Annotated in this window: 54 protein-coding genes (2 of these 54 running past the window's edge); 30 read left to right on the top strand and 24 right to left on the bottom strand. The window is 72.3% G+C overall.

Annotation, left to right across the window (positions count from 1 at the left end):
• On the bottom strand, nt 1–629 hold the 5' portion of the coding sequence (locus IEZ27_RS05205; protein ID WP_189646162.1) for a maleylpyruvate isomerase family mycothiol-dependent enzyme. The gene continues 262 nt to the left of window position 1, outside the view; only the first 629 of its 891 coding nucleotides appear in the window; the start codon lies at nt 627–629; its stop codon lies beyond the left edge, outside the window.
• Nucleotides 629–1,186 carry a sigma-70 family RNA polymerase sigma factor gene (locus IEZ27_RS05200; protein ID WP_221762660.1) on the bottom strand — a complete coding sequence of 186 codons (558 nt, stop codon included), beginning with the start codon at nt 1,184–1,186 and terminating at the stop codon, nt 629–631. The genes IEZ27_RS05205 and IEZ27_RS05200 overlap by 1 nt, the downstream gene beginning before the upstream one ends.
• Nucleotides 1,187–1,336: 150 nt before the next feature.
• Between IEZ27_RS05200 and IEZ27_RS05195 the strand changes: the two genes are divergently transcribed.
• Together IEZ27_RS05195 and glgX are read left to right on the top strand one after the other, a co-directional pair.
• Nucleotides 1,337–1,762 carry an OsmC family protein gene (locus IEZ27_RS05195; protein ID WP_189646161.1) on the top strand — a complete coding sequence of 142 codons (426 nt, stop codon included), beginning with the start codon at nt 1,337–1,339 and terminating at the stop codon, nt 1,760–1,762.
• 33 nt (nt 1,763–1,795) lie between these two features.
• Nucleotides 1,796–3,925 carry a glycogen debranching protein GlgX gene (gene glgX / locus IEZ27_RS05190; protein ID WP_189646160.1) on the top strand — a complete coding sequence of 710 codons (2,130 nt, stop codon included), beginning with the start codon at nt 1,796–1,798 and terminating at the stop codon, nt 3,923–3,925.
• Between the two features lie 24 nt (nt 3,926–3,949).
• On the opposite strand, the gene IEZ27_RS05185 is transcribed toward glgX, so the two are convergent.
• Nucleotides 3,950–4,351, bottom strand: coding sequence for a hypothetical protein (locus IEZ27_RS05185; RefSeq protein WP_189646159.1), 402 nt, complete (start codon nt 4,349–4,351; stop codon nt 3,950–3,952).
• 133 nt (nt 4,352–4,484) lie between these two features.
• Here IEZ27_RS05185 and IEZ27_RS05180 point away from each other — a divergent pair, with 133 nt between their 5' ends.
• Genes IEZ27_RS05180 through IEZ27_RS05170 form a run of 3 tightly spaced genes read left to right on the top strand, consistent with a single transcriptional unit; the run spans nt 4,485 to nt 6,709 of the window.
• Nucleotides 4,485–5,207, top strand: a complete 723-nt coding sequence (locus tag IEZ27_RS05180) for a pyrimidine reductase family protein (protein ID WP_189646158.1) — start codon at nt 4,485–4,487, stop codon at nt 5,205–5,207.
• Complete coding sequence (locus tag IEZ27_RS05175; protein ID WP_189646157.1) at nt 5,204–6,340, top strand: ATP-dependent DNA ligase; 1,137 nt, start codon at nt 5,204–5,206, stop codon at nt 6,338–6,340. The genes IEZ27_RS05180 and IEZ27_RS05175 overlap by 4 nt, the downstream gene beginning before the upstream one ends.
• Nucleotides 6,341–6,367: 27 nt before the next feature.
• The gene (locus tag IEZ27_RS05170) at nt 6,368–6,709 is read left to right on the top strand and encodes a hypothetical protein (protein WP_189646156.1); all 342 of its coding nucleotides are present in this window, start codon (nt 6,368–6,370) and stop codon (nt 6,707–6,709) included.
• A 21-nt stretch (nt 6,710–6,730) separates the two neighbouring features.
• On the opposite strand, the gene pgeF is transcribed toward IEZ27_RS05170, so the two are convergent.
• Complete coding sequence (pgeF, locus tag IEZ27_RS05165; protein ID WP_189646155.1) at nt 6,731–7,438, bottom strand: peptidoglycan editing factor PgeF; 708 nt, start codon at nt 7,436–7,438, stop codon at nt 6,731–6,733.
• Between the two features lie 9 nt (nt 7,439–7,447).
• Nucleotides 7,448–8,038 (bottom strand): GNAT family N-acetyltransferase, encoded by a 591-nt coding sequence (locus tag IEZ27_RS05160; RefSeq protein ID WP_189646154.1) that lies wholly within the window; start codon nt 8,036–8,038, stop codon nt 7,448–7,450.
• A 57-nt stretch (nt 8,039–8,095) separates the two neighbouring features.
• On the opposite strand from IEZ27_RS05160, the gene IEZ27_RS05155 reads away from it, so the two are divergent.
• The 3 genes from IEZ27_RS05155 (at nt 8,096) to IEZ27_RS05145 (ending at nt 11,211) form a co-directional block, all read left to right on the top strand.
• Nucleotides 8,096–9,541, top strand: a complete 1,446-nt coding sequence (locus IEZ27_RS05155) for an aldehyde dehydrogenase family protein (protein ID WP_189646153.1) — start codon at nt 8,096–8,098, stop codon at nt 9,539–9,541.
• Between the two features lie 17 nt (nt 9,542–9,558).
• Nucleotides 9,559–10,437, top strand: a complete 879-nt coding sequence (locus tag IEZ27_RS05150; RefSeq protein ID WP_189646152.1) for a tetratricopeptide repeat protein — start codon at nt 9,559–9,561, stop codon at nt 10,435–10,437.
• Between the two features lie 195 nt (nt 10,438–10,632).
• Nucleotides 10,633–11,211: a dihydrofolate reductase family protein gene (locus IEZ27_RS05145; protein ID WP_189646151.1), complete on the top strand. Its 579-nt coding sequence runs from the start codon at nt 10,633–10,635 to the stop codon at nt 11,209–11,211.
• On the opposite strand, the gene IEZ27_RS05140 is transcribed toward IEZ27_RS05145, so the two are convergent.
• Genes IEZ27_RS05140 through IEZ27_RS05130 form a run of 3 tightly spaced genes read right to left on the bottom strand, consistent with a single transcriptional unit; the run spans nt 11,193 to nt 12,733 of the window.
• A complete protein-coding gene (locus IEZ27_RS05140) occupies nt 11,193–11,903 on the bottom strand; it encodes a helix-turn-helix domain-containing protein (protein WP_189646150.1) in 711 nt (236 codons plus the stop codon). The genes IEZ27_RS05145 and IEZ27_RS05140 overlap by 19 nt on opposite strands.
• 55 nt (nt 11,904–11,958) lie before the next feature.
• Nucleotides 11,959–12,369, bottom strand: a complete 411-nt coding sequence (locus IEZ27_RS05135; RefSeq protein ID WP_125646247.1) for an RNHCP domain-containing protein — start codon at nt 12,367–12,369, stop codon at nt 11,959–11,961.
• A gap of 1 nt (nt 12,370) precedes the next feature.
• Nucleotides 12,371–12,733, bottom strand: coding sequence for an RNHCP domain-containing protein (locus IEZ27_RS05130; protein WP_189646149.1), 363 nt, complete (start codon nt 12,731–12,733; stop codon nt 12,371–12,373).
• A 307-nt stretch (nt 12,734–13,040) separates the two neighbouring features.
• Here IEZ27_RS05130 and IEZ27_RS05125 point away from each other — a divergent pair, with 307 nt between their 5' ends.
• Complete coding sequence (locus IEZ27_RS05125) at nt 13,041–15,074, top strand: acyl-CoA dehydrogenase (protein WP_189646148.1); 2,034 nt, start codon at nt 13,041–13,043, stop codon at nt 15,072–15,074.
• Here the strand turns inward: IEZ27_RS05125 and IEZ27_RS05120 are convergent.
• Complete coding sequence (locus IEZ27_RS05120) at nt 15,034–15,582, bottom strand: YceI family protein (RefSeq protein ID WP_189646147.1); 549 nt, start codon at nt 15,580–15,582, stop codon at nt 15,034–15,036. The two genes, IEZ27_RS05125 and IEZ27_RS05120, sit on opposite strands and share 41 nt — an antisense overlap.
• Before the next feature lie 148 nt (nt 15,583–15,730).
• Here IEZ27_RS05120 and IEZ27_RS05115 point away from each other — a divergent pair, with 148 nt between their 5' ends.
• The 5 genes from IEZ27_RS05115 (at nt 15,731) to IEZ27_RS05095 (ending at nt 19,702) form a co-directional block, all read left to right on the top strand.
• The gene (locus IEZ27_RS05115) at nt 15,731–16,918 is read left to right on the top strand and encodes a sensor histidine kinase (protein WP_189646146.1); all 1,188 of its coding nucleotides are present in this window, start codon (nt 15,731–15,733) and stop codon (nt 16,916–16,918) included.
• Complete coding sequence (locus IEZ27_RS05110) at nt 16,915–17,574, top strand: response regulator transcription factor (RefSeq protein ID WP_189646145.1); 660 nt, start codon at nt 16,915–16,917, stop codon at nt 17,572–17,574. Before IEZ27_RS05115 ends, IEZ27_RS05110 begins: the two co-directional genes overlap by 4 nt.
• Nucleotides 17,575–17,688: 114 nt before the next feature.
• On the top strand, nt 17,689–17,883 hold the full coding sequence (locus IEZ27_RS05105; RefSeq protein WP_125646254.1) for a hypothetical protein: 195 nt from the start codon (nt 17,689–17,691) through the stop codon (nt 17,881–17,883).
• Between the two features lie 5 nt (nt 17,884–17,888).
• Nucleotides 17,889–18,701: an MBL fold metallo-hydrolase gene (locus IEZ27_RS05100; protein WP_189646144.1), complete on the top strand. Its 813-nt coding sequence runs from the start codon at nt 17,889–17,891 to the stop codon at nt 18,699–18,701.
• A gap of 701 nt (nt 18,702–19,402) precedes the next feature.
• Nucleotides 19,403–19,702 (top strand): hypothetical protein, encoded by a 300-nt coding sequence (locus tag IEZ27_RS05095; RefSeq protein ID WP_189646143.1) that lies wholly within the window; start codon nt 19,403–19,405, stop codon nt 19,700–19,702.
• Nucleotides 19,703–19,816: 114 nt separating this feature from the next.
• Here IEZ27_RS05095 and ligD read toward each other — a convergent pair whose 3' ends face one another.
• Nucleotides 19,817–20,824, bottom strand: a complete 1,008-nt coding sequence (gene ligD, locus IEZ27_RS05090; RefSeq protein WP_189646142.1) for a non-homologous end-joining DNA ligase — start codon at nt 20,822–20,824, stop codon at nt 19,817–19,819.
• A gap of 324 nt (nt 20,825–21,148) precedes the next feature.
• On the opposite strand from ligD, the gene msrB reads away from it, so the two are divergent.
• Nucleotides 21,149–21,550, top strand: coding sequence for a peptide-methionine (R)-S-oxide reductase MsrB (gene msrB, locus IEZ27_RS05085; protein WP_189646141.1), 402 nt, complete (start codon nt 21,149–21,151; stop codon nt 21,548–21,550).
• Between the two features lie 230 nt (nt 21,551–21,780).
• Here the strand turns inward: msrB and IEZ27_RS05080 are convergent, their stop codons facing one another.
• Nucleotides 21,781–22,659 carry a hypothetical protein gene (locus IEZ27_RS05080; protein ID WP_189646140.1) on the bottom strand — a complete coding sequence of 293 codons (879 nt, stop codon included), beginning with the start codon at nt 22,657–22,659 and terminating at the stop codon, nt 21,781–21,783.
• A gap of 384 nt (nt 22,660–23,043) precedes the next feature.
• Between IEZ27_RS05080 and IEZ27_RS05075 the strand changes: the two genes are divergently transcribed.
• The 3 genes from IEZ27_RS05075 to IEZ27_RS05065 are packed head-to-tail and all read left to right on the top strand — an operon-like array spanning nt 23,044 to nt 26,299.
• A complete protein-coding gene (locus tag IEZ27_RS05075) occupies nt 23,044–23,982 on the top strand; it encodes an ABC transporter ATP-binding protein (RefSeq protein ID WP_229823300.1) in 939 nt (312 codons plus the stop codon).
• 41 nt (nt 23,983–24,023) lie between these two features.
• The gene (locus tag IEZ27_RS05070) at nt 24,024–25,169 is read left to right on the top strand and encodes an ABC transporter permease (RefSeq protein ID WP_189646139.1); all 1,146 of its coding nucleotides are present in this window, start codon (nt 24,024–24,026) and stop codon (nt 25,167–25,169) included.
• Nucleotides 25,166–26,299, top strand: a complete 1,134-nt coding sequence (locus IEZ27_RS05065; RefSeq protein WP_189646138.1) for an ABC transporter permease — start codon at nt 25,166–25,168, stop codon at nt 26,297–26,299. The genes IEZ27_RS05070 and IEZ27_RS05065 overlap by 4 nt, the downstream gene beginning before the upstream one ends.
• Here IEZ27_RS05065 and hemQ read toward each other — a convergent pair.
• Together hemQ and hemG are read right to left on the bottom strand one after the other, a co-directional pair.
• Entirely contained in the window at nt 26,296–26,997 is a 702-nt protein-coding gene (gene hemQ, locus IEZ27_RS05060; protein ID WP_229823297.1) for a hydrogen peroxide-dependent heme synthase, read from the bottom strand. The two genes, IEZ27_RS05065 and hemQ, sit on opposite strands and share 4 nt — an antisense overlap.
• A 5-nt stretch (nt 26,998–27,002) precedes the next feature.
• On the bottom strand, nt 27,003–28,406 hold the full coding sequence (hemG, locus tag IEZ27_RS05055) for a protoporphyrinogen oxidase (RefSeq protein WP_189646136.1): 1,404 nt from the start codon (nt 28,404–28,406) through the stop codon (nt 27,003–27,005).
• Nucleotides 28,407–28,513: 107 nt separating this feature from the next.
• Between hemG and IEZ27_RS05050 the strand changes: the two genes are divergently transcribed.
• Entirely contained in the window at nt 28,514–29,485 is a 972-nt protein-coding gene (locus IEZ27_RS05050) for a DUF4349 domain-containing protein (protein ID WP_189646135.1), read from the top strand.
• A 3-nt stretch (nt 29,486–29,488) separates the two neighbouring features.
• Here IEZ27_RS05050 and hemE read toward each other — a convergent pair whose 3' ends face one another.
• Nucleotides 29,489–30,511: a uroporphyrinogen decarboxylase gene (gene hemE, locus IEZ27_RS05045; protein WP_189646134.1), complete on the bottom strand. Its 1,023-nt coding sequence runs from the start codon at nt 30,509–30,511 to the stop codon at nt 29,489–29,491.
• A gap of 598 nt (nt 30,512–31,109) precedes the next feature.
• Between hemE and IEZ27_RS05040 the strand changes: the two genes are divergently transcribed.
• The 5 genes from IEZ27_RS05040 to IEZ27_RS05020 all read left to right on the top strand — a co-directional run bounded on the left by IEZ27_RS05040 (nt 31,110) and on the right by IEZ27_RS05020 (nt 36,369).
• Nucleotides 31,110–31,706, top strand: coding sequence for a DUF3000 domain-containing protein (locus IEZ27_RS05040; protein ID WP_125646279.1), 597 nt, complete (start codon nt 31,110–31,112; stop codon nt 31,704–31,706).
• A 45-nt stretch (nt 31,707–31,751) separates the two neighbouring features.
• Nucleotides 31,752–32,978, top strand: coding sequence for a ribonuclease D (locus IEZ27_RS05035; RefSeq protein WP_189646133.1), 1,227 nt, complete (start codon nt 31,752–31,754; stop codon nt 32,976–32,978).
• Nucleotides 32,979–33,128: 150 nt separating this feature from the next.
• Nucleotides 33,129–34,274 carry a Gfo/Idh/MocA family protein gene (locus IEZ27_RS05030; protein ID WP_189646132.1) on the top strand — a complete coding sequence of 382 codons (1,146 nt, stop codon included), beginning with the start codon at nt 33,129–33,131 and terminating at the stop codon, nt 34,272–34,274.
• Nucleotides 34,271–35,431: a dihydrodipicolinate synthase family protein gene (locus IEZ27_RS05025; RefSeq protein ID WP_189646131.1), complete on the top strand. Its 1,161-nt coding sequence runs from the start codon at nt 34,271–34,273 to the stop codon at nt 35,429–35,431. Before IEZ27_RS05030 ends, IEZ27_RS05025 begins: the two co-directional genes overlap by 4 nt.
• The gene (locus IEZ27_RS05020) at nt 35,428–36,369 is read left to right on the top strand and encodes a sugar phosphate isomerase/epimerase family protein (protein WP_189646130.1); all 942 of its coding nucleotides are present in this window, start codon (nt 35,428–35,430) and stop codon (nt 36,367–36,369) included. The genes IEZ27_RS05025 and IEZ27_RS05020 overlap by 4 nt, the downstream gene beginning before the upstream one ends.
• Here IEZ27_RS05020 and IEZ27_RS05015 read toward each other — a convergent pair.
• The 7 genes from IEZ27_RS05015 to IEZ27_RS04985 all read right to left on the bottom strand — a co-directional run bounded on the left by IEZ27_RS05015 (nt 36,366) and on the right by IEZ27_RS04985 (nt 45,721).
• Complete coding sequence (locus IEZ27_RS05015) at nt 36,366–37,409, bottom strand: glycoside hydrolase family 88 protein (RefSeq protein WP_189646129.1); 1,044 nt, start codon at nt 37,407–37,409, stop codon at nt 36,366–36,368. The genes IEZ27_RS05020 and IEZ27_RS05015 overlap by 4 nt on opposite strands.
• 57 nt (nt 37,410–37,466) lie before the next feature.
• The gene (locus IEZ27_RS05010) at nt 37,467–40,151 is read right to left on the bottom strand and encodes a PEP/pyruvate-binding domain-containing protein (RefSeq protein ID WP_189646128.1); all 2,685 of its coding nucleotides are present in this window, start codon (nt 40,149–40,151) and stop codon (nt 37,467–37,469) included.
• Between the two features lie 36 nt (nt 40,152–40,187).
• Nucleotides 40,188–41,066 (bottom strand): alkaline phosphatase family protein, encoded by an 879-nt coding sequence (locus IEZ27_RS05005; RefSeq protein WP_229823567.1) that lies wholly within the window; start codon nt 41,064–41,066, stop codon nt 40,188–40,190.
• 44 nt (nt 41,067–41,110) lie between these two features.
• Nucleotides 41,111–41,884, bottom strand: a complete 774-nt coding sequence (locus IEZ27_RS05000; protein ID WP_189646126.1) for a sugar phosphate isomerase/epimerase family protein — start codon at nt 41,882–41,884, stop codon at nt 41,111–41,113.
• A 37-nt stretch (nt 41,885–41,921) separates the two neighbouring features.
• Nucleotides 41,922–42,923: a LacI family DNA-binding transcriptional regulator gene (locus tag IEZ27_RS04995; protein WP_189646125.1), complete on the bottom strand. Its 1,002-nt coding sequence runs from the start codon at nt 42,921–42,923 to the stop codon at nt 41,922–41,924.
• Between the two features lie 143 nt (nt 42,924–43,066).
• Entirely contained in the window at nt 43,067–44,137 is a 1,071-nt protein-coding gene (locus tag IEZ27_RS04990; protein WP_189646124.1) for a hypothetical protein, read from the bottom strand.
• 156 nt (nt 44,138–44,293) lie between these two features.
• Nucleotides 44,294–45,721, bottom strand: coding sequence for an FAD-dependent monooxygenase (locus tag IEZ27_RS04985; RefSeq protein WP_229823294.1), 1,428 nt, complete (start codon nt 45,719–45,721; stop codon nt 44,294–44,296).
• Nucleotides 45,722–45,815: 94 nt separating this feature from the next.
• On the opposite strand from IEZ27_RS04985, the gene IEZ27_RS04980 reads away from it, so the two are divergent.
• On the top strand, nt 45,816–46,109 hold the full coding sequence (locus tag IEZ27_RS04980) for an ArsR/SmtB family transcription factor (protein ID WP_189646123.1): 294 nt from the start codon (nt 45,816–45,818) through the stop codon (nt 46,107–46,109).
• 28 nt (nt 46,110–46,137) lie between these two features.
• Here the strand turns inward: IEZ27_RS04980 and IEZ27_RS04975 are convergent, their stop codons facing one another.
• Nucleotides 46,138–47,526, bottom strand: coding sequence for an LCP family protein (locus IEZ27_RS04975; protein WP_407672814.1), 1,389 nt, complete (start codon nt 47,524–47,526; stop codon nt 46,138–46,140).
• A gap of 314 nt (nt 47,527–47,840) precedes the next feature.
• Here IEZ27_RS04975 and IEZ27_RS04970 point away from each other — a divergent pair, with 314 nt between their 5' ends.
• The 4 genes from IEZ27_RS04970 to IEZ27_RS04955 all read left to right on the top strand — a co-directional run bounded on the left by IEZ27_RS04970 (nt 47,841) and on the right by IEZ27_RS04955 (nt 52,353).
• Complete coding sequence (locus IEZ27_RS04970; protein WP_189646122.1) at nt 47,841–48,569, top strand: hypothetical protein; 729 nt, start codon at nt 47,841–47,843, stop codon at nt 48,567–48,569.
• 40 nt (nt 48,570–48,609) lie between these two features.
• Complete coding sequence (locus tag IEZ27_RS04965) at nt 48,610–49,794, top strand: thiolase family protein (RefSeq protein ID WP_189646121.1); 1,185 nt, start codon at nt 48,610–48,612, stop codon at nt 49,792–49,794.
• Entirely contained in the window at nt 49,791–51,878 is a 2,088-nt protein-coding gene (locus IEZ27_RS04960; RefSeq protein WP_125646305.1) for a 3-hydroxyacyl-CoA dehydrogenase NAD-binding domain-containing protein, read from the top strand. The genes IEZ27_RS04965 and IEZ27_RS04960 overlap by 4 nt, the downstream gene beginning before the upstream one ends.
• 88 nt (nt 51,879–51,966) lie before the next feature.
• Entirely contained in the window at nt 51,967–52,353 is a 387-nt protein-coding gene (locus tag IEZ27_RS04955) for an SSI family serine proteinase inhibitor (RefSeq protein ID WP_125646307.1), read from the top strand.
• A 38-nt stretch (nt 52,354–52,391) separates the two neighbouring features.
• Here the strand turns inward: IEZ27_RS04955 and IEZ27_RS04950 are convergent, their stop codons facing one another.
• Nucleotides 52,392–53,864, bottom strand: coding sequence for an amino acid permease (locus IEZ27_RS04950; RefSeq protein ID WP_308427257.1), 1,473 nt, complete (start codon nt 53,862–53,864; stop codon nt 52,392–52,394).
• Nucleotides 53,865–53,954: 90 nt separating this feature from the next.
• Between IEZ27_RS04950 and IEZ27_RS04945 the strand changes: the two genes are divergently transcribed.
• Nucleotides 53,955–54,593: a DedA family protein gene (locus tag IEZ27_RS04945; protein ID WP_125646309.1), complete on the top strand. Its 639-nt coding sequence runs from the start codon at nt 53,955–53,957 to the stop codon at nt 54,591–54,593.
• Here the strand turns inward: IEZ27_RS04945 and dxs are convergent.
• On the bottom strand, nt 54,538–55,636 hold the 3' portion of the coding sequence (gene dxs / locus IEZ27_RS04940; RefSeq protein ID WP_189646486.1) for a 1-deoxy-D-xylulose-5-phosphate synthase. It continues 785 nt past the right edge of the window; 1,099 of the gene's 1,884 nt are visible here — the last part of the coding sequence; its start codon lies beyond the right edge, outside the window — the gene reads right to left on this strand; its stop codon occupies nt 54,538–54,540. The genes IEZ27_RS04945 and dxs overlap by 56 nt on opposite strands.

Below are 55,636 nucleotides of genomic sequence, written 5' to 3'. Positions count from 1 at the left end.
ATCGTCCAGGGCAGCAGGCGGGCGCACAGGTCGGCCGTTGGCCGGATGTGCTCGGGCACGGGGTCCGGCAGTCGGATCTCGGCCACGCGGGCGGCGTCGCCGGTGTGCACCCAGGTCTCCAGGCACCTGGCCAGGATGTGGTCGCGCACGACCGACTCCATGCCGTCCACGGTGGCGGGGGTGGCCGGGTCGAGGCCGTCCAGGTGGCGGCACAGGGCGTCGGCCTGGGCCCGCCAGTCGCGCCTGGTCTGCTCGGGGCTGCGGGCCCGCTCGTACGCCTGCACGTCGGCCGTGCGGCCGGCCGCGTCGCGCGCCGCCATCGGCGGGCCGAGCACGGGCGCGCCGACGGAGGCGGCCAGCAGGCCGTCCTTGGCGGCCAGGTGGGCGACGAGTTCCTGGAGCGTCCAGCCCTCGACGATGACCCGCGACCAGTCGTCGTCCACGGCCGAGGCCAGCAGCGCGTCCAGGGCGGCCACACGGCCCGCGTACGGCCGCGCCCACTCGGCGGTCGGGGCCGCCGGGCGGCGGCGGGCCCTCGCGCCGGCCAGGAGCTGGGGCCGCAGGGAGCCGGCCGGCACCGCCGGGTCCTCCATCAACGCGTCCAGATAGAGGCGCTCGACAGGATCCATCACACTTCTTCCTCCGCCAGCGCGTCCGCCAGGCGCCGCAGCGCCAGCCGGATGCGCGACTTGGCCGTGCCCTCGGGCACACCCAGTTCCTCGCTCACCTGCCGGTACGTCCGTCCGCCGAAGTAGGCCAGCTCCACCGCCTGGCGCAGGCCCTCGGGCAGCGACGTCACCGCCTGCCGCACCCGCTCGGCCTCCTCGGCGGCGAGCACGGCGTCCTCCAGCCTCGCCGGTTCGCGCTCGAACAGCCTCGGTCCGAGCGCGGAGACCCGGCGCCGTTCCTCGGCCCGTACGTGGTCGACCGCGCGCCGGTGCGCGATCGTGGCCAGCCAGGCGCGCAGCGTGCCGCGCTCCGGGTCGTAGGCCAGCGGGCGCTCCCAGAACACCAGGAACACCTCCTGCGTGATGTCCTCGGCGATCACACGGTCCCTGGTGACCCGTAAGGCGAGCCCGAAGATCAGCGCGGACAGCCGATCGTAGACCTCCCCGAGCGCGGACTCGTCGCCGCCGACCACCCGCTGGTGCAGCAGGCGGTCGTCGTACGGTGCCTCCACTGGCACCACACTCCCGTGATCCGGACCAAGGCGGCGGGTGCGCCGCGACCCGAGCATGTCACTATTCGCCGGAAATGTTGAGCTGGATGACCCGCGCCACCGACTTTGTGGGGCCGCGATAGTGTCGAAGGACGCCGACCGGAAGGATCACCCGCCATGGCCACCACCCGCACCGCCACCACGCAGTGGAAGGGCAACCTGCTCAACGGCTCGGGCACCGTCTCGCTCGACACCTCGGGCGTGGGCACGTTCGAGGTCTCCTGGCCCTCCAGGGCCGAGGCGGCGGGCGGCAAGACCTCGCCGGAGGAGCTCATCGCGGCCGCCCATTCCTCCTGCTTCTCCATGGCCCTCTCCCACGCCCTGGCCGGCGCCGGCACCCCGCCCGAGTCGCTGAGCACGAGCGCCGACGTGACGTTCCAGCCGGGCGAGGGCATCACGGGCATCGTGCTCACGGTTCAGGGGCAGGTCCCGGGCATCACGGCCGAGCAGTTCCAGGAGGCCGCCGCCACGGCCAAGGCCAACTGCCCGGTCAGCAAGGCGCTGGCGGGCACCACGATCACCCTGAACGCCCAACTCCTCTAACGACAGCGCGTTGGCGTGCGACAATCGGGTCACATGCGCGAGGTCTGGCCGGGCGAGCCCTATCCACTCGGCGGCACCTGGGACGGCGTCGGCACCAGCTTTGCCGTGTTCTCCGAGGTCGCCGAGCGGGTCGAGCTGTGCCTTTTTCACGATGACGACAGCGAGGAGCGGGTGCCGCTCCCCGAGGTCGACGGCTTCGTCTGGCACGGCTACCTGCCGGGCATCCAGCCGGGCCAGCGTTACGGCTACCGCGTCCACGGGCCGTACGAGCCGTCGCAGGGGCGTCGTTGCGACCCCTCCAAGCTGCTGCTCGACCCCTACGCCAAGGCCCTCGACGGCGAGCTGACCTGGAACGAGGCGCTGTTCCCCTACTACTTCACCGATCCGTCGGTGCGCAACAGGGAGGACAGCGCGCCGTACATGCCGAAGAACGTGGTGATCAATCCGTTCTTCGAGTGGGGCAACGACCGGCCGCCGCGCATCCCGTACCACGAGACGGTGATCTACGAGGCCCACGTGCGGGGGCTGACCATGCGCCACCCGGGCGTGCCGCAGGACCTGCGCGGCACGTACGCGGGGGTGGGGCATCCGGCGATCATCGAGCACCTGCTGTCGATCGGGGTGACGGCGGTCGAGCTCATGCCGGTGCACCACTACGTGCCCGAGCACTTCCTGGTGGCCCGGGGGCTGACCAACTACTGGGGCTACAACACGATGGCCTACCTGGCGCCCCACGGGCGCTACTCGGGCTCGGGCACCCGGGGCCAGCAGGTGCTGGAGTTCAAGGCCATGGTGCGGGCGCTGCACGAGGCGGGCATCGAGGTCATCCTCGACGTGGTCTACAACCACACCGCCGAGGGCGACCACATGGGGCCCACCCTGGGCTTCCGTGGCATCGACAACGTCAACTACTACCGGCTGCACGACGGCGACCGGCGCTACTACCTCGACTACACCGGGTGCGGCAACTCACTCAACGTGCGCTCGCCGCACGCGCTGCAGCTCATCATGGACTCGCTGCGCTACTGGGTGCTGGACATGCACGTCGACGGCTTCCGCTTCGACCTGGCCTCGGCGCTGGCCAGGGAGCTGCACGACGTCGACCGGCTGAGCGCGTTCTTCGACCTCATCCAGCAGGACCCGGTGATCTCGCAGGTGAAGCTGATCGCCGAACCCTGGGACGTCGGGCCGGGCGGGTACCAGGTCGGGAACTTCCCGCCGCTCTGGACGGAGTGGAACGGCAAGTACCGCGACACCGTAAGAGATTTCTGGAGGGGCACCCATTCCGCCCTTCCCGAGTTCGCCTCCCGCCTGACCGGCTCGGCCGACCTGTACGAGTCCTCCGGCCGCCGCCCGGTCGCCTCGATCAACTTCGTCACCTGCCACGACGGCTTCACCCTGACCGACCTGGTCTCCTACGACCACAAGCACAACGAGGCCAACGCAGAGGACAACCGCGACGGCACCAACGACAACCGCTCCTGGAACTGCGGCGCCGAGGGCCCGGTGGAGGACCCGGACATCGTCGCGCTCCGCCGCCGCCAGCGCCGCAACTTCCTGACCACGCTGTTCCTGTCGCAGGGCGTGCCCATGCTCTCCCACGGCGACGAGATCGGCCGTACCCAGCGCGGCAACAACAACGCCTACTGCCAGGACAACGAGCTGGCCTGGATCGACTGGTCGATGTTGCACGCCGAGTCCGACCTGCTGGCGTTCGTCCGTACGCTGTCGAAGTTGCGCCGCGAGCACCCGGTCTTCCAGCGCCGCCGCTTCTTCCACGGCCGCCACTCCGAGAACGGCACGCGCGACCTGGTCTGGCTGACCCCGGGCGGCAAGGAGATGACGGCCGGCGACTGGCACACCGGCTACGCCAAGTCGCTCATGGTCTACCTCAACGGCGAGGCCATCACCGAGCCGGGCCCCCGTGGCGAGCGGATCGTGGACGACTCCTTCCTCCTGCTCGTCAACGCCCACCACGAGAACCTGTCGTTCACGCTGCCGGGGCCGGAGTTCGGGGCCGAGTGGCTGCCGGTGCTCGACACCGCCCACGACGTGGTCGAGGAGGCGTTCGGCGACGAGCGGTGGCGGCCGGGCGACCTGGTGGCGGTCACCTCCCGGTCGTTCCAGGTCCTGCGGCTGCCCAGGGAGCCGGCGAGGCCGTAGCCCGCCGGTCGTGGAGGAGAAGCCTCAGAAGAGGCGGGCCATGCCGGCCGTGAGCAGGACCAGGGCGAACGTGGTCACCCCGGCCACGCCGTGCAGGATCACCGCGAGCACCGGGAAGCCGCCGGCCCGCCGCTGGTGGCGTCCGCCGCCGAGCCAGCGGGTGAACATCGTGAAGCCGAGCAGCGCCGCCACGGTGAGCCCGCCGAACGCGGCGAAGGCCAGGGGGCCACTGCCGGTGAGCACGTACGCGACCCAGCAGGCCAGCGACGACACCGCCAGCGCCGGATGGGACAGCAGCAACACCACGGGGAAGCGGGTGACCTTGGCCTCCTGTCCGCGCAGGCCGCCGGCCGAGAGCCGGCGGCAGAGCAGGTAGACCCCGATCAGTGCGGCGATCGTCCATGTCACGGCGGTGACCAGGCCCACGTCCCCTCCCGGTGCGTCCCTGCCGCCACGGTACGCAGACAACCGGTCGTTCGTCCTTCAGTTGCCCAAAAGTGCTATCGGCCGCAAAACCCCCTTGGGATCGATTGTCGGTGGGGTATGCCAAGGTAGAGGAGTGCGGCGCATCTATCCCGACTTTCAAGACAATCCGGACATCGAGCAGGCGTACGCCTACCCCGAGGACCGGCCGTGGCTCCGGCTCAACATGGTGTCCAGCGCCGACGGGGCCGCCTGGCTGAAGGGGCGCTCGGGCGGGCTGTCGAGCAGGGGCGACAAACGCATCTTCGGGATCCTGCGCGGGCTGTCCGACGTGATCGTCGCGGGTGCTGCGACCGTCCGCACCGAGGGCTACGGCCCGGTCAAGCCGCGTGCCTCCTGGTCCTCGCTCCGGGCCGGCCGTCCCGAGGTGCCGCCGATCGCGGTGATCACCCGCAGCCTCGACCTCGACCTCGACGGCGAGCTGTTCACCGACGCGACCAGCCCGACGATCGTCATCACCTGCGAGGCCGCGCCCGCCGAGCGGCGCAAGCTCGGCGCCCAGCGCTCCGACCTGGTCATCGCCGGCGACGAGGGCGTCGACATGCGGCTGGCCGTACGCGAGCTGCACGAGCGGGGGCTGACCCGCGTCCTGTGCGAGGGCGGCCCGCGCATCAACGCCCAGCTCTCGGCCGACGACCTGATCGACGAGTTGTGCCTGTCGGTGAGTCCCATGCTGGTCGCGGGCGGCGCGGCCCGCATACTGAACGGCGTGGCCGCGCAGGTCCCGCTGGACCTCCACCAGGTCCTGGAAGAGGAGGGGGTCCTCTTCTGCAGATACACGAGGGAGCAGAGCCCATGACCGAGCAGCCGATCGCAGAGCCGGAGCCGGTGCCCAACCTGCCGGTGCGACCACCCGTGCCGCCGATGCTGGCCAAGCCGGTCAAGGCCATGCCCAAACAGGACGGCACGCTGTTCTACGAGCCCAAGTGGGACGGCTTCCGCTGCATCGTGTTCAGGGACGGCGACGAGGTCTACCTCGGCAGCCGCAACGAGCGGCCGTTCACCCGATACTTCCCGGAGCTGGTCGAGGCGGTGAAGGCCGAGCTGCCCGACAAGGTGGTGATCGACGGCGAGATCGTGTTGCCCCGGGGCGCGCAGCTCGACTTCGACGCCCTCCAGCAGCGCATCCATCCGGCCGCCTCGCGGGTCAAGCTGCTCTCGGAGCAGACGCCGGCCCAGTTCATCGCCTTCGACCTGCTGGCCGTGGGCGACGAGTCGCTGATGGAGGAGCCGTTCTCGCAGCGGCGGCGGCGGCTTGAGGAGCTGTTCCCGGGCAAGGGCGGGTCCATCCGGCTGACGCCGGTCACGACCACCGACGAGCAGGCGCGCGAGTGGTTCGAGACGTTCGAGGGGGCCGGGCTCGACGGGATCATCGTCAAGCCGGGCGACCAGCCGTACGTGCCCGACAAGCGCACGATGTTCAAGGTCAAGCACGAGCGTACGGCCGACGTGGTGATCTGCGGCTACCGCGAGCACAAGAGCGGGCCCATCGTCGGCTCGCTGCTGCTCGGCCTCTACGGCGACGACGGCAGGCTCCATCACGTGGGCGTGGCGGCCTCGTTCCCGATGGCGCGCAGGGCCGAGCTGGTGGAGGAGCTGAAGCCGTACCTGGCGGAGCTGAGCGACCATCCGTGGGGCCACTGGGCCGAGCAGGCCGCGGCCAACGCCGGGCAGCCGGCGGCGGGGCCCGCGACCGGCGGGCAGCGGGTGCCGGGCGCGGTGTCGCGGTGGAGCGCCAAGAAGGACCTGTCGTTCATCCCGATCCGGCCCGAGCTGGTGATCGAGGTGGCCTACGACCAGATGGAGGGCGACCGGTTCCGGCACACGGCGCATTTCCGGCGGTGGCGGCCCGACCGTACACCCGAGTCGTGCACGTACGAGCAGCTGGAACGGCCGGTCCGGTACGATCTGGACGACATCCTCGCCCGTTGAGGGGCAAAGCGGTTTAGTCTCTCCCATATGACCACCGGTGATGAACTCAAGGCGGCCGTGTCCGCGCGGCGCGACCTCGGCCCCGACTTCGAGGACGCGCTGGTGGAGTCGTTCCTCGACAAGGTGGGGCAGGAGGTCGACCGGCGGGTCGACGAGCGCCTGGCCACCACGGCCCCGCGCGCCAAGGCGCCGGTCAGCAGGAGCTCCGAGGGGCAGCGGCTGGCGCTGGCGATCGTCTCGCTCTCGCTGGGCACGCTGTCCACGATCGCGCTGGCGTTCGCGGGCGGGGGCCGGATGGCGGCGCTGGTCCCGATCTGGGTCGGGATCATCATCGTCAACGTGGTCTTCAACAGCTCCCGCGGGAAGTAGCCCCCGGCCGCGCGGCGGCGGTCAGTCGAGCCAGACGATACCGGCGAAGCGGCCGCCGGGCTGCTCGCGGCGGTGTGAGTAGAGCTCGGGCGACTCGATCGTGCAGCGCGCGTCGTGCCGTACGTCGGGCACGCCCGCCGCCCTGAGCTGCGACTCGATCCCGGCCCGCAGGTCGAGCGCCGGGGTGCCCCACGACGTCGTCGACCACGTCGGCGGCACCTTGGCGGCGACCTGCTCGCGCAGCTCGGCCGGCACCTCGTAACAGCGCCCGCAGGCGCCGGGCCCGATCAGCGCGACCATCCTGCCGGGCCGCGCGCCCTTGGCGGCCATGGCCTCGACCAGGGCGGTGGCGACGCCGGCCTCGGTGCCGGGACGGCCGGAGTGGGCGGCGCCGACCATGCGGGCCTGGGGGTCGGCCACCAGCACGGCCGGGCAGTCGGCGCCCAGCGAGGCCAGCGCCAGTCGCGGCTCGGTGGTGAACACGCCGTCGAGCGGCGGCGGGTCGTCGCCGAACGGCTCGCTCACGAGGGCGACCTCGGCACTGTGGATCTGGCGCATGTAGACGACGGCGCGCACGCCCAGCTCGGCCACCAGGCTCTCGCGGTTGGCGCGTACGGCCGCCGGGTCGTCGCCGACCATGCCGCCGAGGTTGCGCGAGGCGTACGGCGGGGCGCTGACCCCTCCGTGGCGGTCGGTGATGACGGCGTGGACTCCGGGGGCCAGCTGCATGTTGCGATCCTAGCCGCGGGCCGGGGCCGGGGAACCGCCCGGCCCGCCGGGGGCCGAGCCGTGGAGGATGAGGCCGGGCGGGCGGCCGAGGTCCAGGTACATGCTCACCTCGTCGAAGCGCCATTCGCCCACCTCGACGACGTTCGGCAGCCGTCCCCACTCGCGGAACCCGAGGCTCTCGTACAGCGCGATCGCGCCGTGGTTGTTGCCGCGCACGCGCAGCGTGAGCGTCTCGACGCCGGCCGCGCGGGCGTCGTCGGCGAGCCCGGCCACCACCAGCCTGCCGAGGCCGAGGCCGCGCGCCGCCGGGTGCGTCATGACCTTGCCGATCTCGGCGGAGTGCCGGAAGACCGCCTCTGGGCTGCGCCGCCACAACCCCATCGCCTGGACGGTGCCGTCGACCGCGGCGAGGGCGAGGCGGGCCTCTCCCTCGGTGACCGCCGCGAGCGTGGCCGCCACCCAGGGGTCGGTCACCTCCCGCGCGGGCGGCGTCAGGTGACCGACCGCGCCGCCCAGCTCGACGACTGCGTGCAGCACGCGGTGGACGGCGGCGAGCACGGGTTCGCCGGCGGTTTCCGGCCAGGTCAGATCGATCGTCACAGCTGACCATTATGCCCCGATCCGTCCGGGGCTGGTCCGGCTACGGCAAGCAAGCATATGCTTGGGCGCGTGCCTGAGTACCGTAATCTCATCGGCGGCGAGCTGGTCCGCGCCGACCGGACGATGGACACCGTCAACCCCGCCACGGGCGAGGTGTGGGCCCAGATCCCGGCGAGCGGCGCGCGGGAGGCCGAGGCCGCCGTGGCGGCGGCGCGGGCGGCCTTCCCCGCCTGGTCCGCCATGCCCGCGCTGGGCCGGGCGCACTTCCTGCGCAAGGTGTCGGAGCTGTTCGGCCGGCACGCCGAGGAACTGGCCCGGCTGGAGACCCGCGACAACGGCCGGATCCTGCGCGACACGCTCAAGAAGGACCTGCCGGGCATGGCGTACCTGTGGCAGCTCGCGGCCGGGCAGTGCCTGGACGCGGTCAAGGGCGACACCGTCGTGCTGGGGCCGGACACGCTGGGCCTGACGCGGCGCGAGCCGTACGGGGTGGCGGTCTGCATCATCCCGTGGAACTCCCCCGTCTCGACGTTCTCCGCCAAGGCCGCCTACGCCCTCGCCGCCGGGAACACGGTGATCGTCAAGCCCGCCGAGCAGGCAAGCGCGTCGGTGCTGCGGCTCGGCGAGCTGCTGGCCGAGGTGTTCCCGCCCGGCGTGCTGAACATCGTCAGCGGGCTCGGCGAGGAGGTCGGCGACGCCCTGGTCCGGCACCGGGACGTCGCCAAGGTCAGCCTCACCGGCTCGACGGCCACCGGCCAGGCCATCACCAGGGCCTCGGCGGACGCGCTGAAACCGCTGACGTTCGAGCTGGGCGGCAAGTCGCCCAACATCGTCTTCCCGGACGCCGACCTGGACGCCGCCGCGCAGGGCGTCACCGTGAACTCGGTCTACACGGGCAACGCCGGGCAGGTGTGCGTGGCCGGCTCGCGGATCCTCGTCCACCGGTCGATCTGGGACGACCTGCTCGGCCGGATCAGGCGGATCTGCGCCGGGCTGGTCCTGGACGACCCCCTCGACCTGGCCACGACCATGGGCCCGATCGTGTCGGCCGGGCAGTTCGAGCGGGTGCGGTCGTACCTGGAGACGGCCGAGAAGGAGGGGGCCGAGCTGGTCTTCGGCGGGCGGGCGGGGGCCGAGGTGGTGCCCGGCCTGCCGGGCGGCTACTGGGTGGCGCCCACGCTCTACACGACCGAGGACAACGGGCTGCGGATCTGCCAGGAGGAGATCTTCGGGCCGGTGGCGGTGGCCATCCCGTTCGAGAGCGACGAGCAGGCGCTGGCGATCGCCAACGACTCACCGTACGGGCTGGCGGCCGGGGTGTGGACGCGGGACCTGGGACGGGCGCACCGGTTCGTACGGGATCTGGAGAGCGGGACCGTCTGGGTGAACACCTACCGCCAGATGCCTCCGGGCCTGCCGTTCGGAGGCGTGAAGGACAGCGGGTACGGCCACGATTCCGTCCTTGAGTACACCCGGGAAAAGGCGGCCATCATCCAGATTTAGTTAGATAGATTCCCTCCATGAGCGAGGGGATCAACGACCAGTCCGATCTGTCCGAGGCAGCCGCCCAGTCGCGTGCGTCCGTGTTGCGCAGCCGAGCCGAATCGTACATCGCGCTGTCGCGGCATGAGGCCGCGATCGCGGATCTGACCGAGTCGATCGCGCTGGTCCCGGACAACGCCCGGTCCTGGCGGCTGCGCGGCGAGAGCCACCGGGTCATCGAGCGGTACGAGGCCGCCCTGGAGGACTTCGACGAGTCGTTGAGACTGGAACCGGACAGCGCGTACGCACTGGGCTCGCGCGGCCAGGCGTACGCGGCGCTCGGCCGGCTGGAGGAGGCGATGGACGACTTCGACCACGCGCTCACCCTCGCCCCCGAGTCCCTGTGGATCCTGGAGGCCAAGGCCGACGCCCTGGTGGACCTCGACCGGCTGGACGAGGCCCTGGACGAGCACGCCAAGATCATCGCGTTGAACGAGGAGCTGGCGTACTCGTGGGTGGCGCGCGGTGACCTCTACCAGCGCATGCATCTCTACACCGAGGCCATCGACGACTACACGAGGGCTTTGCGGGCCGACCCCGAGCACGTCCGGGCGCTCAGCCGGCGCGGCGAGGCGCTGCGCATGATCGACCGCTACCAGGAGGCGCTGGCCGACCTGAACCGCGCGGTCGAGCTCGACCCCGACAACGACCGCGCGTTCGGCAGCCGGGGCGCGGTGCTGAGCGAGATGGGCGACAACGAGGCCGCCCTGCGCGACCTCAACCGGGCCGTCGAGCTGGACCCCGACTACATCTGGGCCTACCGGGTGCGCGGCGAGATCTTCCAGGAGATGGAGCGCCACGAGGAGGCGGTGTCCGACTTCACCCTGGCCCTGCGCCTGGAGTTCGGCGACGACTAGCTGAGGGCTGTCCTCGTCGCGCCATGACTGCGCTGGTTCGGTCAACCGTGCTGCCGTCGTTTCCGTACAAGACGGTCGCGGTGACCGCTTCGTAGCATGAGCGCGGGCGTTCCGCCGCCGCGTCGGCATGGCACTGCGGCCCGCTTGCCGATCTGCCTGGCGACCTCGCGTCGCCGACCATGAGGAGAACAGCACATGCGTGATCTGATCTATACCGGATTCATGTCGCTTGACGGCGTTGTGGACTCCCCGGGCGGTGGGCCGGGCGAGGAGCACCGCAGCGGCGGCTGGGTGGTCAAGGACATCGAATTCCTGCCCGAGGCCTTCTCTCTGAAAGGCGAGGAACTTGAGGACACGACAGCGCTGATGTTCGGCCGCCGGAGCTACGAGGCGTTCGCGCCGATCTGGCGCGACTCGGATGACCACGCCGCCTACAAGGACCTGCCCAAGTACGTGGTCTCGACCACGCTGTCCGACGACGCCCTCGTCGAGGGATGGGGGCCGACGACGATCCTGCGCTCGGCCGACGACGTCGTCGAGCTCAAGAAGAGCGAAGGTGGCGCGATCTTCATCCATGGCAGCGCGGAGCTCGCCCGGCGGCTGTCGGAGGCGGGCCTGATCGACCGGTACCACCTTCTCGTCTTCCCGGTGCTGCTCGGGGCCGGGAAGAGCCTGTTCACCGAGGCGGACAGGGACAAGCAGGTGCTGAGCCTCCGGGCGTCCGAGGCCTACCCCAACGGCATCGTGAAGCTGATCTACGACGTCGTCAGCTGATCCAGATCCAGGGCGATCGCGCCGCCGGTGCCCTCTCGGAGTTGCCGCGCCGTACGGCCGACGTACCGGCGCAGCGCACGGGCCAGGTGTGGCTCGTCGAAGTACTCGAGCCCGGAGACGACATCGGCGACCGAGACGCCGGAGGCCAGGAGCGCCGAGGCCCTGCGTGCACGTTCGATCTGCCGTACGGCGCCCTGGGTCAGCCCGGTCGCCGCCCGGAAGCGGCGTTCGACGGTTCGTCCCGAAACCTCTGGACGGCGGCCTCGGCGGACCTCGGTGACGAGCGGGTCACGGACCAGGGCTCCGGCGCGGACCAGGCGGTCGACCAGAGCCTCGGCGTCGTCGGGGGCGGGGGATTCCCAGCGGACGCCGTCCAGCACGAAGGTCCTGCGCATGGTGTCGGGGAGCTCGACGCCCCCGTCGACCAGAGTCGGCGGGGGGACGGCGCGCAGCGACGTGCCCACGGCGAACTCGATGCCGACGAAGGTCGAGCCCTCCGGCACCGGCGCGGTGCCGGTCTTGGTCTCAGGACCGGAAATGGCCGCGTGCGCCCTGCCCTCGCGCTCCCAGAAGACAAGGCCCCAGCTCACCGCCGCGACGGAGGTCATCTCCGCGACGTGCTCGCTCGTACAGCTCCACACGGCGTCGACCCACGGTGAGTCGGACGCGCGTGTCTCGAACCGCAGTGCCACGGAAGAAGAATACGCACGGCTTCGGGCGGGCCGCCCCGGAGGGCGGCCCGCCGTCTCATAGCGCCAGCAGCGCGCTGACCGGCAGGCGGCTGTCGGACAGCGGCCGTACGGCGATGCGCAGCAGCGCCAGCGCGTTGTCGTCACCGGCGATGCGGTTGGCGCTCAGCCCGCCGCACGCCTGGCAGTGGTGGATGATCAGCCACTCCCCGTCGGGCCTGACGGTGACGCTCAGCGCCGCCATCGGGCCCCGGCAGCCCGCCCGCCGGTCCCCCGGGATCCGGTGGTCGACGTGCAGGCTGGTCAGGCAGTGCGGGCAGTGGTTGCGGTGCGCCGTGCCCGGCGCGTCCATCGGCACGTCCAGCCGGCAGCCGACGCAGCGGAACGTGTCGCCACGTTCGCCGCGCTCGGCTCGCCGTACGGGCTTGGGTTGTTGCGGCCGGGCCCGGCCGGGGTTCCTCCTGGGCATGTCACAGGTCGCCGAACGCTTCGAGCGGGAACGGCGGCTGCGCGAGCGGGCGTACCGCCATGCGCATGAGGATGAGCTGGTTGTCGTCCCCGCAGATCGGGTTGGACGTCAGCTCCCCGCAACGGGTGCAACGATGGATGACCATCCAGTCGCCGGTGCGGAGCACCGCGATCGAGATCGGGTTCATCCGCGACCGGCACTCCGACGGGCCGCCCCCCACCCGGTCGAGCACGTGCAGCGAGTGCAGGCAGCTCGGGCAGTGGTTGCGGCGGGCGCCGTCGGGGGCCTGCGCGGCGACGGTCAGGCCGCAGCGCACACAGGCGAAGGTGTCGGTGATGGTACGAGGTTTGCCGTTGGCAGACAACCTGGGGTCTCCTTGCCGGATTTGTCATGAAAAGAGCAGCAAGGGAGCGCCGAGCGGGCCTCACAGGCACGCTGGTGCCACAGGTGGTCCGGTCCTGATCCTCAAGGAAGGCGGGAAACACCCGTGACACGTAGAGGCGCGCTGGGCGCCGTGCCGGGCATTAAGCCACCTCGTTTCCGGAAAGGTCGTCTCGAACAGGACAGCAGCGAGCGTAGCCAGCGCCACCGGTCCGGCGCCAACGGTTTTCCCGGACCTGGAGATCTTCCCGGGCCTGGAGATTGACAGAATATCGTTCTAGTGTTCGTCCATGGGGATCGGGCTGAGCGAGGAGCACCGGGCGCTGGCCGCCTCCGTACGGGGGGCGGCGGGGCGTACCGGCGGGAACCGGGCGCCGGTGGGACCGGACCTGCTGGGGCTGCACCTCCCGGAGGAGCACGGCGGGCAGGGGTACGGGCTGGTCGAGCTGTGCGTGGCGCTGGAGGTGCTGGGCGAGCTGCGGGTGGCGGGGCCGTACCTGCCGGTCGTGCTGACCTCGGCGGCGCTCGCCCGATCAGCGGCCGTCACACCCGGCGGCGGGTCGTTGGCGGGCCTGCTCGGCGGGCTCGCGGACGGGACGTCGACGGCGGCCGTCGTGCTCGGCCCGCTCGCCCTGGGGCCGGCCGGCGCGGACCTGTTCCTCGTGCCGCACGGCGACGGGTGGGCGCTGCTCGACCGGTCCCACGTGACCGCCGAGCCCGCCGAGGGCATCGACCTGGACCGCGACCTGTGCACGGTCACGGCCCGCGAGATCCCGCCGGACCGCCTGCTGGGTGCGGTGCCGGTACGGGAACTGGCCGCGCTGCTGCTCGGCGCCGACGCGTGCGGGACCGCCGCCTGGGCGGTCGGCGCGGCCGCCACGCACGCCAGGATCCGCGAGCAGTTCGGCCGCCCGATCGGCCAGTTCCAGGGCGTCAAGCACCGGGTGGCCGCCGCGCTGGTGGCCCTTGAGCAGGCCCGCGCCGCCGTCTGGGACGCCGCCCGCGCCCTGGACGCCCCCGGCCCGCTCACCGCGGAGGCGCGGCTGGCCGCCGGGGTGGCCGCCGTGCTCGGCCCGGACGCGGCGGTGCGCTGCGCGGCCGACGCCATCCAGGTGCTGGGCGGCATCGGCTACACCTTCGAGCACGACGCCCACCGCCACTACCGCCGCGCCCTGTCCGGCCGGATGCTCGCCGGGGACCCGGGGCCGTGGGCCGAACGGGTCGCGGAGCTGGCCGTGGCGGGCACGCGCCGCGCGATGGAGCCCGACCTGCCCGAGGAGGCCACCCCGCTCAGGGACACGATCAGGGCGCAGGCCGAGTCGCTGCGCCGCGAGGAGCCGCTCGCCAGGCTGGGCCGGTTCGCGCGGGAGGGCTGGATCATGCCCTACCTGCCCAGGCCGTGGGGCCGGGCGGCCACGCCGCTGGAGCAGGTGATCATCCACCAGGAGTTCCGCGGGCTCAAGCGCCCCAACCTGGGGATCGCGGCCTGGGCGGTCCCGTCCATCGTCGCGTACGGCACCGGCGAGCAGCGGGAACGCTTCCTGCCGAGGACGTTCACCGGCGAGATCGTGTGGTGCCAGCTGTTCAGCGAGCCCGGGGCCGGGTCCGACCTGGCGGGGCTGGCGACCAGGGCCACCCGGGTGGAGGGCGGCTGGACGCTGACCGGCCAGAAGATCTGGACGTCCCTCGCCCAGTACGCCCACTGGGGCATCTGCCTGGCCCGTACCTCGCCGGACAGGCCCAAGCACGAGGGGATCACGTACTTCCTGGTGGACATGTCCTCCCCCGGCGTCACCGTCAGGCCGCTCAAGGAGATCAACGGGGACGAGATCTTCAACGAGGTCTTCCTCGACGACGTCTTCGTCCCGGACGACCTGGTGGTCGGCGAGGTGGACGGCGGCTGGCGGGTGGCCCGCGACACCCTCTCGTACGAGCGGGTCGCGCTCGGCGACTCCTGGGGGCCCGGCTCCCAGCACACCGACATGGTCCGGCTGATCGGCACGCTGCCGCCGCTGCGGCAGTCGCAGCGCGAGCAGGCGGGCCGCCTGTGGGCCGAGGGCCAGGCGATCTCGGCGCTCGGGCTGCGCGTGACGCTGTCCAGGCTGGCCGGCTCCGACCCGGGGCCCGCCTCCAGCGTGCGCAAGCTGCTGGGCATGCGCCACGCGCAGGCGATCTCGGAGTTCTGCTGGTCGCTGGCCCCGGCCGACCGCCACTGGAACCGTACGATCCTGGCCACCCGGGCCTTCACCATCGGCGGCGGCACCACGGAGGTGCAGCTCAACATCATCGCCGAGCGCGCGCTCGGCCTTCCCCGCGATCCGTGACCCCGGCGACCCCGGCCCGCACGCATCTCACCTCGGCCGACATCGCCAGGTGGCGGGCCGCGATCCCGGGCATGGCGGTCACCCCGAAGGCGGTGCGGTCCACGCGGGCGGTGACGACGACGGTGAAGCCGTTCGCGGTCACGTCGCAACCGTCGACGGTGAGGGTGAGCGGGTGCTCGGCGCCGGCCACGGTGAGCGTGCCGGTCAGCGTCGTGCCGTCGGCGCCGCCGCCCGCCGCGAAGGTGATGGTGGGGTGGCGGGCGGTGTCGAGGAAGCGGGGGGAACGTACCGCCTCGTCGCGCTGGTGGTTGCCGGTGTGGAAGCTCGCCGCGTCGATCTCCACGCGCACGCGGGAGTCGGCGAGCGGTTCGGCCACCTCGACGGTCCCGGCCTTGATGTCGAACGTGCCGCGCACGCGGCCGAGGCCGAACAGGTGCCTGGTGGTGAAGTGGATCCCGGAGTTCTCGGTGTCGATCTCGTAGCGGCCCAGCGGGGGAAGGTTCGTCATGGGTCCATTGCACGGCGGCGAGGGGGAGGTCCGGCAGGGCGGGCCGTCGGTCGCGGGGGCGACGATCGGTGGGAGCGCATGCGACTTTCGTATGGTTTCCGACTTGTCGGATATCTCCGGCGCGAGGGGGTGTCATAGCGTGTGCGGCATGAGTGAAGAGGCGTGCCGCCGTCGCCGCCGTCGTTCCCTCGTGCTGGACGTGGCCATGGCGGCCGGCTTCACGCTGCTCGACACCGCCTCGACGTTGCTCGGCCTCTCGTGGTGGCCCGAGCGTCCCGGCACGCTCGCCTGGGTGTTGCTGGGGGTTCAGGCCGCCGCCTGCCTGTCGCTGCTGGCCCGCCGCCGGGCGCCGCTCACCGTCCTGGCCGTGCTGGGGGTGTTCACGCTCGCGGTGACGCTGCTGATCTCGCCGGGCGGGGTGCTGGTCCCGGCCGGGCCGGAGAACGTGTGGGCGCCGTTCGCGACGATCGCGGCGGCGTACGGGCCGCTCTACTACCGCAGGGACCGGCGGCTGGCCTTCGCCGCGCTGGGGGCGTACACGCTGGTCATCGCGCGGGTGTGGGACCCGTCGGTCGGGGTGCTCACCGACGCGGTGCTGCGCACGGCCGTTGGGCCGCTGCTCGCGCTCTACTTCGACGGACGTCGGCGCGTGGTCAGGATGCTGACCGAACGCGCCGAGCGGGCGGAACGCGAGCGGGGCCTGCTGGCCGAGCGGGCCCGCGCCGAGGAGCGCGCCCGCCTGGCCGGCGAGATGCACGACGTCGTCACCCACCGGGTCAGCCTGATGGTGCTCCAGGCGGGCGCGCTGCGGGTCACGGCGGCCGACGAACAGGTCCGGCAGGCCGCCGAGGAACTGCGCGCGGCGGGCTGCCAGGTGCTCGACGAGCTGCGGGACCTGATCGGCATCCTGGGCGCCGCGCCGGAGCCCGACGCGCCGCCGTCGGCGGCCGACTTCGCCGCGCTGGTCGCCGAGTCGGCCTCCGTGGGCACCCCGGCCGAGCTGGTCGAGGAAGGCGACCGGGCGCTGGCCTCGCCGGTGGTGGGGCGCACGGCGTACCGGATCGTGCGGGAGGCGCTGACCAACGTGCGCAAGCACGCGCCGGGCGCGCGGGTGGACGTGCGGATCGAGTACGGCCAGGCGCAGGTGCGGCTCACCGTGCGCAACACGCCGCCGACCGGCCTGCCGGACGGTCCCCTGACCGGGACCGGCTCCGGCCTCGGCATCGCCGGCCTGCGGCGACGCGTCGAGGTCGTGCACGGCACGCTGCGCGCCGGCCCCTCCCCCGACGGCGGGTTCCGCGTCGAGGCCACCCTCCCCTCGTACGTGCCGACATGATCAGGGTCGTGATCGTGGACGACGAGCCGATGGTCTGCCGTTTCCTGCGTACCATCCTGGGCTCGGCGGCCGACATCGAGGTCGTGGACGAGGCCCACGACGGCGCCGCGGGCGTCGAGGCGGTCGTGCGCAACCGTCCGGACGTCGTGCTCATGGACCTGCGCATGCCCGGCGTGGACGGGCTCACCGCGATCGAACGCCTGGGCGAGCTGCCGCGGCCACCGGTCATCGTGGTGCTGACGACGTTCGACGCCGACCAGTACGTGCTGCGTGCCCTGCGTGCGGGCGCGTCCGGGTTCCTGGTCAAGTCCACGCCGCCGGAGGACCTGATCGGGCTCGTCCGGGTGGCCGCGGAAGGGCACACCGTGTTGTCGCCGGTGGCCGCCCGCAGGCTGGTCGCGGCCTCGGCGGCGGCGGACCCGGCGCGTGACCGCGCCCGGAGGCTGGTGGAGTCGCTGACCGTACGCGAGCGCGAGGTGCTGGCCTGCCTCGGCGAAGGGCTGTCGAACGCGCAGATCGGCGCCCGCCTCCACCTCGCCGAACCCACGATCAAGGGGTACGTGTCCCGCCTGCTGGACAAACTGGGCTGCCTCAACCGCACCCAGGCGAGCCTGATCGCCCACGACGCGGGCCTGACACCGGAGGGGCCGAGGTAGCAGCCCGTAGGTCGTCACCCCCCGATGTACACAAACCTCGCGAACTATCGCACACGGAGGGTTTGGTGGAGGGCCGACGAGGTAGGTGATAAGCCGCAAAGGGGGACAAAAGCCATGAGTAATCCGCAACAGCCTGAACTTCGCCGATCCGGCAAGTCCGGCGCCAGCTCGAAGTCCGCGGACGCCGTGCCGGAGTCCAAGAGCGGCGGCAAGCGGGCCGGGCGCCCGCACGGGAGCGACAAGGGACACAAGGGCGGCGGCAAGGGCGGCGGCGTGCCTCCGGGGCAGCACCCGCCGTATCCGGGGTGAGCCGGATGAAGGGCAGCCTGCAGTTCATCGGCAACGCCACCACATTGATCCGCTACAACGGCTTCACGCTGCTGACGGATCCCAACTTCCTGCACCGGGGGCAGCGGGCGTACCTGGGTTACGGCCTGTCCTCGCGGCGGCTGAAGGACCCGGCCATGGACGTGACGGACCTGCCGCACATCGACGCGGTGGTGCTGTCGCACCTGCACGGGGACCACTGGGACCGGGTCACGCGCAAGGGCCTGGACCGGGACACGCCGATCGTCACCACCACGCAGGCGGCGCGCAGGCTGCGCCGCCGCGGCTTCGGCCGCAGCGTCGGCCTGGAGGTGTGGGAGCAACACGAGCTGAACGGCCCGCAGGGCAGCCTGACGATCACCGCCCTGCCCGCCAGGCACGCACCGGGCCCCGCCGAGGCCCTGCTGCCGCAGGTGATCGGGACGATGCTGGAGTTCCGCGGGCCCGAAGACCTGGTGGAGCTACGCCTGCACATCAGCGGCGACACCCTGCTCGACCGCCGCCTGGAAGGGATCCCGCGGCGCTTTCCCGACGTCGATCTGGCCCTCGTACACCTGGGCGGCACCCGCCTGCTCGGCACCTTGCTCGTCACCATGGACGGCGAGCAGGGCGCGGCCTGGGTCGACCTGATCAACCCGCACACGGTGGTGCCGGTGCACTACGACGACTACGGCGTCTTCAGCTCACCGCTGGACGACTTCCGGCATCACATCGAACAGGTGGGCCTGGCCGACCGCGTGGTGTACCTGGAACGCGGCGAATCCCGCGAACTGGCCCCACACCACCTCGTCCGCCACTGACCCCTTCTGACCCGACACCGGAAGGCCCCCGACAGCCGGGGGCCTTCCGACTCTCACCCCCAGGACCCCGGCCATCGCGGTGGCCTCAGCTCCACCTCCGCCCCCCGGGGGTCCTGGCGTGCACGGAATGTGAAATCTTCCACCCAAGGTAAGAACCCTCTACCGCAGGCGGAGAATATTCACCCCTGACTACCCCTCATGCACCGGTTTGCGCGTTACCTTTCCTTTCGGCCGCACCTCCGAGTGCCGCCGCACGGCCGGGCCGTCGGGTCCCGTCCCAGGCACCGGGTCCGGCCGTGCGGCCCTCGACGTCCTTCGGTCTCGCGCTCCTTGCGGCCCCTCCCGGCCTTGAGCCGGTTGGCGACCCCCAACACCCCAGCCGGGGCTGGTCAGGGAGGTTTGTGGGGGGTCGTTCGCATTCTTGGGAACGCCGCCACAGCGTTACAGCCGACACGCCCAGAGCTGCGGCCGACATCCTGTGCCGCCACACGCTCGCCAGCGGCGTTACCGAGCTGAGATCTTCACATGTGTCTCCACCTCGCCCCCCTGCCCAGGCAGCCCGTCTGGCCGAGGCCGGAGCGGAAGGACCCCCGATGCACGGGACCGCCTCCCCAGCCCGAGCGCCGCCCGTACGCTCCTCCGCGCGCCGTACGAGTTCCACCAGTTCCACCACAAGTGAGACACCGAAGGAGCAAGACCTGATGCGCTCAGCCACCCGAGCAGCCCTGGCCACCCTCGCCGTCACCTGCTGTACGTTCACCTCGCTGCCGGCCTGGGCCGCGCCGGCCGGCAACGCGCCGTCGTGCGTGACCGTCTGGCAGAACACCGGGGCCATCACCAAGACCGGCTACGCCCGCAACGACTGCGACTACCGGCTCAGGCTGAAGATCATCTGGGCGCGCGGGACCGACGGCGCGTGCCAGACCGTTGACCCCGGCGAGACCATTTACTCCCGGGTGCCACGAGGTGTGCGCACCTTCGACGGAGCCGACACCTGCTGACCGGTCACGCGAGAACCGACCGGTCACGCGAAAAGGCCCGGCCCCTCGAATCCATCGACGGGGGCCGGGCCTTCGTCACGGATCGAGTGGTGCGCCGCCCCCGCCGGACGCGGGTCACTCCCCGGTGTCGGGCCTGGCCTTGCTGGGCTGGACACGCTTCGGCTCCCCCGGCATCTTCGGGTAGTTGGGCGGATAGGGCAGGTCACCACGCTCGTCGGCGGCGTACATCTCCAGCAGGGGCTCGATCGAGTACGCCTGGTCGTCGATGGCCGCGTGCACGTCGCCCAGCTTGGCGAAGCGGGCCGGCACGGTGCGGATGTCGAAGTCACGCGGGTCGGCGTCGGCCAGCTCGTCCCAGGTCAGCGGGGTCGACACGGGCGCGTGCGGACGGGCCCGTACGGAGTAGGCGCTGGCCACCGTGCGGTCTCTGGCGTTCTGGTTGAAGTCGATGAAGACGCGGTCGCCGCGCTCCTCCTTCCACCACGCGGTGGTCACCAGGCTCGGGTCGCGCGCCTCGACGGCCCTGGCCAGCGCGATGCCGGCGTGACGCACCTGGACGAAGTCCCAGCGGGGCTCGATGCGCACCGCGATGTGCACGCCGCGGTTGCCCGAGGTCTTGACGAACCCGGTCATGCCCAGCTCGTCGAGCACCTCGCGGGTGCGCTCGGCGGCCCGGCGCGCGGTGTCGAACTCCAGGCCCGGCTGCGGGTCGAGGTCGATGCGCAGCTCGTCGGGGTGCTCGACGTCGGCGGCCCGCACCTGCCAGGGGTGGAAGTCGATCGTGCCGAGGTTGGCGCAGTAGGCGATCGCGGCGACCTCGGTCACCCGCAGCGAGTCGGCGGTGCGGCCACTGGGGAAGGTGACGGTGACCGACTGCAGCCACTCGGGATGTCTGGGCGGCATGCGCTTCTGGTAGATGGCCTCGGTCTGCACGCCGTCGGGGTGGCGCTTGATGTTGGTCGGCCGGTCTCTGAGCGCGCGCAGGGCCCCCTCGCCGACGCTTACGTAGTATTCGACCAGCTCGCGCTTTGTGGCCCCGATCTCCGGGAAGTAGACCTTGTCGGGGTTGGTGACCTTGACGGTCCGCTCCCCCACCTCGAGCTCAATGAACGGCGATGCCATGCCACCGAACCTACTCCCCCGCGCCGACAAAAGAGGTGGGCCCGTCCCGGAGCCGCGTCGGTGGCGGGACCGGGGCTCGACGGGACGGACCTAAGATCATCCGTCGCCGTTCCGGGCGCTGGCGCGCCACCCGGCCGGCCATCTCCGGTCGCCAGCGGCGCCAGCACGGGCGTGGGCTGTTGCCGCCTCGGCGAGCCGCGGACGATCTCACCCCTTTGGCAGGAGGCGATGACACCCCCTTACCGACAAAGACGCGAATTCGGCCGAGAAAGGATGCTTCACCCTGCGGAGATCTCTTTTTGCCGGATCTCGTAGTCTGGACGCATGGACAAGGTGGTCAAGAGCGAGGCCGAATGGCGGGCCAGGCTCTCTCCTGAGGAGTTCCACGTACTCAGGGAGGCCGGGACCGAGCGCCCGTTCGCGGGGGAGTACGTCGACACCAAGACCGAGGGCGTCTACTCGTGCCGTGCCTGCGGCGCGGAGTTGTTCCGGTCCGACACGAAGTTCGAGTCACACTGCGGGTGGCCGAGCTTCTTCGAGCCGTCGGAGTCGGAGGCGGTCGTACTGATCGAGGACAGCAGTCACGGCATGGTGCGCACCGAGGTACGCTGCGCACGCTGCGACTCCCACCTCGGTCACGTCTTCCACGGCGAGGGCTATCCCACGCCGACCGACGACCGTTACTGCATCAATTCGGTGTCTCTGAGGCTCGAACCCAAGGGGTGATCGATCAGCGACAGCGCGTACCGGTCTCCTGCGAGGGGTAGGAGCCTCTTCGTGGGCCGAGTCCATCTTCGCCACCGATGGGTGACGATAGAGACGATCGGACGTGTCGTGACTCAGCGGTGCGACGTGTGCTCGAAGACGAGGGTTCGGGTGCGCTAAGTCCGGCTCGGGGGTTTCATTGGTTCCCGGTGCGCTGCAACGGGCGGGCGGCGGTGCCGCTTCGCCGCGCGTCACTTCGGCCGGGGATACGTGACACGGCAGTTGGTGTCGGACGGACCCAGGATGTTGGCGAGGACGGGATTCCCGTTCTCGCCGAACTCCGCCTGTACGAAGACGATCGGACGCTTCACCCCGTTCGCCCGGAGATATTCCAGGCCGCGCTTGCACAGCTTGATGGCCGTGGGCGAGTTGTCGGCGGTGTCGGGCAGGTTGGTGTAGATGCGCAGATAGCCGCCGACGGTGCGGATGTCCTTGACGTGTTTCATCGCCTTGTCGCCCGCGCCCCAGCGGTTGTTGAAGTACTCGGCGGCCTGCTCGTCGGTGTGCCTCGACGGTCCGTCGGCCTTGTAGCCGGCCGACCCCTTGTGACCGGCCGAGCCCTTGTGCCCGGCCGGATCCTGCTGGGTGGCGGGGTCTTGTTGGGTGGCGGGGTCTTGTTGGGTGGCGGGGTCTTGTTGGGTGGCCGGGGCGCCGGGGTCGGCCACGCTCACCTGTGCGTCGCCGGTCTCGGTCTGGCCCGAGACGGTGTCCTGCTTCGGGGCAGGGTCGCCCGTGCCCGGTGTGGCGGGCGTGCCGGAGGTGTCGGGGCGCGTGGCCGGTGACGTGCTCGGCCGTGCTTCGCCCTTCCGCAGTTCACGCGCCTCCGGGGCGCCCTTGCCGGCCTCGGGCGCCTGGCCGGGGTTCGCCTGGACCCGGCTCTCTCCCGCCGGAGCCTGCCGGGCCGCTGCGGCGGCGTTCCCGCCGGCCGGGGCTCCCGAGGGGGTCCCGGCGAAGGTGCCGTTCAGGCCGAGCAGCAGCACGACTCCTCCGGCGAGCGCCACCGCGCCCGCCGCCAGCCCGCGTTTCCCGGCACGCGCCCGCCGCCGCCTCCCCCGTCGCCCCCGCCCCACCCGCTGCTCCGCCGCACGGTCCTCCGTCGCGTGCGCTCCCCTCGCACGGACCTCCCCCATACGGCCCCCTGCCGTGCGGGCCTCCGCCGCAAGGGGATCGCCCGTGCGGCGGGGCGCTGTGGGGGGTGGTTGCCGGGTGGGCTGGTCCGGGGCCGGGAGCGGCGTTCGGGAGGCCGCGTGGCGGCCCGGCGCGCGGCGCCGCCCGGGGCCCGGCCCTTCCGTGGACTGTTCCACCCCGACCCTCCTCAGCCCTCGTGGACCGTGCCACGACATCACACCACCGACAGGAGATTTCTCCTCGATTGTGACAAAGGGGATAGATCAATACAGGGAGATCGTCAAGTTGACCTTGATCTCCCGCACCCCCGCCAGCACACTGCTCCTGTGACCCAGGACGAGATCCTGACATGTCAGAATCTGCGAAAGACGTTCGGAGACCTCGTCGCGGTCGACGACGTCAGCTTCACCATCGCCGCCGGCGAGACGTACGGCCTGCTCGGCCCCAACGGCGCGGGCAAGACCACCACGATCTCCATGATCGCCGGGATCCTCGAACGCGACGGCGGCGAGGTACGCGTGGCCGGCCGCCCCCACGACACCAGAAGCTCCTGGGGCAAGGAGCGCATCGGGTACGTCCCGCAGGACCTCGCGCTCTACCCCGACCTCAGCGCCCGCGAGAACCTGCGTTTCTTCGCCCGCCTGCACGGCCTGCGCGGCGGGCGGGTGCGCGCCCGCGTGGAGGAGGTGCTGGAGCTGGCCGGCCTGGCCGAGCGCGCCGACGATCCGGTCAAGGACTACTCCGGCGGGATGAAACGCCGGCTCAACATCGGCGTCGGCCTGCTGCACCGGCCGCCCCTGCTCATCCTGGACGAGCCCACCGCCGGCGTCGACCCGCAGAGCCGCAACGCCATCCTGGAGAGCGTCGCGGCGCTGGCCGGCGAGGGCGTCGGCGTGCTCTACACCACGCACTACATGGAGGAGGCCGAGCGCCTCTGCGACCGCATCGGCATCATCGACCTGGGCCGGATCAGGGCCGAGGGCACCCGCAGGGAGCTGGTCGGCCTGGTCGGCGAGCTGGACCGGATCACGCTGACCGCCGACGGCGTACAGGCGCTGCCCACGCTGGCGGCGCTGCCCGAGGTGCGCGAGGCGGCCGGCCGTGACGGGCGCGTCGAGCTGACGGTGGACGACGCCCGGCGGTCGCTGCCGAAGATCCTGCTCGCCGCCGCCGACGCGGGCCTCGCCGTACGGGCGGTCGAGGTCGCCGAGCCGGACCTGGAGTCGGTCTTCCTGCACCTGACCGGCAAGGCACTGCGGGACTGAGATGCGCACACTCCCCCTCCGATCAGGCAAGGGCGGCTGACATGCGCACGCTTCTCCTCATCACGGGCAAGGACCTGCGCCAGCGGCTCAGGGACAGGTCGCTGCTGCTGCTGGCGTTCGTGGTGCCGTTCGGGCTGGCGGCCGTCTTCAGCGTGGTGTTCCGGGGCGTGGACGCCCAGCAGACGGCCACGTTCGCGGTCGCGGACCTGGACCGGGGCCCGATCGCGACGGCGTTCACCGGCCGCGTCCTGCGCCCCCTGGAACGGGCGGGGGTCGTCCGGCTGCGCGGGGCCGACGACGAGGCCATGGCGCGGGCGGTCGTGGACAGCGGCGAGGCGCACGCGGCGTACGTGATCCCCGCGGGCTTCAGCCACGCCGTACAGACCGGCCAGAAGGCGACCATCCGCGTGATCGGCGACGTGAACGCTCAGATCGGCTCGTACGTGGCCCGCTCGATCGCCGACTCCTTCGCCTCCGACGTCCGGTACGCCCAGGTGGCGCTGGCGGCCAAGGGCGGCGGCACGCCGGAGCAGGCCGTGGCGGTGCCCCCGCCGGTCACGGTCGCCGATCTGGCCGCCGACCGGCGGCAGCTCACGCTGGCCGAGGGGTTCCAGGCCGGGATGGCGGTGTTCTTCCTGTTCTTCGCCGTGCGGTTCGGATTCAGCTCGATCCTGGACGAACGCCGCGACGGCACGCTCGCCCGCCTCCTGTCCGCGCCGGTCCCCCGCCTCACGATCGCCCTGTCGAAGCTGCTGACCGGGATCGTGGTCGGCGTCGTCAGCATGGCCGTGCTGATGGCCGCCTCGTCGCTGCTGCTCGGCGCGGACTGGGGGTCGCCGGTCGGGCTCGGGCTGCTCATCGTGGCCGGCGTGCTGGCCGCCAACGGCGTGATGGCCCTGGTCGTGTCCGTGGCCAGAACGGCAGAGCAGGCCGGGAACGCCGAGTCGGCGGTCGCCGTGCTGCTCGCCGTGCTGGGCGGGGTGCTGGTCCCCATCCAGCAGACCGGCGGCGTGCTGGCGACGCTGAGCCTGGTCACGCCGCACCGCTGGTTCATGCGCGGGCTGGCCGACCTGCACGGCGCGAACGCGCCCGTCGTACCGGTCGGGCCGGTGCTCGCGCTGCTCGGCTTCGCCGCCGTCACGCTCGGGCCGGCGCTGCTGCGGGTGGACAGGATGTTCCGCCTGTGATCGCCATCGCCTGGATCAACCTGATCAGACTGGTACGCGACCGGACGAACATCTTCCCCGTCGTCATCTTCCCGATCGTCCTCATCCTGGTGTTCGGCATCTCGTTCGGCGGCACCGGCAGGCCGCGCCTGGGCGTCACGGGCGGGGACGGCCCGCTGGCCGCCGAGCTGGTCGCGGCGCTGGCCGGGTCCGGCGAGCTGGAGCTGGTACGGGTCGCCGACGAGGCCGAGGCCCGCGACGCCGTCGAACGCGGCAGCCTCACCGCCGCGCTGCTCATCCCCGCCGGCTACGACCGCGCCCTGGCCGCCTACACGCCGGTCGAGCTGCCGTACGTGGCCAGGAACGAGCCCTCGGCGCTCCAGCTCGGGGCCGCCGTCAGGTCGGTGGTGTCGCGGGTCACGATGGCCGCCCGCGCCGCCGCGTACGTGCGCGAGGGCTCCTTCCCCGACCTCGTCGCCAGGATCGGGCGCATCAGCGTGCCGGGTGTCACGGTGGAGTCCGTCATGACCGGGCCCGCCAGGCCGGTCCAGGTGTCCAGCTTCGACATCGCGGCCACCTCCCAGCTCCTGCTGTTCGTCTTCCTCACCTCGCTGACCGGCGCGTCGTCGCTGATCGAGACCAGGCTGCTCGGGGTGTCGCGGCGGATGTACGCGAGCCCCGTCTCCAGCCGCGCGATCCTGCTCGGCGAGGCGGCCGGGCGGGTCGGGATGGCGCTGACGCAGGGGCTGGTCATCATGCTCGGGTCAGGGCTGCTGTTCGGCGTGCGCTGGGGCGACCCGATCGGCGCGGGCGCCTTGCTGCTGGCGTTCTCGCTGGTGGGAGGGGGTGCGGCGATGCTGCTCGGCGCGGTCGCCCGGACCGCGCAGCAGGCGGTCTCCGTGGGCCTCCTGGCCGGGCTGGGCCTGGCCGCGATCGGCGGCGCGATGGTGCCGCTGGACCTGTTCACCGGCCCGATGCGGCAGATCGCGCACCTCACCCCGCACGCCTGGGCCCTGGACGGCTTCGCCGAGCTGCTGCGCGGGAACGGCACGGTGGCCGACGTCGTACCGCAGCTCGGCGTGCTCGCGTTGTTTGCGGCCGCGCTGCTCGCCCTCGGGTCGTGGCGGCTGCGGGCCGCCCTGACCCGCTAGGGCAGGGCCGCGACGAGCTCCTGGACCGGCTTGCGCGCGCCCGTGTAGAACGGGATCTCCACGCGGGTGTGGCGGCGGGCCGCCGCGCCGCGCAGCGTGCGCATCAGGTCGACGATCCGGTGGAGCTCGTCGGCCTCGAACGCCAGCATCCACTCGTAGTCGTTGAGCGAGAAGCAGGCCACGGTGTTGGCCCGCACGTCGGGGTAGTCGCGGGCCATCCGGCCGTGCTCGGCCAGCATCGCCCGCCGCTCGGAGTCCTCCAGCAGGTACCACTCGTAGGAGCGCACGAACGGGTAAACGCTGACGTACGCCCGCGGCTCCTCCTCGGCGAGGAAGGCCGGGATGTGGGACTTGTTGAACTCGGCCGGCCGGTGGAGCGCCATCGCCGACCAGACCGGCCTGCTGTGCCGCCCGAGCCCGGTACGGCGGAAGCGGGAGTAGACGTCCTGGAGGTCCTCGGGCGTGGGCGCGTGCCACCAGAACATGAAGTCGGCGTCGGCCCGGTAGCCGGACACGTCGTAGACCCCCCTGGTCACGACGTCCTTGCCGGCCGCCTGGTCGAGCAGTTCCTCGACCTCGTCCGCCATGTTCTCCCGGTTGCCCGGGACCTGGTCGGTCACCTGGAAGACCGACCACATGGTGTAACGGATCACCTGGTTGAGATCGCGGGCCTTCGGCCGCGGCGCGCCCTCTGTCATGTCCTTCATTCTCCTCGTTGAGACAGGTGGTCCAGAATCCGGGCCGCGGCGGTACGGGCGGTACCGACGCAGGCGGGGACGCCGATGCCGTCGTAGGCCGCGCCGCACACCGCGAGACCGGTGACGCCCGAGACCGCGGCGCGCACCCTGGCCACCCGGTCGAGGTGGCCCACGTTGTACTGCGGCAGCGCGCCGCCCCAGCGGGTGACCCGGCTGTCGACGGGCAGGCCGCGTACGCCGACCACCTCGTCCAGCTCGGCCATGGCCAGCGACACCAGCTCGGCGTCCTCGCGCTGGAGCAGGTGCTCCTCGCCGATCCTGCCGACCGAGCAGCGCACGATCAGCAGGTCTTGACCCAGGTGGGGCCACTTCACCGAGCTGAACGTCACCGCCTTGACCGGCCGGCCCTCCACCGGCGGCACCAGGTAGCCGCTGCCGGTCGGCGGCTGCGGGAAGGCGTCGAGCGGGTAGGCGAGCGTGACGACGGCCATGCTCGCGTACTCGATCCTGGCCAGCTCGGCCGCGGCCTTCGGCACCTCGGCCTTGAGCAGCCGGGCGGCGGCGGGACCCGGCGTGGCCAGGATCACCGCGTCGGCCTCGATCACCTCGGGCTGCGGCACCGGCCCGGCGACCAGCCGCCAGCCGTGCTCGGTGCGGTGGAGCTCGCGGACGGTGACGCCGGTCCTGATGTCGGCCCCGGACGCCTTGGCCACCCCCTCGGGCAGGCCGCCCAGCCCCTGGCGCAGGGTGGTGAAGACCGGCCCGGCGTTCTTCGGTGTGCCCTCGACGATGTGCCTGGCGGCGCTCAGCAGCGAACGCTCGGCCCGGGCGACGGCCGCGACCTGCGGCATCGTCGCCTCCAGCGACAACATGTCGGAACGGCCCGCGTAGACGCCGCCGAGCAGCGGCTCGACCAGGCGCTCGACGATCTCGCCGCCCATCCTGGCCCGGATGTAGGAGGCCACGGACACGTCGGTGCGCACCAGCGTGGGCGGCAGGACCTGGTCGAGCGGCACCCGCAGCAGGCCGCCGGGCGAGACGATGCCCGATCTGGCCAGCTCGGCCAGGTCGGCGGGCACGCCCATGACGTGTCCCTTGGGCATCTGCCGCAGCGCGCCCCTGGAGTAGACGGACGACCGGACGGTGCCCGGGAAGACCAGCTCGTCCCCCAGCCCGACGGCCTTGGCCAGCTCGACGCCCTCCGGCCGCCGGGCCAGCATGGCCTCGGCCCCGGCGTCGACGCTCACTCCCGCGACCTCTGAGGCGTGCAGCTTGCCGCCGAGGCGGGGACTGCCCTCCAGCACGGTGACCTTGACCCGCTCGCTCGTCCCCTGCCGGAGAAACCATGCGGCGGCCAGACCGGAGATGCCTCCGCCGATGACGACAACGTGCGCCCGATTCCCTTCCACGTCTCCTGACGCTACCGCCTCGGTGGACCGCCCAGCAGCTCGGGGCACGTGACCGTACCGTGACGCTTGCCACCAAACCCGGGTGATCCTCCATCCGTCATAAGGGCATGAGACTCCGGTTAGGCATCGCGCTCTCGGCCTGCGCCACTCTGCTGCTCGCGGGCTGCGGCGGCGGCTACGAAGCGATCAGTTCGGGCGGCTCGTCGGAGGCGGCCCCCGCCGCGGCTCCGCAGAGCCTCGACTCCGCCTCCGCGGAGGACAACGTCGCCGCCAAGAGGGCTCCGGAGCGAGCCGACAGCGCGGTCTCCGACGTCAAGCTCATCCGGCAGCAGGACCGGCAGGTCATCTACACCGGCAGCATGACCGTACGCGCCAAGGAGGTCACCGCGGCGGCGCAGCAGGCCAAGCAGATCGTCACCGCGGCCGGCGGCTACCTGTCGAAGGAGGAGTCCAACACCGCCAGCGACACCGAGGACTCGGCCATGCTGGAGTTCAAGATCCCGCCCACCCGGTACGCCGAGGTGACCGGCAGGCTGGGCAAGGAGCTGGGCAAACAGCTCTCGATGAACCAGGGCACGCAGGACGTCACCCTCCAGGTCGCCGACGTCGACAGCCGCCTGAAGTCGGCGCAGGAGTCGCTGGCCTCGCTGCGCACGCTGCTGAAGCGGGCCGACACCATCGGGCAGGTGCTCCAGGTGGAGAAGGAGATCAGCTCCCGCGAGGCGGACCTTGAGGCGTTGCAGGCCCAGCAGAAGGAGCTGGCCACCCAGGTCTCGATGGCCACGATGACGCTCCGGCTGGTCGGGCCGGTGGCGGTGGTCGAGGACCCGGCCGAGGAGCCCGCCGGGTTCCTCGGCGGGCTGAAGGCCGGGTGGGGGGCGCTGGTGTCGTTCACCAAGACGGCGCTGACCGTCCTCGGCGCGCTGCTGCCGTGGCTGGTCGTGATGGTGCCGCTGGTGGCCGTGGCCGTGTTCCTGGTCCGGCGCAACCGCGCGCGCCGGCGTCCGGCCCCCGCCGCCCCCACAGAGCCCAAGCCGTCCGAGCCCGAGCCGTCCGAGCCGGGGGCGGCGTCGGCCTGAGGGTCAGGCGCTCGCTTCGTGGACCAGGTCGGTCAGGCGCTTGAGCTGGTCGGGGTCGGTCGAGGGGAGCACGCCGTGGCCGAGGTTGAACACGTGGCCCTCGGCCGCCGCGCCGCGCCGCAGCACCTCGCGGGCCTTGCCTTCGACGACCTCCCACGGCGCGAGCAGGATGGCCGGGTCGAGGTTGCCCTGCAGCGCCTTGCCCGGCCCGACGCGCCGGGCCGCCTCGTCGAGCGGCACCCGCCAGTCGACGCCCACGACGTCGGCCCCGGCCTCGCCGAGCACGCCGAGCAGCTCACCCGTGCCGACCCCGAAGTGGATGCGGGGCACGCCCGCGACGCCCTCGAAGATGCGCCGGGTGTGGGGCAGGATGAACTCGCGGTAGTCGGCCGGCGCCACCGCGCCCACCCACGAGTCGAAGAGCTGGATCGCCGAGGCCCCGGCCGCGATCTGGATGCGCAGGTGTTCCAGCACGATGTCGGTCAGGCGTTCCATGAAGGAGTGCCACAGGGCCGGCTCGCCGTACATCATGGCCTTGGTGCGGTCGTGGTTCTTCGACGGGCCGCCCTCGATCAGGTAGGACCCGAGCGTGAAGGGCGCGCCGGCGAAGCCGATCAGCGGGGTGCCGCCCAGCTCGCCGACCAGGGCCCGCACGGACTCGGTCACGTAGGGCACGTCGTCGGGCTCCAGCGGGCGCAGCGCCGCCAGCCCCCGGGCGTCGCGGATCGGGTCGGCGACGACCGGGCCGACGCCCGGCTTGATGTCGAGGTCGACGCCGATGGCCTTGAGCGGGACCACGATGTCGCTGAAGAAGATGGCCGCGTCGACGCCGTAGCGGCGCACCGGCTGCATGGTGATCTCGACGATCAGGTCGGGCGTCGCGCACGCGGTGAGCATCGGCACGCCCTCGCGCACCTTCAGGTATTCGGGCAACGACCGCCCGGCCTGCCGCATGTACCAGACCGGGGTGTGCGGGACGGGCTGCCTGCGGCATGCGCGCAGGAAGGCTGAGTCGGCGAGATTCACCCTCCAAGGGTGCCATGGCCCCCGATCGGCCAGGACATCGGCGCGAGGTGTCGGAAAAACATACATTGGATACCCAAAATCATGATCAGATAGCCAGATGAAGGTTTACCGGTCTGCCCGGCAGCGGCGTCGCACACGGGTCGAACACACCCCATGGCCGCCCAGAGAGCCGGTCTCGACTGGATCAAATGTTCACCAACCCACCGCGCGGCATCGATTCAGCGACCACTTTCGGGACACGCCGAGCGCGTTGCGCGGAATTGTCATCGGCTCGTGTCAACGTCGGAGCCACGACCCGAAGAAAGGCCCCGGTTCGATGACTGGTGCGATGACCGCGTTGTGGAGTTCCCCGGAGCGTCGCAGCGAGAGCTGCGCGACCTGCGCTGGCGAGCGGCTGTTCGAACAGCCACCCTGTTTCGACGGGCATGAGCCGGGCCAGTGCCCGGAATGGGCCTGCGCCGAATGCGGCCACGCGATCCTGCTCGGCTGGGCCGAGACCACCCGACCGGTTCGCCAGCTGGTTACGGCAGCGGCTTGATCACCAAGGATGAGCACCCCCGTGGTCCCCTTCCGTTCGTCCTCGACCTACGCTTCGGCTATGACACCCGGTGACCAGCCACCGCCGCCGGCAGCGTTCACCCGCGCGGCGGAGAGCCTGCGGCCGGCCGAGGTCAGGCCGGAGATCGAGCTTGAGGACCTGCCCGCGCCGCAGCGGCTGGCCCCCTACTCGGCCGCCATCGGCGCCTCCGTCTACCGCGACGACGACGAGCTCGCGGTGGGCCGGCTGATCCTGCTCTACGACCCCGACGGCCAGCGCGGCTGGGAGGGCCCGTTCCGGCTGGTGGCCTACGTCAGGGCCGACATGGAGCCGGAGATCACCTCCGACCCGCTGCTCGGCCCGGTCGTGTGGAGCTGGCTGACCGAGGCGCTGGAGGCCCACGAAGCCGACTACTCCGCGGCGGGCGGTACCGTGACTAGAGCTGTGTCCGAGGGCTTCGGCAACAAGGCGGAAGACCCGGTCACGACCGAGCTCGAGCTGCGTGCGTCCTGGTCGCCCGCCGAGGAGGATCTGTCCGGCCACGTCGCCGCCTGGTGCGACCTCATGTGCCTGGCGGCGGGGATCCCGCCGCTCCCGCCCGACGTGGCCGCGCTGCCGCGCCGACGTGATGATCCGGAGAGTGACCGTACGAAGTGAGGGCACCAGTCAAGACAGCACCAGCGTCATGAGATCGGTGAGCTCATGACAGAAGAACGCACCGTCGAGCCCCTGCTCGAACCCCGCGAGGGCATCCCCCCGGTGATCGCCGACGCCGAGGCGCTGGCGCGCGCCGTCGACGCCTTCGCCGCGGGCACCGGTCCCGTGGCGGTCGACGCCGAACGAGCCTCCGGCTACCGCTACGGCAACCGCGCCTACCTGGTCCAGCTCCGCCGGGCCGGGGCGGGCACCGCGCTGATCGACCCGATGGGCTGCCCCGACCTGTCGGCGCTCGACACGGCGCTGAGCGGCGCCGAGGTCGTGCTGCACGCCGCGTCCCAGGACCTGCCGTGCCTGATGGAGGTCGGCTTCAAACCGCGCGAGATCTTCGACACCGAGCTGGCCGGGCGGCTGCTCGGCTACGAGCGCGTCGGGCTCGGCACGATGGTCGAGACCGTGCTCGGCCTGCGGCTGGAGAAGGGCCACTCGGCCGCCGACTGGTCCACCAGACCGCTGCCCGAAGACTGGCTGCGCTATGCCGCCCTCGACGTCGAGGTGCTGGTCGAGCTGCGCGACCTGCTCCGCGAGGAGCTGGCCGGGTCGGGGAAGCTGGAGTGGGCGCGCGAGGAGTTCGCGGCCGTGCTCAACACCCCGCCGCCGGTGCCGAGGTCCGACCCCTGGCGGCGTACGTCGGGCATCCACAAGGTGCGCAACGTGCGCGCGCTGGCGATCGTGCGCGAGTTGTGGACCATGCGCGACACGATCGCGAGGGAGAGCGACCTGGCCCCCGGCCGGGTGCTGCCCGACGCCGCGATCGTCACCGCCGCCCTTGAGGGCCCCCGTACGAAGAAGGCGCTGACGGAGATCTCGGCCTTCACCGGCCGCAGCGCCCGCCGGTACATGAACGACTGGCTGGCCGCCGTCAACCGGGCGCGGGCGTTGCCCGACGGCCAGCTCCCCCAGCCCAGCACGCCCGGCGACGGTCCGCCGCCGCCCAACCGCTGGGCCGACCGCGATCCGGCCGCCGCCAAACGCCTCGCGGCGGCGCGGGCCGTGGTGGCCGCGCTGGCCGAGGAGTACCGCATGCCCACGGAGAACCTGCTCCAGCCCGACGCGGTGCGCAGGCTCACCTGGGAGCCCCCGGCCGACATCACCGACGAGAGCGTGACCGAGCGGTTGCGTTCGCTCGGGGCGCGTGAGTGGCAACTCTCGCTCGCGGCCCACCCCATCACCAAGGCGCTGGCCCGGCTCGAAGGCCGGGGCGACAGCTAGCCGCCCGCCGGTGCACGGGCGGAGGGCCTGCCTCCGCCCGCCGGCGCTCCCACACACCTCGCCATGCCAGGCGGCCACTTGACGCTCGGCCGGGCACAGCCGTACGTTTCGGGAAAGCGCTTTCCTTGCCCGTTTCCTGAAGGGATCCCCATGAGCGTGCGCACCATCGGCGTCGTGATGAACGGCGTCACCGGACGAATGGGCTACCGCCAGCACCTCGTCCGGTCCGTGCTGGCCATCAACGAGCAGGGCGGCGTCACGCTCTCGGACGGCGACCGGGTGAAGCTGCGACCGGTCCTGGTCGGCAGAAACGCCGACAAACTCGCAGATATCGCGAACAAGCATGGAATTTCGGATTTCACCACCGACCTCGACGCCGCCCTCGCCGACGACGACAACCTGATCTACTTCGACGCCCAGGTCACCAGCGCCCGCGTCAAGGCCGTGCTCAAGGCCATCGAGGCGGGCAAGCACGTCTACGCCGAGAAGCCCACGGCCGAGTCGGTGCAGGAGGCCGTCGCGCTGGCCGAGGCCGCCACGGCCAAGGGGGTGAAGAACGGCGTCGTCCAGGACAAGCTGTTCCTGCCGGGCCTGCTCAAGCTGAAGCGGCTGATCGACGGCGGGTTCTTCGGCCGGATCCTGTCGGTGCGCGGCGAGTTCGGCTACTGGGTGTTCGAGGGCGACTGGCAGGAGGCCCAGCGCCCGTCCTGGAACTACCGCGCGCAGGACGGCGGCGGCATCGTGCTCGACATGTTCCCGCACTGGCACTACGTGCTGGAGAACCTGTTCGGCCAGGTCCGGTCGGTCTACGCCAAGGCCGTCACGCACATCCCGTCCCGGGTGGACGAGCGGGGCCGCACGTACGAGGCCGACGCGGACGACGCCGCGTACGGGATCTTCGAGCTCGAAGGGGACGTGATCGCACAGATCAACTCCTCCTGGACGGTCCGCGTGAACCGGGACGAGCTGGTGGAGTTCCAGGTGGACGGCACGCACGGCAGCGCCGTCGCGGGCCTGCGCAACTGCCGCTTCCAGCACCGGGCCGCCACCCCCAAGCCGGTCTGGAACCCCGACCTGCCCGCCACGGCCCGCTTCCGCGAGGACTGGCAGGAGGTGCCGGACAACGCCGAGTTCGACAACGGGTTCAAGGTCCAGTGGACGGAGTTCGTCCGGCACGTGCTGGAGGACGCGCCCTTCCCGTACGACTTCGCCGCCGGGGCACGCGGCGTGCAGCTCGCCGAGCTGGGCCTGCGTTCGAACGCCGAGGGCCGCCGGATCGAGGTGCCGCAGCTGTGAGGATCGACCTGCCGGGCGGCGCGTACGAGCTGCGCGAGCCGGTGACCTGGCCGGTCGTGGCCACCCCGGCGACCAGCCGGGTCGTCTACGCGGCCGCGCACGTCGTCGCCGACCCGCTCGGCGACAACACCCCGGGCTCCCCCGCCGCCGTGGACTGGGAGGCGACGCTGCGCTTCCGCCGCCACCTGTGGTCGCACGGCCTGCGCGTCGCCGACGCCATGGACACCGCCCAGCGCAACATGGGGCTGGACTGGGCCGCGACCAGGGAGCTGATCCGGCTCAGCGCCGAGGAGGCGCGCCCGTACGGGGACCCGGCGGCGCTGGTGGCCTGCGGCGCGGGCACCGACCACGCACCGGACGCCGCCGACCTGCACACGATCACCGCCGCGTACGCCGAGCAGGTGGAGACCGTCCAGGCGGCCGGCGCGGGCGTGATCGTCATGGCCTCCCGCGCGCTCGCCCGGGTGGCGGCCGGGCCCCGGGACTACCACCAGGTGTACGGCAAGGTCCTCGGCCTGGCCGACCGCCCGGTGATCCTGCACTGGCTGGGCGAGATGTTCGACCCGCAGCTCGCCGGCTACTGGGGCGCGCCCGGCGTGGACGCCGCGACGGAGTCGTTCCTGGAGCTGGTCCACGCCCACGCCGCGATGGTGGACGGCGTGAAGGTGTCGCTGCTGGACGAACAGCACGAGGTGCGGCTGCGGGCCGCGCTCCCCGAAGGCGTCCGGCTCTACACCGGCGACGACTTCAACTACCCCTCCCTCATCAGGTCGGGCTCGCACGCGCTGCTCGGCATCTTCGACGCGATCGCCCCGGCCGCCGCCGCGGCCCTGCGCGCGCTGGACGCGGCCGAGGCCGCCACCGGCGAGGAGGCGGCCGGATGGCTTGCCCGCTACGACGAGATCCTGGCCCCGACGGTCGCGCTGTCACGCAAGATCTTCGAGACGCCGACGTACCACTACAAGACCGGCATCGTCTTCGTGGCCTGGCTGAACGGCCACCAGGACGCGTTCGCCATGGTGAACGGCGCCCAGTCGGCCCGGTCGGTACGCCATCTGGCGGAGGTGTTCAGGCTGGCCGACCAGGCCGGGCTGCTGGCCGACCCGGAGCTGGCCGTACGCAGGATGCGGGCGCTGCTGGAGGTGAACGGCCTGTGAGCCTGTCGCTGAACCAGTGGACGACCAGGCGCTGGTCGGTCGCCGAGGCCGTGGACGGCTGCGTGCGGCACGGCCTGGAGGCGGTCGGGCTGTGGCGCGAGAAGGTGGCCGAGCAGGGGCTCGCGCGCAGCGCCGCGCTGGTGCGGGAGGCCGGGCTGCGGGTGTCCTCGCTGTGCCGGGGCGGCTTCCTCACGGCGGGCGGGCTGCCCGGCGAGGAGGGGCGGCTCGCCTTCGGGCGGGCGCTCGACGACAACCGGCGGGCCGTGGACGAGGCGGCCGAGCTGGGGGCCGCATGCCTGGTCATGGTGGTCGGCGGCCTGCCCGGGGTACGGCCCGGCGAGCCGCTGCCGTCCCGCTTGTCCGGGGATGTCGCCGGGGCGCCGGAGCGGGTGGCCGGTTTCTCCAAGGACGTCGCCGGGGCATCGGAGGTGGCCGGTTTCTCCAAGGATGTCGCGGGCGCGCGGGAGCGGGTGGCCGAGGCGTTGTCGGTGCTGGCGCCGTACGCGGGTGAGCGGGGTGTCAGGCTGGCGCTGGAGCCGCTGCACCCCGTCTACTGCCCGGACCGGGCGGTCCTGTCCACGCTGGGCCAGGCGCTCGACCTGTGCCTGCCGTACCCGGAGGAGCAGGTGGGGGTGGTGGTCGACACCTTCCACGTGTGGTGGGACCCCAGGCTGTCGGAGGACGTCGCGCGGGCGGCGGGGCGGATCGCGTCGTACCAGGTGTGCGACTACCTGCACCCGCTGCCCGCGGACGTGCTGCTCGGGCGGGGGATGATGGGCGACGGCGTGATCGACTTCGCGCCGATCACCCGGGCCGTCCTGGCGGCGGGCTACACGGGCGACATCGAGGTGGAGATCTTCAACGCCGACGTCTGGGCCGCCGACCCGGACGAGGTGCTGGCCACGATGAAGGCCCGCTACGCCGAGCTGGTGGTCTAGAGGCGGCTGGTGTCGATCGCGCCGTCGAGGACGAGGGCGGCTTCGAGCAGGAAGTAGTCGCCCCAGATCAGCTCGTGGCCGACGGCCAGGCCCTTGCGGCGGTTGTAGCAGCCGTCCACCAGGCCGCCGTGCTCGTTGAGGTGGTCGCGGGCCAGCGCGGCGAGGGTGTCGGCGGCCTGCTCGCGGTAGCCGTCCTTGGCCAGCGGCGCGAGCTTGGCCAGGGCGGCGGCGGCGATGGCGGTGGCCGAGGTGTCGCGGGGCGCGTCCGGGATGCCGGGGTCGTCGAAGTCCCAGTAGCAGACCAGGTCGGACGGTACGTGGGCGGTGTACCAGTCGGCGACCTCGGCGGCCGGCTCGGTGAACTCCGGCGACAGATGGGCGGCCTGGGCGAGGCCGAGCATGGCCCACGCCTGCGCGCGGGCCCAGGTGCTGCCCGGCGACGAGCCGTTGACGGCGCCGATCGAGGTCTGGGCGACGGAACCGTCCTCGCGTACGCAGATCGCGCGGCAGGCGCGGGCGTGGGACTCGGCCATGACGAGCAGTTCGCGGGCGCCGGTGCGTTCGGAGGCGAAGGCCAGCAGCGGGACCGTGCCGGGCAGGCCGTCCACGCAGGCGCCGGGGCGGGGCCAGCCGTACTTGGCGACGTCCTCCTCCTGGGGCGGCAGCAGGCCGGCCAGCGGGTCGAAGCCGATGCTCAGGGACTGGGCCGCGGCCAGGGCGGTCGGGGCGCCGGGCTCCTCGTCGCCGGCGAGCACGGCAGGGAGCGCGGCGCCGTACCAGAACAGCAGGCCGCGCAGCAGGGTGGGGGCGTCGGTGCGGGCCGCCAGCCGCCCGGCGACCTCGCCGGCGGCGAGGGCGAAGCGCGGGTCGCCGGTGGCGACCGCGGCCAGGGACAGCAGTCCGCCCCAGAAGCCGCCGCACCAGTCTCCGTCCTCGGACCAGGTCCATTCGCCCGTCACGGGGTCGGCGTGCACGGGGAAGCGCCCTTGCGACTGGGCGAGCGTCGCCTCGACCCTGCGCACGAGCTCTGTGACCACCATGGGACCGCCTCATCCGGAAACGTAGTGCCTTCTCCGGTTACCCCTGGCGGCACGTGCTTAACGGGGCTCGTCCCCGGAACGTGCGGTCACGGTGCCCGCCGCGCCGTCGACGGTGATCTCCTGGCCCGTGGTGATCCGGCCGGTGGCGTCGGGGATGCCCACGACGGCGGGGATGCCGTACTCGCGGGCCACCACGGCGCCGTGCGACATGGCGCCGCCCATCTCCATCACCAGGCCGCCGGCCGTGAGGAACAGCGGGGTCCAGCCCGGGTCGGTCGAGGGGCAGACGAGGATCTCGCCGGGCTCCAGGTGGGCGCCGGTCGGGTCGAGCACCACCCTGGCCACGCCGGTGACCGTGCCGGCCGAGGCGGGCGTGCCGGTCAGCGCGCCCTCGGGGGCGGGACCGGCCAGGGCCTCGGGCTCGGTGCCGTCGGAGAGCATGATCCGGGGCACGTGCCTGCGGCGCGACTCGCGTTCGTACGCGGCCCGCCGCTCGCGTACCAGGTCGCGGAGGTCGCCGCCGGCCAGGGCGGACCTGGCCTCCTCCAGGCGCAGGAAGTACACGTCGTCGGCGGTGTCCAGGACGCCCGTACGGACCAGGTGGTCGCCGACCGCGCGCAGGCTGTGCCGGACGGCGGCGATGGTCCTGACCGCGTAGAACTTGGGCAGCTCGCGCAGCCCGGCGTACGCACGGGTGCGGCCGAGCGCGAAGCGCACCACGGGCGCCCGCCACCGGCCCTTGCCCGCCGCCAGTGCCGCGGCCCGGTCGGTCTCCGCCCGCGCGGCCCGCGCGCCCTTGGCGAACAGCGCGGCGGGGGCGAGGCCGGAGCCGGCGTCGATGCGCAGGTAGTTGGCCAGTACGCCGAGGATGTGCGTGGGGTCGTCGGACCAGCGGGGCACGCCGAGGTCGATCTCGGCCACGCCGCGGTGTCCGTACTTGTCCAGGAACGCGGCGATCCCCCGCTGGGCCCGCGGCGGCAGCTCCCCCGCCAGGTAGCGGCGGGCCAGCTCGGCCGCGGACGCCTCCCGGAACGGCTCGGGCTCGATCCGGGTGGCCAGGTCCCACAGTTCGAGGTCCATCTCGGTGGTCGGGTTGTTCGGCACGGCGCGCAGGACGTCCTGAAGGTCGCCCACCCGCAGGCCGGCGAGCCGGGCGGCCAGGCCGAGCAGGGCGTAGCCGGTGATCACGATGGGCATGACCGAGACGATGGCCGGGAACAGGCCGCCGAGCACGCGTTCGGCGTGGTCGAGCCGCTGGGCCGGAGTCGCATCGGCAGGCAGGTCGAGCCGTCTGTCCAGCGCCTCGCCGACCCGGGCGGCGTGGGCGAGCGCCCTGGCCGGGCTCAGCAGCGCGTCGCGGACGCGCGCCGGCGCGTGGACGCGGCGGGCGAAGCGGCGCAGCCCGCGCAGGAACGGCCGGCGCGAGGTCTGGACCACCGACAACCGCGGGTCGTGGACCAGCTCCCGGACGACGGCCGCGGCCCGCGCCTCCCCCAGGGGCATCAGCCGCGTCAGCACCGCCCGGCCCATACGGCTGCGCACCGGCGTGGTCAGGTCGATCCACAACCGCTGCCCCGCCTCGGCCAGGAACGCCGGGCCGTCCAGCGGGTCGGCGGGCCCGTGCCCGAACAGGCTCGCCGCCCCCGAGCTGACCAGGTTGAACGCCGACACCCCCATCGGCGTGAACGGCCCCATCACGCCCTGGGCGACGTTGAGCGACAGGTGCACGCGAAGGCCGGGCCGGGCGGGCTCGGGCAGCGGGTAGAGCGTGGTGATCGGCCTGGCCTGGGTGAGCCAGAGCGTGCCGTCCGGGTCGATCGCCCACTCGATGTCCTGGGGCGCGCCGTAGTGGTCCTCGACGCGGGCGCCGAGCGCGGCCAGGTCGAGCACCTGCGCGTCGGTCAGGCAGAGACCGCCTGTCTCGCCACGTTCGGCGTCACCCACGGATTCCACGCGTTCGACGTGTTCGACGTGTTCGACGCCGCCGCCGGGCAAGGGGCGGACGGACAGGCGTTTGTCGCCCGCGTGCCGTTCCCGCACCTCGCCGCCGAGGACGACGAACCGGTCGGGGTTGACCGCGCCCGAGACGACCGCCTCGCCCAGGCCGGGGGCGGCGTCCACGACGGCCTGGTGTCGCCGGCCGGTCACCGGGTCGGCCGTGAACAACACCCCGGCCACCCGCGCGTCCACCATCACCTGCACGACCACCGCCAGCCGGACGCCTGCGTGGCCGATGCCCTCGGCCTCCCGGTAGGCCACCGCGCGGTCGGTCCACAACGAGGCCCAGCAGCGGCGTACGGCGTCGAGCACCGCCTCGGCGCCCACCACGTTGAGGAAGGTGTCCTGCTGACCGGCGAAGCTGGCGAACGGCAGGTCCTCGGCGGTGGCCGAGGAGCGCACGGCCACCGGTACGTCCGCGCCGAGCCCGGCGTAGGCCTTCACGATCGCCTCGCGCACCGGGCCGGGCACGGCGACCTGGAGCAGGTGCCGCCTGGCGCGCTCGGCGAGCCCGTCGCCCGGGGTGAGGTCGAGCCCGTCGGCGGCCTGGCGGTAGGCGTCGGTGGTCAGGACCCAGCCGGGCGGGACGGGCAGGCCGGCCCTGGTCAGCTCGCCGAGGTTGGCGGCCTTGCCGCCCACGTCGGCGAGCGTCGCGGCATCGAACCCGGAACCCCGGGAGACGCCCGAGACCCCGGAGACGCCGGTGATCGCGGAGATTTCGGAGAAGTCACGTGTGAGGCTCATGGAGGCACCCCTTCTCCGAAGTCTGCCATAAATTCATCAACTGTTGAACAGCGGTGTCCCGTCCAGTTCCCAGGCGGGGTCGAGCGGCACGCCGAGCAGGGCGAGGGCCGTCGGGCCGACGTCCACCAGGCGGGGCTCGCCGAGCGGGCGGCCGCCCAGGTCCTCGCCCAGGCGGTTCGCGATCACGAACACCGTGCGCTCCTCGTCGGAGGTGCCGCCGTGGCCGCCCTCGTCCACGTGGCCGTGGTCGGTGGTGACCAGCACCGTCCAGCTCTCACCGGGACGGGCGCGGACGGCGTCGAGGAGTCGGCCGAGGTAGGCGTCCTGGGCGTGCAGGGCGGCGGCGTACTCGGGGCAGTGGGGGCCGAGGGCGTGGGCCACCTCGTCGGTGTCACCCAGGTAGACGAAGGCGAGGTCGGGGCCGGTGCCGGCGAGGTGGCGCTCGGCGGCGTCGGCGATCCGCTCGTCGGCGACGGTCCAGGTGAGGGCGTAGCCGTCCAGGACCATGCGATGGTCGATGGCGGGGCCGAAGGCGTTGTGCTCGCCGAGGGCGGCCCAGGAGAGGAAGGCGGCGGTGGTGAGATCAGGACGGGCATCCTTCACCCGACTCAAGAAGTCCGGAAATTTCGTGAACTGGGGGCTGGTGAAGCTGTTGTCCACAACGCCGTGCTTGTCCGGCCAGGCTCCCGTGGCGATCGACGACCATCCGGGGCCCGAGTCCGTACGCGAGCTGATCACGCGGCCCGCCGCCTCAGGCTCCGGCGCCTTGGGCACGACCTCGCCGGGCGCCTCGGTCCTGGGGGCCGCCGCCTCGCCGTACGGGAGTTTGCTGGTGCCGTACGCGCCGGAGGCCATCAGCGACGACAGGACCGGCGGTGCCAGGGCGACGAGCCGGTCGAAGCGCAGGCCGTCCATTCCGACCACGAGGACTTTGTTCTTGTTAAGGGGCATTCCCCTATCTAAGCGGTGAACCGTCGTACCCAGGCGACCGCGCCCGGCAGGATCTCCTCGACCGGCGCCACCTGCGGATACCAGGTCCGCTCCCACTCCAGCGAGACCCATCCCGCGTACCCGGCCGCGCGCAGCAGTTCGCCGGCCTCCTCCAGCGGGACCGAGCCCGCCCCCATCGGGACCGGAGTGGTGTCCTCGGCCGAGACGGCGTCCTTGACCTGGACGTAGGCCAGCGAGGGACCGAGCGCGGCGAGCGTGCCGGCCGGGGGCTCGCCGTGCCGCCACGGGTGCAGCAGGTCCCACAGCGCGCCGGTCGACTCCGGGCGTCCCGCCTCGGCCAGCAGCCCGGCCACGGCCGCGCCGGTCGCCATCCGGTCGTGCGTCTCGACCAGGACGCGTACGCCCAGAGCGGCGGCCGTACCGGCGACGGCCCTGAGCCTGTGGGCGCCGACCGCCGGATCGTCGCCGCGCGGGAACACCCGCACGCCGGGCGCGCCGAGATCGGCGGCGAGCCGCAGGTCGGCGAGGAGCGCCTCGGTGACCGGTTCGTCCGGCCCCGGCTCGCAGATGCCGACATATCCAGCCAGGGCGGCGATCTCCAGCCCCGCCCGCTCCACCCGCTCCCGCACGCCGCGCCTCTCCGGCGCCGTCAGCCCCGCGTGGACGCCGGTGTCGGGATGCAGCCGCAGCTCAAGCCCCTGACAGCCGTACGCGGCGGCGACGGCGACCGCCCGCTCCAGCCCCTCGCCGGGCATCCCCAACGTGCTGACCGCCAGCTTCACACCGCTCTCCCGCCCCCGGCGGCCCCGCAGGGGCCGCTCATGTCATCTTCCTGACGCTCTCCCGCAGGACGACCTCGCCCGCGACCTGCTCTACCACGGGCTCGGCCGCGCCGTCCTCCCGGCCGAGCGCGAGCTCCAGCGCCCGTGCCCCCATGTCCTTCAACGGCAGCCGTACGGTGGTCAGCGCGGGCACGTGGTCACGCAGCGTGACGATGTCGTCGAAACCGGCCACCGAGACGTCTTCGGGCACCCGGATCCCGCGTTCCCTGTAGGCGGCTAGCGCCCCCACGGCCATCACGTCGTTGACCGCGAACACGCAGGTCGCCTCGCCGATCTCGGACGCGGCCCGGTGGCCGCCGTCGCGGTCGAACGCGCCGTGGACCACGACGGGCTCGGGCAACCCGAGCTCCCGCAGCGCCTCGGCGAACCCCTCGCACCGGTCGGCTGCGGTCACCAGGTGAGGTGGCCCGGCCAGTACGGCGAAGCGGGTGTGGCCGAGCCCGGCCAGCGCGCGGGCCAGGTCGGCGGCCCCGGCGCGGTTGGCGGGCGCGACCGTGTCGACGCCGAGCAGGTCCTGGCCCACGCACGCGGCCCGGCCGCCGCCCTCCCGGTAGCGGGCCAGCTCGTCGCGCAGCCGCCCGGTCACGACGGGGTCGGCGACCCGCGAGCCGACCAGCAGCACGGCGCGGACACGCTGGGCGTTCATGGTGGCGACGTAGGCGATCTCCTGCTCGGGGTCGCGGTGGGTGGTGCCCACCATGACCAGCAGGCCCTCGGTGGCGGCGGCCCGCATCGCGCCGTCGGCCAGCGCCGCGAAGTAGGGGTCGGTCAGGTCGTGGACGACGATGCCGATGACGTTGCTCGCCCCGCGGGCCAGCGTCTGGGCGGCGATGTTGGCGCGGTAGCCGAGCTCGTCGGCGGCCCGTTCGACACGGGCCCGCAGGGTCGCGCCCACCTGGCGGGTGCTGCCGTTGAGCACCCGCGAGGCGGTTGCCAGGGAAACGCCCGCCTGCTTGGCAACGTCCTCAAGCGTGACCACGAGACCTCCCCGGAAAGCGGTTTCCAAGTCTGCCAGACGGCGACCCGGCTCCGCATCCTCGCACGCCCACCCCCCACCCCGACAGAACCGGAAGCGCGCCGCGCAAGGGAACCGCCGGGGCTCAGACGGGGGTCAGACGGGGGTCAGGCCCAGGGGAACAGGATGTCGAAGAGGCCCTTCTTCTCGCTCGGCGCCGGGTCGGGCTGCTGCGGCTGCTGGCTCGGCGGGGGCGCCTGCGTGGGGGCCGAGTCCTCCTGCTCCGGCTGCTTGGTGGCGGCCGGGCGGCCGGCGTCCTCCGGAGCGCCGTCGGAGGTGTCGTTCATCTCGCCGCGCGGCCCGTGGGTGGTCTTGCCCTCGGGCGTGTCCGTCGGACGGCTCTCGCGGGCGGGGGTGGTGGGCCGTACCGAGGGCTCGCGGGTGGGGCGGGCGCGGTGGACGACGGGGGTCGGGGTTACGGTCTCGGAAACGGTCGGCTCGGCGGTGTCCGTATCCGTGGGCTCGGGCACGACCTCCTCGGTCTCCTCCGGGGCCGCGGTCTCCGCCGGCGCGCTCACCTCGCTCGCGCCGGCGCAGCGGCCGGCCGCGCACGGGTCGTCGGCGGAGGTGCCGGTGAGCAGCCATCCCGCCCCGACCCCGACCAGCACCACCGCGGCCGCCGCCAGCACCAGCACCCTGGTACGGCGGCGCACCTGCCTCTCGCCCCCGGAGCCGCGCCGGTCGTCGGAGTCCTCGGTCCAGCCCGAACCGAGGAAGCCGCGCCTCGTACGGTCGGCGTCGTCGTCGCGGTCCGGCTCGTAGCCCTGGTCCAGCGGCAGGTACGGCAGGTCGTCGTCGCCCGCCGCGCGCTCACCGGCGGTGGCGTCGAACGACTCCGCGCCCAGGACGGCGTGCGGCCCGCTCAAGCTCCCCAGAGTCTCGTGCGGCCCGCTCAAAGCCTCGTGGGACCCGCTCAGCGTCTCGTGCGGCCCGCTCGCGCCGTCCAGCACGTCATGCGCCCCGCTCACGCCACCGAGCACGTCATGCGGCCCGCTCAGGCCACCGTCGAGCACGTCGTGCGACCCGCTGGGGGCGTCGAGCACGTCGTGCGCCGGTTCGGCCGGCTGCGCGCCCTTGTCGGCCGGGAGGATGTAGGTCCCGTTGCCGGAGACCTGGATGGCGGGCTGCTCGTCGGTGTCCTCGGTGCTCCACCGCGGGGACAGCACGTCTCCGGTCATCTCCGGATTTAACGACTTCTTACCCTGCCCATCCTCGTACGGCCTGTCGTTCTCGTCGCGCGCCACGGTGGAACCCCTCTAGCTCGAATACGGACCGCGACCTTTCTTAACAGACTTGTCCGGAAATTTCACACGTTTCCCTAAGGTTACTTTCTGTCACATTCGTCCCAGCCACCTGCCCAATGCCGCCTCCAGCGAGTGCCCCCGCGCCCCCGACGTCCAGGCCGTATACCCGTCGGGACGCACGAGCAGCGCCTCGGCGTCGTGGTCCGCGCTCCCCCGTACGATCTCCAGCCGGTCCGCCCACGGAGCCGCCGCAGCCACCAGGTCGTCCCGCCCGGCGAGGTCCAGCAGCAGCGCCCGCCCGGCGCGCAGCAGCTCCACCGTGCGCACCACGCCGTCGGCGGTCTTGACCGGCAGGTCGGGCGCCATCCGCCCGGCCCCGGGCACACCCACGTCGTACGCCGTGTCCATCCCGCTGATCATCCCGCTCAGGTACTCGTTGACCTGGTCGAACCGCATCAGCTCGGCGAACAGTTCACGCAGCGGGTCGACGGCCGGATCGGGGTCGGCCAGCGCGCTCTGGGCCCGTACGTTCCACAACACCCGCGCGCCGACCGGGTGCCGTTCGGCGTGGTAGCTGTCCAGCAGCCCGGCGGGGGCATCGCCGCGCACCTCGGCGGCCAGCTTCCAGCCCAGGTTGAACGCGTCCCCCATCCCGGTGTTCAGCCCCTGGCCGCCCCACGGGAAGTGCACGTGCGCCGCGTCCCCGGCCAGCAGCACGCGACCGGCGCGGTACGTCTCGGCCTGGAGGGCGGCGTCGCCGTACCGGGACAGGTTGCGCGGGTCGGCCATGGGGACCGGGACGCCGAGGATGTGCTCGGCCGCCTCCCGCAGCTCCTCCAGCTCGACGGGGGCCTCCCGGTCGGTGTGCGGGGCGCGGAAGTCGTACGTGGTGACGCGGCTGTGCCCGGCGGGGTCGAGCCAGACGATGATCCACCCGCGCGGGGTGCGCGTGTAGCCCGGCGGCACCGTGTACGGGCTGAGCAGCCGTACGTCGCCCATGAGCGCGGCGACGCGCGCCCCCGCGCCGCTGAACGGGATGCCGGCCGCCTTGCGCACCACGCTGCGCGCGCCGTCGGCGCCGACGACGTAGCGGGCGGGCAGTTCGCGGCCGTTGACGGTCAGGACGACGTGGTCGTCCCGCTGCTCCAGGCCGGTGACCTCCTGGCCGCGCCTGATCTCCGCGCCCAGGTCCGCCGCGCGGCGCGCGAACACCTGCTCGGCCCACGCCTGCGGGCTGCCCACGATGCTCGGGCCGCCGTCCGACACCGCGCCCAGGTCGAGCCCGAACATGCCGGAGAAGTGGAAGCTCACGCTCCCGTACGTCGAGCGTCCCACGGCCTCCAGCAGGCCGCGGCGGTCCAGGCTCTGGGCGATGCCCGCGTGCAGCGTCCCGGCCTTGGACTGGCCGGTCGGGACGGCCAGCCGTTCGAGCACCAGCGGCCGTACTCCCTGTAGACCCAGCTCGGCGGCCAGCAACATGCCCACGGGCCCGCCACCCACGACGGCGACATCGAACACGACACTCCTCCTCAGACCCGGATGAGTACGTAATTCTCGTACAAACGAACAATTGGCGTCAAATCATCGTTCGCGTTTTCCGTACAATGGCCGCATGCTGCACCCGTCGCGTGACCAGATCCAGTTGGTGGAGGTGCTCGCCGCGCTCGGCCATCCCGTACGCGCCCAGATCGTGCGCGCCCTGGCCTCCGGGGACGAGCTGTTCTGCGGGGAGGTCGTGGCCGACGTGCCGAAGTCCACGCTGACCGCCCATTGGCGGGTGCTGCGCGAGGCGGGCGTCATCTGCCAGCGCCCGGAGGGCCGCAAGCTGTTCATCCGGCTGCGCCGCGACGACCTCGACACCCGCTTCCCCGGCCTGATCGCCCTGCTCCTGGCCGAAGACTTCTAGCCCCCGGCCCGGAGGTCCGGGCGAGTGGTCACATGCAGGGGTTCGTGGTGGAGTCGACCACCTTGTCCTTGAGTGAGTCCGGGATCGCCGACACCACGCGCACGCCCGGCCAGTCGGCCCCGATGACGAGCTGGATGATCGGCCCGCCGGGCGTGCGCGTGGCGGCCTTGCCCGCGTACGGCTTCGGGTTGACCGGGGCGACCTTGCCCGCCTCCGGGGTGCGCTTGTCCTTCGACAGCCGGGCGGCCACCGCGTCCCCGTAGGCGATGCCGTTGTCGGCGTCCTTCTTCGCGTACCTGATCGACGTGGTGGCCGCCGAAGCCGCGTTGCCGACCTGGACCACGACGAACCCCTGATCGGCCAGCTCGTCGGCCACCAGGGCCGCCTTGCCCGCCTCGGCGGTGCCGTTGAGCACCTGGACGCGTACCTGGTCGTTGGCGACCTTGGGCTTGACGGCGGCCGTGGTCGGGGTGACCTCGACGTCGGCGCGCACGGCCTCGAAGAAGTTCCGGGCGTCCGGCTGCTTGAGCTGCACCCGGTTCTTGTCGGCCGGGTACGCCTCCACCGGCACGGTGATGCCCTTGAGCTCCTTGGCGGTCAGCCCCTTGACGCTGTCGCCGATCTCCAGCATCCGGGACAGCGTGAGGTCGTCGTCCAGGGTGACGGCCTTGGTCGCGGCCTCGAGGAACCCCTTGAGCTTGATGGGGTCGGTCAGCAGCCCGCCGTCGGTGACCTTGGCCAGCACCTTGTTGAGGAAGACCTGCTGGCGCTGGATGCGGCCCAGGTCGCTGCCGTCGCCGAGGGCGTAGCGGGTGCGCACGTAGCCGAGGGCCTGCTCGCCGGAGACCACGTGCTTGCCCGCGCTGAGCTGGAGCTTGGCCTTGGGGTCGTTGACCGCCTTGGGCAGGCAGATCTCGATGCCGCCGAGGGCGTCGACGATGCCCTTGAAGCCGGTGAAGTCCACCTTCACGATGTGGTTGATCTTGATGTTGGTGAGCGATTCGAGCGTCGCGACCGTGCAGTTGATGCCGCCGTCGTTGAAGGCGGAGTTGATCTGGCGCAGCCCCCCGGCCAGCACCGCGCCGGTGCGGCTGCGGCACTGCGGGATCATGACCATGGTGTCCCGGGGGAAGCTCATCATGGTGGCCTTGTCCCTGTTGGGGGAGATGTGCAGCATCATGATCGTGTCGGTGCGCTCGCCGAGGCCCTGCGACTTGGCGCCGTACTTCTTGTTGTCGCCCTCGCGCGAGTCCGAGCCGACGAGCAGCACGTTGAGCGCGCCGGTCTCCGGCGGCCGCGTACGCCCGGGGTCGACGGGCACGCGCGAGATGCCGCCGTCGAGGCTGCGCCAGTACGCGTACCCGCCCAGTGTGACCGCCACCAGCACGAACGTCAGGGCGATGCTCACCCAGCCCATCGGGGAGACACGCCGAGCGCGCCCCGGACGCTGGTCGTCGCGGCGACGGGCGCCGTGCTGCGGCCTTACCGCCGTGTCCCAGCCCTTGCTCACAGGTCCCCCTCCACCCGCGCGCCCAGCAGTGACGCGGCCCCCTCCGGTGTGACGCGCAGCATACTGAAAATCCGCCGTTTCACGGAATGTCGCGCATTTCATGGGATGCCAGGAAGATGCCGGACTGCCACTGTTACCTGCCGCGAGCCGCCGGAAAGGGCTCCATCCAAAGCACGTGAATCCGGGGCGTCGCTACGGTATGTGACGCCATCATGACGTTCATGCTTCTGACCGAGATGGCGCCCCCTCCAGGCGCCGAGGCGCTGGCCGGACTGCGGGCGCGGGCCCGAGCCGCCCGCCGGGCCGTCTTCGTCACGCTCTCCAGCTCGATCGCCCTGCTGGCCACGGCCCAGATCCTGGCCGACCGGGCGCCGACCAGGGAGCAGACGTCGCCACTCGCCGTACTGTCGCTGGCGGCCTTCGCGGGCGCGCTGCCCGCGCTGGCGCTCACGCAGCTGCTCTGGGGCGCGCGGGCGCGCGCGGTGCGCCGCCGCGAGCGCGAGCTGTTCGCCGTGCCGCCCTCCGCGCGCCGCCGCCCGCTGAGCCGGCTCGCCCTCGCGTGCGGCTGGGCGGTGTTGCTGCTGCTCGGCTGCACCGCTCCCGGCCAGTTCCGGGCGGCCGCCCTGTACGCCGTCGCCGACGCCCTGAGCTGGGGCGTCGAGGCCGTCATGCTGCTCGGCCTGGCCGCCGGGGTGTCGTTCCTGCTCTGGTGGGCACGGGACACGCTGGGGATAGTGGCGCGTGCCGGTCGGCCGGGTGGATCACCTGGCGATCCGTGGGATCCCGGCCGGGGCACGCGCCCACGAGGGGGCGCGGCGCTCTGGACGGGCGCGGCCATGGCGGTCGCCGCCCTGCTCGGAGCCCGCGCCCATCTCTGGGAGCCGCCCATGCCGATCGTTTACGCGCTGCTGACCGCCGCCCTCGTCTGCGGAGTAGTTACCGACGAGTAGCATGGGCCCGGAACCCCATCCAGGAACGAGGAGCGAATCCGTGCCTTCCTCTCGTGACGTCGTGTTCGTCGACGGCGTACGCACGCCTTTCGGCAGGTCAGGACCGAAGGGACTGTACGCGGAGACCCGCGCCGACGACATGGTCGTCCGCGTCATCCGCGAGCTCATCCGGCGCAACCCCGGCCTGCCTCCCGAGCGCGTGGACGAGGTGGCCATCGCCGCGACGACGCAGATCGGCGACCAGGGCCTGACCATCGGCCGCTCGGCGGCGGTGCTGGCCGGGTTGCCCAAGACCGTGCCCGGCTACGCGATCGACCGCATGTGCGCGGGCGCGATGACCGCCGTCACCACGGTCGCGGGCGGCATCGCCTTCGGCGCGTACGACGTGGCCATCGCCGGCGGCGTCGAGCACATGGGCCGCCACCCGATGGGCGAGGGCGTGGACCCCAATCCGCGCTTCCTGTCGGAGAAGCTGGTCGACCCGAGCGCGCTGGTCATGGGCATGACCGCCGAGAACCTGCACGACCGCTACCCGTCGATCTCCAAGGAGCGCGCCGACGCCTACGCGGTGCTCTCGCAGGAGAAGGCGGCCAAGGCGTACGCCGACGGCAAGATCCAGCCGGACCTGGTGCCCACCGCCATCAGGACGGCCGAGAAGGGCTGGGGCCTGGCCGCCGAGGACGAGGCGCCGCGCCCCGGCACCACGATGGAGGCGCTGGGCGCGCTCAAGACGCCCTTCCGCCCGCACGGCAACGTCACCGCGGGCAACTCCTCCGGCATCAACGACGGCGCCACCGGCTGCATCGTGGCCGCCCGCGACGTCGCCGCCGAACTGGGCCTGGCGCCGAAGATGCGCCTGGTCTCCTACGCGTTCGCGGGTGTGGACCCCGAGGTGATGGGCGTCGGCCCGATCCCGTCCACCGAGCGGGCGCTGCGCCTGGCCGGGCTGTCCATCGGCGACATCGGCCTGTTCGAGATCAACGAGGCGTTCGCCGTCCAGGTGCTGGCGTTCCTGGAGCACTTCGGCCTCGCCGACGACGACCAGCGCGTCAACCCGTACGGCGGCGCGATCGCCTTCGGCCACCCGCTGGCCTCCTCCGGCGTACGGCTGATGACGCAGCTCGCCCGCCAGTTCGGCGAGCGGCCCGACGTGCGGTACGGCATCACCACCATGTGCGTGGGCATGGGCATGGGCGGCACTGTGATCTGGGAGAACCTGGCATGAGCGACATCGAGACCTGGCGCGCGCTGCTGAGCGGACGCAACACCGACGAGGTCGTCACCAAGGCGCTGGTCCGCGACGTGCCGCTGCCCGGCGGCGCGGGCACGATGGCCCTGATCACGCTGGACAACGGCTTCGACCACACCAAGCCCAACACCTTCGGCCCGAACGGCCTGTTCGCGCTGGACGAAGCCCTGACGGAGATCGCCGGGCGCACCGACCTGGCCGCCGTGGGCGTCACGGGCAAGCCGTTCATCTTCGCCGTCGGCGCCGACCTCAAGGGCGCGGCGTCCGTGGCCTCGCGCGAGGAGGCCCTGGCCATCGGCGCGCTGGGCCACCACGTCTTCCGCAGGCTGGGCGAGCTGCCGATCCCGTCGTTCGCGTTCGTGAACGGCGCGGCCATGGGCGGCGGCCTGGAGATCGCGCTGCACTGCGCGTACCGGACGATCTCCTCCGGCGTGCCCGCGGTGGCGCTGCCCGAGTGTTTCCTCGGCCTGGTGCCCGGCTGGGGCGGCACGCAGCTCCTCCCCCGCCTGATCGGCCCGGCGGCCGCGATCAAGCTGATCATCGAGAACCCGCTGTCCCAGAACCGCATGATCAAGGGCGCGGACGCGTACGAGCTGGGCGTCGCTGACGCGATGTTCGAGCCGGCCGACTTCCTGGAGGAGTCGCTGCGCTGGGCGGCCCGCGTGCTCAAGGGCGAGGTCACCGTCGAGCGCCGGGAGCACGACGGCTGGGAGAAGGCCGTCGCCGACGCGCGCTTCCTGGTGGACATGAAGCTGCGCGGCGCCTCCCCCGCCCCCTACCGGGCGCTCGACCTCGTCGAACGGGCCGCGACCGCCTCCCGCGACGAGGGCTTCGCCGCCGAGGACGAGGCCCTGGCCGACCTGCTGATGAGCGACGAGCTGCGGGCCGGGCTCTACTCCTTCGACCTGGTCCAGCGGCGCGCCAAGCGCCCCGCGGGCGCGCCCGACAAGGCGCTGGCCCGCAAGGTCACCAAGGTCGGCGTCGTGGGCGCCGGGCTGATGGCCTCGCAGATGGCGCTGCTGTTCGCCCGCCGCCTGGAGGTGCCGGTCGTCCTGACCGACCTCGACCGGGCCCGCCTGGACAAGGGCGTCGGGTACGTGCACGCCGAGGTCGACAAGCTGCTGGGCAAGGGCCGCGTCTCGGCCGACCAGGCCAACCGGCTCAAGTCCCTGGTCACCGGCTCGCTGACCAAGGACGCCTTCGCCGACGCCGACTTCGTGATCGAGGCCGTCTTCGAGGACATGGCGGTCAAGAAGCAGGTGTTCGCCGAGGTCGAGGCCGTCGTCTCGGCCGAGTGCGTGCTCGCCACCAACACCTCCTCGCTCTCGCTCACCGAGATGGGCGCCGGGCTGGCGCACCCCGAGCGGCTGGTCGGGTTCCACTTCTTCAACCCGGTCGCGGTGATGCCGCTGCTGGAGATCATCAGGGGCGCCGCGACCGACGACGCCACGCTGGCCACGGCGTTCGCGGTCGGCAAGACGCTGCGGAAGTCGTCCGTGCTGGTCAAGGACGCTCCGGCGTTCGTGGTCAACCGGCTGCTGACCTGCTTCATGGGCGAGGTCGTCGCCGCCGTGGACGAGGGCACGCCGCTGGAGGTCGCCGAGCACGCGCTCGACGGGCTCGGGCTGCCGATGACGCCGTTCGCGTTGTTGCAGCTCGTCGGCCCCGCCGTCGGCCTGCACGTGGCCGAGACGCTGCACGAGGCGTTCCCCGAGCGGTTCGGCGTCTCGGAGAACATGGCCAAGCTGGTCGCCTCGGGCAAGCCCGGCGTCTACCGTCCGGACTTCTCGCTCGACCCGGAGGCGGTGGCCCTGTTCGGCGGGGGCACCTCGCCGTCCACGGCCGAGCAGGTCCGCGAGCGTGTGCTCGGGGCGCTGGCCCGGGAGATCCGGATCATGCTGGACGAGGACGTCGTCGCCGCGCCGCAGGACATCGACCTGTGCATGATCCTGGGCGCCGGCTGGCCGTTCCATCTGGGTGGCGTCACGCCTTATCTGGACAGGTCGGGCATCGCCCAGCCGCGGTTCCTTCCGCCCGGTGTGGCCTCGCTGCCCGCGTGATTTTACGGAGGCCCGCCCGGCGGGCCTCCCCGCGTCCGGGCCTTCTCCGCCGTAGCGTACTGTGCCGTCCTACGAACGGAGAGTAACCATGATGCGAGCAGTCGGCACGATCGCTCTGTGCGGAGCTTTCGTGCTGGGCGCGTCGTCGCCCTCCCTGGCGGCGCCGCGTACCCCCAAGGTCGTCCTCAAGATCACCGTCGCGGTGAAGAACGGCCCCACCAAGGGCGCCTGGCTCAACTGCAGCCCCGACGGCGGCACCCACCCCTCCGCCCACGCGGCCTGCGAGCTGCTGCGCAAGGTGGGCGGCGATCCGGCCAAGCTCAACGTCTCGCCGAAGGCGTCGTGCGGCAAGGAGGTCGAGCCGCGCGCCGTCATGATCCTCGGCAAGTGGAACGACAAGACGATCAAGTGGGGCAAGGTCTACGCCAACGCCTGCATGATGAAGGCCGGCGGCGGGGCCGTCCTGTCGATCTGAGCAGGTAGGAGGGGCGGGCGCCGGCCCGCCCCTCCGTCTCACTCGCCGGACGGGGCGGCGACGGCGCCCCGCCTGCTGTGGCGGTAGCCGTAGCCGAAGTAGACGACCACGCCGATGACCATCCAGATGACGAACCGCAGCCAGGTCTCCAGCGGCAGGTTGAGCATCAGGTAGAGGCAGGCCAGCACCGACAGGATCGGCAGCAGCGGCACCAGCGGCACCCGGAAGCCGCGTTCCAGGTCGGGACGGGTGCGCCGGAGCACGACCACACCGATCGAGACCACCATGAACGCGAACAGCGTGCCGATGTTCACCAGCTCGGCCAGTTCGCCGAACGACACGAACCCGGCCAGCGCCATGGTCACCACGCCGACGAGGATGGTGAGCCTGGCAGGCGTGCCGAACGTGGGGTGGACCACGGCCAGCCGGCGCGGCAGCAGGCCGTCGCGGCACATGGCGAACAACACCCGGGTCTGCCCGAGCAGCAGCACCAGCACCACGGTCGTCAGGCCGGCGATGGCGCCCACGCTGATGATCGTGGCCAGCCAGGGATGGCCGACGGCGGTGAACGCGTCGGACAGGGGCGCGCTCGTGCTGAGCTCCTTGTACGGCTGCATGCCGACGACGACCAGCGAGACGGCGACGTAGAGCACCGTGCAGACGACCAGCGAGCCGATGATCCCGCGCGGCACGTCACGCTGCGGCCGTACGGTCTCCTCCGCCGCGGTGGCCACGATGTCGAAGCCGATGAAGGCGAAGAACACGATCGCCGCGGCCGAGAAGATGCCGATCACCCCGAACGCGACGGGCGTGACGCCGAACAGCACCTGGATCAGCGGCGCCTTCAGCCCCTCGACCCCCGGCGAGTGCACCGGCTCGGGGATGAACGGCGTGTAGTTGGCGCCCTTGACGAAGAACAGCCCGGCCACGATGACCAGCAGCACCACCGTGATCTTGGTGATCACCAGGATCAGGTTGACCCGCGAGGAGATCTTGATGCCGACCACCAGGATCGCGGTGAGGAGGAACACGATCACCACCGCGGGCAGGTTGACCACGGGGTCGTCGCCCGCGATGGAGGGCGGCAGATGGATGCCGACGGAGTCGAGCATCGAGGCGAAGTAGCCCGACCAGCCGACCGACACCACGGCCGCGGCCAGCGCCAGCTCCAGGATGAGGTCCCAGCCGATCACCCACGCGGGGAACTCGCCGAGGGTGGCGAAGGAGAAGGTGTAGGCGGACCCGGCCACCGGGATCGTGGAGGCGAACTCGGCGTAGCACAGCGCCGCCAGGCCGCACACCACGCCCGCCACGACGAACGAGACCGCGACCGCCGGCCCCGCCACCTCCTTGGCGACCTGGCCCGTGAGCACGAAGATTCCGGTGCCGACGATGACGCCGATGCCGAAGACCATCAGGTCCATGGCGGTCAGGCGCTTTCGCAGCTGGTGTTCGGGAGCTTCGGTGTCGCGGATCGACTGTTCGACGCTCTTCGTGCGAAAGATGTCCACGATCAGCGATCCTTCCCAGACCCTGAGTGATCATGCGCTCGCGCCGGGCTTCCCGGTGAAGCGCCGCCCCGGGGGTAGCGGACCCGCATCATGTTCGACGACCTGCTCGACAGGCTGGCCAGGCAGGACGTGGCGGTGGTGTTGCCGTTCGTCCTGGTCTTCCTGACCTTGGACGCCTCGGTGGGGATCGGCCTGATCACGCCGGGAGACGCCGTGCTGCTCGTGGCGGGCGCCACGGCGCGCAGCGTGCCGGAGGTGCTGGCACTGATCGGCACGGGCGTGCTGGCCTGTCTGGCGGGCGCGACAGGTGGCTACTGGCTGGGCCGCCGGTACGGCCCCCGCCTGCGCCGCAGCAGGCTCGGCCGGCGCGTCGGCGAGAAACGCTGGACACGCGCGGAGCAGATCCTGCGGCGCAGCGGCTGGGCGCTGGCGCTGGCCTACTTCCTGCCGATGTTGCACGCGCTGACGCCGGCCGTGGCGGGCGCGGTGGGCATGCCCTACCGCCGGTTCATGCCGTGGGTGTTGCTGGGCAGCACGGCGTGGGTCAGCACGTACGTGTTGCTGGGGGCGGTGGCCGGTCAGGTGGTGCGGCGGCAGGCGGGCCTGCTGCTGCCGGTGGCGGCCGCGGCGGTGGTCGCGGTGCTGGCGATCACCGCCGTGGTCCGCAGGGTGCTCAACGGCGGACGGGCTGCTCCACGCGGGAGGTCCGCTTCGCGACGGCCTCGGTGATCTGGCGGGCGAGGTCCTGGCCGGTCAGGCCGATGCGGCCGAGGATCGCGGCCCGCTTGGCGTGGTCGAGGAACTCCTGCGGGATGCCGAACGTGCGCACCGGCACGTCGACGTCGGCGTCGCGGAGCAGGCGGGCCACGGCGTCGCCCACGCCGCCCACGCGGCCGTTGTCCTCGACCACGGCCACCAGCTTGTGGGCGGAGGCGGCCAACGTCAGCGCCTCGTCGAGCGGCTTGACCCAGCGCGGGTCGACCACGGTGGCCGAGATGCCCTGGGCATCGAGCAGGACGGCCGCCTCCATGCAGATGTGCGTCATCGGGCCGACGCCGACCAGCAGCACGTCGGGCTCGCCCTCGGCGGCGCGCAGGAGGTCCATCTCGCCCAGGCGGCCCACGGACTCCAGCGGCTCGGCCACCGGGCCCTTGGGGAAGCGCAGCACCGTGGGCCCGTCGGAGACCTCCACGGCCTCGCGCAGCAGCTCGGTGACGCGGTCGCCGTCGCGCGGCACCGCGATCCGCAGGCCGGGCACGACCTGGAGGATCGACAGGTCCCACATGCCGTTGTGGCTGGCGCCGTCGTCGCCGGTGACGCCGGCCCGGTCGAGGACGACGGTGACCGGCAGCCGGTGCAGGGCGACGTCCATCAGGAGCTGGTCGAAGGCGCGGTTGAGGAAGGTGGCGTAGACGGCCACGACCGGGTGCAGGCCGCCGAGCGCCAGGCCGGCGGCGCTGGTCAGCGCGTGCTGCTCGGCGATGCCGACGTCGTAGATGCGGTCGGGGAAGGCGTCGGCGAAGGCGTTGAGGCCGGTGGGGTGGAGCATGGCCGCGGTGATGGCGACCAGGTCCTCCCGCTCCTTGCCGAGCCTGACCAGCTCCTCGCTGAACACGTTGGTCCAGATGCGGGGCTTGGGCTTCTCGGCGCCGGTGGCGCGGTCGAAGGCGCCGGGCGAGTGGAACTGGTCCTCGTCGTGGTTCTCGGCGGGGGTGTAGCCGCGGCCCTTCTGGGTGAGGGCGTGGACGATGACCGGGCCGCGGAAGGCGCGG

Source organism: Nonomuraea spiralis, assembly GCF_014648435.1.
Taxonomy (GTDB): domain Bacteria; phylum Actinomycetota; class Actinomycetes; order Streptosporangiales; family Streptosporangiaceae; genus Nonomuraea; species Nonomuraea spiralis.
The sequence above is the reverse complement of the archived record's forward strand: the minus strand, read 5'-3'. Positions and strand labels throughout refer to the sequence as shown.

Coding starts and splice junctions, on each gene's coding strand:
- IEZ27_RS05095 (WP_189646143.1), top strand. CDS start 19,403: ATGCGCTCAGCCACCCGAGCAGCCCTGGCCACCCTCGCCGTCACCTGC.
- IEZ27_RS05175 (WP_189646157.1), top strand. CDS start 5,204: ATGACCGAGCAGCCGATCGCAGAGCCGGAGCCGGTGCCCAACCTGCCG.
- pgeF (WP_189646155.1), bottom strand. CDS start 7,438: ATGCAGCTGGCCCCCGGAGTCCACGCCGTCATCACCGACCGCCACGGA.
- IEZ27_RS05005 (WP_229823567.1), bottom strand. CDS start 41,066: ATGGACGGCCTGCGCTTCGACCGGCTCGTCGCCCTGGCACCGCCGGTC.
- IEZ27_RS04975 (WP_407672814.1), bottom strand. CDS start 47,526: ATGGGCTGGGTGAGCATCGCCCTGACGTTCGTGCTGGTGGCGGTCACA.
- hemQ (WP_229823297.1), bottom strand. CDS start 26,997: ATGACAGAGGGCGCGCCGCGGCCGAAGGCCCGCGATCTCAACCAGGTG.
- ligD (WP_189646142.1), bottom strand. CDS start 20,824: ATGGCATCGCCGTTCATTGAGCTCGAGGTGGGGGAGCGGACCGTCAAG.
- IEZ27_RS05015 (WP_189646129.1), bottom strand. CDS start 37,409: ATGGTGGTCACAGAGCTCGTGCGCAGGGTCGAGGCGACGCTCGCCCAG.
- IEZ27_RS05120 (WP_189646147.1), bottom strand. CDS start 15,582: ATGACGAACCTTCCCCCGCTGGGCCGCTACGAGATCGACACCGAGAAC.
- IEZ27_RS05170 (WP_189646156.1), top strand. CDS start 6,368: ATGACCACCGGTGATGAACTCAAGGCGGCCGTGTCCGCGCGGCGCGAC.
- IEZ27_RS05035 (WP_189646133.1), top strand. CDS start 31,752: ATGACAGAAGAACGCACCGTCGAGCCCCTGCTCGAACCCCGCGAGGGC.
- IEZ27_RS05105 (WP_125646254.1), top strand. CDS start 17,689: ATGAGTAATCCGCAACAGCCTGAACTTCGCCGATCCGGCAAGTCCGGC.
- IEZ27_RS04945 (WP_125646309.1), top strand. CDS start 53,955: ATGTTCGACGACCTGCTCGACAGGCTGGCCAGGCAGGACGTGGCGGTG.
- IEZ27_RS04980 (WP_189646123.1), top strand. CDS start 45,816: ATGCTGCACCCGTCGCGTGACCAGATCCAGTTGGTGGAGGTGCTCGCC.
- IEZ27_RS05125 (WP_189646148.1), top strand. CDS start 13,041: ATGGGGATCGGGCTGAGCGAGGAGCACCGGGCGCTGGCCGCCTCCGTA.
- IEZ27_RS05135 (WP_125646247.1), bottom strand. CDS start 12,369: ATGCCCAGGAGGAACCCCGGCCGGGCCCGGCCGCAACAACCCAAGCCC.
- msrB (WP_189646141.1), top strand. CDS start 21,149: ATGGACAAGGTGGTCAAGAGCGAGGCCGAATGGCGGGCCAGGCTCTCT.
- IEZ27_RS05195 (WP_189646161.1), top strand. CDS start 1,337: ATGGCCACCACCCGCACCGCCACCACGCAGTGGAAGGGCAACCTGCTC.
- IEZ27_RS05115 (WP_189646146.1), top strand. CDS start 15,731: ATGAGTGAAGAGGCGTGCCGCCGTCGCCGCCGTCGTTCCCTCGTGCTG.
- IEZ27_RS05070 (WP_189646139.1), top strand. CDS start 24,024: ATGCGCACGCTTCTCCTCATCACGGGCAAGGACCTGCGCCAGCGGCTC.
- IEZ27_RS05030 (WP_189646132.1), top strand. CDS start 33,129: ATGAGCGTGCGCACCATCGGCGTCGTGATGAACGGCGTCACCGGACGA.
- IEZ27_RS05050 (WP_189646135.1), top strand. CDS start 28,514: ATGAGACTCCGGTTAGGCATCGCGCTCTCGGCCTGCGCCACTCTGCTG.
- IEZ27_RS05155 (WP_189646153.1), top strand. CDS start 8,096: ATGCTTGGGCGCGTGCCTGAGTACCGTAATCTCATCGGCGGCGAGCTG.
- IEZ27_RS05100 (WP_189646144.1), top strand. CDS start 17,889: ATGAAGGGCAGCCTGCAGTTCATCGGCAACGCCACCACATTGATCCGC.
- IEZ27_RS05145 (WP_189646151.1), top strand. CDS start 10,633: ATGCGTGATCTGATCTATACCGGATTCATGTCGCTTGACGGCGTTGTG.
- glgX (WP_189646160.1), top strand. CDS start 1,796: ATGCGCGAGGTCTGGCCGGGCGAGCCCTATCCACTCGGCGGCACCTGG.
- IEZ27_RS04955 (WP_125646307.1), top strand. CDS start 51,967: ATGATGCGAGCAGTCGGCACGATCGCTCTGTGCGGAGCTTTCGTGCTG.
- IEZ27_RS04990 (WP_189646124.1), bottom strand. CDS start 44,137: ATGACCGGAGACGTGCTGTCCCCGCGGTGGAGCACCGAGGACACCGAC.
- IEZ27_RS05010 (WP_189646128.1), bottom strand. CDS start 40,151: ATGAGCCTCACACGTGACTTCTCCGAAATCTCCGCGATCACCGGCGTC.
- IEZ27_RS04970 (WP_189646122.1), top strand. CDS start 47,841: ATGCTTCTGACCGAGATGGCGCCCCCTCCAGGCGCCGAGGCGCTGGCC.
- IEZ27_RS04960 (WP_125646305.1), top strand. CDS start 49,791: ATGAGCGACATCGAGACCTGGCGCGCGCTGCTGAGCGGACGCAACACC.
- IEZ27_RS05110 (WP_189646145.1), top strand. CDS start 16,915: ATGATCAGGGTCGTGATCGTGGACGACGAGCCGATGGTCTGCCGTTTC.
- IEZ27_RS05150 (WP_189646152.1), top strand. CDS start 9,559: ATGAGCGAGGGGATCAACGACCAGTCCGATCTGTCCGAGGCAGCCGCC.
- IEZ27_RS05040 (WP_125646279.1), top strand. CDS start 31,110: ATGACACCCGGTGACCAGCCACCGCCGCCGGCAGCGTTCACCCGCGCG.